Genomic DNA, 57671 nt, shown 5'->3' with positions numbered 1-57671 from the left:
AAGATTTTTACGTATGGCGCCTCTTGCCTCCGGTAAAACTGGGGATAAGGGGGAGAGATGAACATGAAGAAAAAACAAGTAAGCCACGCCATTATGATTTCCGTCATATTAAGCTTCGTCATTGCTGTTTTCCATACCATTCATGCGAGTGAATTAACGCCGTTGGCACAAATAGCAGAGGGGATGGAACGCCAAGATGTGTCAATAGATAAGTGGACTTTGCATGCAAAACAAAACATGTCACTGACCGAAAAAGAATTTGATCAAAAAGTGCAACGTTTAAAATCAGAGTATCGTCAATATGATTGGACGATTGCGCAGGAAGATAAAGTCGTAAAGGCAATTGGCACATATACTGACAAAAAAAATCGCACTTCTTTTAGACTGCAGCTTGTCACAACCCTCAAAAAACACAACCCAACTTCGTATTTATTATATGAGCAAATGAGTCTTGAGACACCGGATAGCTGGAATGATACATATGAACAGTTTGAACGGGAGACACTTGGGATATTCCAAGAAAAAGTAGTTATTTTTACTTGTCTAAATGGTCATTTAGATGATAATATGAATATTGTTTTGCAAAAAAAAGCAAATCAGTTATTAAATGAATTTCAAGCAAGATCAGTAGAACATGTAGTTGAGCCAAATTTCGTTTCTATTTCTGCGTTTACAGATGAGTGGGAAGAGTACATTATGACCTCGAAACATAAGATGAATTTGCAAATTGCACTTAGAAGTGCAGGAATGGGCGGAAAACATACCGTTACGGTTGGCACACCAATCGTTACGACTGAATATTAATATAGAGAATTTAGGGACGCGGAGGGGAATACCTTGGAAAAAATCATCGTCCGCGGCGGTCAGAAGTTAAACGGCACAGTCAAAGTTGAAGGCGCTAAAAATGCCGTTTTACCTGTTATCGCTGCATCTTTATTAGCAAGTGAAGAAAAAAGCGTAATTTGTGATGTACCTACGCTCTCCGATGTATATACAATTAACGAAGTGTTGCGTCATTTAGGAGCAGATGTGCATTTTGAGAATAATGAAGTGACTGTGAATGCTTCATACGCTTTGCAAACTGAAGCACCTTTTGAATATGTTCGTAAAATGCGTGCGTCTGTGCTTGTCATGGGGCCGCTTCTTGCGCGTACAGGTCATGCAAGAGTTGCGCTTCCGGGTGGATGCGCAATTGGTTCCAGACCGATTGATCAGCATTTAAAAGGTTTTGAAGCAATGGGCGCTGAAATCAAAGTCGGTAATGGCTTCATTGAAGCTGAAGTAAAAGGCCGACTGCAAGGCGCAAAAATTTATCTGGACTTCCCAAGTGTAGGAGCTACAGAGAACCTGATTATGGCAGCTGCTTTAGCTGAAGGAACAACAACGCTGGAAAACGTGGCGAAAGAACCCGAAATCGTTGATTTAGCAAACTATATCAACGGCATGGGCGGAAAAATCCGCGGAGCTGGCACCGGCACCATCAAAATTGAAGGAGTCGAAAAGCTTCACGGCGTAAAACACCATATTATTCCTGACCGTATTGAAGCGGGCACATTTATGGTTGCTGCTGCAATCACTGAAGGAAACGTATTAGTAAAAGGAGCGGTTCCTGAGCACCTCACCTCTTTAATCGCAAAAATGGAAGAGATGGGTGTAACAATTAAGGATGAAGGTGAAGGCCTGCGTGTCATCGGCCCGAAAGAACTGAAACCGATTGATATCAAAACAATGCCTCACCCGGGCTTCCCGACTGATATGCAGTCACAAATGATGGCGCTTCTGCTTCGTGCAAGCGGCACAAGCATGATTACAGAAACTGTTTTTGAAAACCGTTTTATGCATGCGGAAGAATTCCGCCGTATGAATGGTGATATCAAGATTGAAGGACGTTCTGTCATCATTAACGGTCCTGTACAGCTTCAGGGAGCTGAAGTTGCAGCGACTGATTTGCGTGCAGGTGCAGCGCTGATTCTTGCGGGGTTAGTGGCTGAAGGTCACACACGTGTTACTGAACTGAAGCACTTAGACCGCGGTTACGTTGATTTCCATAAGAAGCTTGCTGGTCTGGGCGCAGACATCGAACGTGTAAATGATGAGTCTGCTTCTGAGCAAGAGAATAAAGAAGTCGTTTCTGACTTAAATGCATAAACTTACTTGAAAATCAGTATGTCACTCTGGCATACTGGTTTTTTATTTTTTGTGTATTATCATCATTATGCGCAAAATAGCAAAAAAGAATACGTAAATGACAAATAAAGTTTCTGTCCAAAACGAGAGTCATATTAGCTTGTCCCTGCCCATAGACTAGACTAGAGTCGAATCCCGAGCAGGAGGCAGCTGAATATGAAACAATTCGCAATCACACTATCCGTACTATGTGCATTGATTCTCTTGGTTCCCACACTCTTGGTTATACCATTCCAGCATAATAAGGAAGCGGGGGCCAGTGTAGAATCAGAAAAGACAGCAGTCAGCACGAAACCAGCATCGAAAGGAGCAGAAACATTGAAAGCATCACCTGTTTCTATTCCCGTCTATCGAACCGCAAATCAATCCGTAGAAAACATTCCGCTTGAAGAGTATGTGATTGGAGTCGTCGCCTCCGAAATGCCGGCAACCTTTAAACCTGAAGCGCTGAAAGCCCAGGCCCTCGCCGCCAGAACATTTATTGTCAGACTGATGGTGTCAAATTCAGCGGTAGAGGCCCCTAAAGGCTCACTGGTGGATGATACACAAATGTTCCAGGTGTATAAAAACAAAGCGGAGCTGAAAAAACAGTGGGGCACAAGCTATGAATCAAAACTGAAGAAAATCACTGATGCGGTTGCCAGTACGCAAGGCAAAATCCTAACGTACAACAACCAGCCGATTGAAGCCTCCTTTTTCTCCACAAGCAATGGCTATACAGAGAATGCAGAAGCTTATTGGACAAGTGCTATCCCATATTTAAAAAGCGTCAAAAGCCCATGGGATAAAAAGTCTCCGAAATATAAGTCAACAAAAACCTTTACAGCGGCAGAGTTTGAGCAAAAGCTCGGCGTCAAGCTTGATGGGTCTAGCGCAGTAGGAAGGATTACCGGAGAGACACCGGGCCACCAGGTCGCAACAGCCGTCATTAACGGCAAGACGCTGAAAGGAAGAGACATACGTGAAAAGCTGGGCCTCAACTCCGCCGATTTTGAATGGAAGCGAAATGGAGACACAATTACAGTCACGACGAGAGGATTTGGCCACGGTGTAGGGATGAGCCAATACGGAGCGAATTTTATGGCGAAAGAAGGAAAAACGGTTGATGACATCGTGAAGTACTATTATCAGGGCACACAAATTTCTGAGGCCGATTCGTTTTTGAATAAATATATGGCGAAAAAGTAGAAAAAGACGCTCATTGAGCGTCTTTTTCTATTCCTGAATGTCTTTTATCTAAGGGCGGTTGAAACGGTTTAGAGGAGCTTCTGACAGTCTTTAAGGACCAGTCCTTTTTTCCTGATTGCAGGTTTTAAGATTGTGGTAAAGTCATCCACATTTGTCGACAGACTTCGACAGACTCATATAACGAAAGCCGAAAGGCGGACAATCTTCTTTTTTCATAGGAGCGTTAGGTGGAAATCACTAATAAAAACATAGGTTTCTATGCAAAAGTAAACAACAGCAATGGGGAAGCCCGCCCTATTTATTTCTCGGTTTTTGTCGATTACGATAGGTTATGTTCAGCGTTGAACATCTGCACGCAGAAACAAATTGGTAAAGGGGTACGAACATGAAGAAAAGATTTTCACTGATCATGATGACGGGATTGTTATTTGGATTAACTTCACCTGCTTTTGCAGCTGAAAAGAAAGAAACGGAGGCTAAAGCTCCTGCGAACGTGGCAGTCTTGCTTGATGCCAGCGGAAGTATGGCGAAAAGAATAGACGGTGTCTCTAAATTTAATTCAGCCAAAAAAGAAATTTCAAAGTTTGCAAGCTCACTGCCAGAAGGAACTCAGGTGAAAATGAGTGTGTTTGGCTCTGAAGGAAACAATAAAAATTCCGGAAAAGTTCAGTCATGTGAAGCCATTCGCAACGTATACGGCTTCCAAAGCTTTAACGAGCAAAGCTTCCTCAATTCTCTCAATACAATTGGGCCGACTGGCTGGACGCCAATTGCCAAAGCGCTGAATGAGGCGAAATCTTCTTTTGACCAGCTTGACGCAAAAGGGGAAAAAGTGGTGTATCTGTTGACAGACGGTGAGGAAACGTGCGGAGGAAATCCGATTAAAACAGCAAAGGAACTGCAAAAAGACAATATCACTGTGAATGTGATCGGTTTTGATTATAAAGAGGGATACAAAGGACAGCTGAACGCGATTGCGAAAGTAGGCGGCGGTGAATACTTCCCTGCTTATACTCAAAAAGATGTTGAGAAAATCTTCACTCAGCAATCATTGATGTTATCTAAATAAGAAAAAAAGAGGCTGATAGCGGTCAGCCTCTTTTTGGTATGTAACATAATGTTCAAAAGTAATCAGGTATCAGCCTGTAGCATAGTAGCAGATTTCCGTTTTTCTGTGATGATCAAGGCGAAAAAAGAATGAATCATGTCACAATATGCATATGCTTTTTGGGCGAAAAAGGCTACATATCAACGGAATTTCAAGTGATTTTGAACAGGAAGTGAAAGCAGCACAAAAGGCAGCTTGCCCTATATCTTTTTGCATTTTCATATTCTAGCATAAAGAAGAATCCAACTATAGTTGGAAAATATGATAAAGAAAGGAAGAAAAACATGAAAAAAAAACTGCTGGCTGCCGGCATCATTGGATTGCTGACTGTCTCCTTTGCCTCCCCGTCTTTTGCAGCTGAGAAACAGACTGACACAAATGTAGCTGTTTTGTTTGATGGAAGCGGAAGCATGATTCAAAAAACAGGGGGAGAGCGCAAAATAGACATTGCCAAAAAATCAGTAAAGTCTTTTGCCGAGCTGCTTCCGAAGGATACAAATCTTATGCTTCGCGTTTTCGGACATGCTGGAAACAATAAATTGTCCGGCAAAGCTCTTTCATGCAGCACGACGGAAACCATTTACGGCCTTCATCCATATGAAGGGTCTCTGTTTGACAATTCATTGAGTGAGATCAAGCCGACTGGCTGGACACCGATTGCCAAAGCACTTTCAGATACAAGAAAAGAATTTGAAGCTTTTGGCGCTGACGGAAAAAATGTGGTGTACTTAATCACTGACGGTGAAGAAACGTGCGGCGGAGATCCTGCGGCGGAAATCGAAAAGCTTCGTGCGTCGAATGTGGACACGATCGTAAATATTATTGGCTTCAACTTTGATGTTAAAGGCAATGAAGAGATGAAACAAGCGGCTGTAGCTGGAGGCGGAGAATACATTTCAGCGAACAGTGCGGATGAGTTTGAACAGGCTTGGGAAAAAGAAGCACAAAAATTTACTGAGTAAGGAATCTAATGATCAGGCGCTCCCCCAGGCGCCTTTTTTTATTGGTTTAAAAACAGCTTGGGCGGGAATGATACCTTTAAAAGGGGTTGAACATATGAAGTTATTAGGAATGATTTTTCTTATAGCCACCGTGGCATTCATATTGATTGGTGTTCTTCTAAAACTGGCAGCCTTCTTTTTTGTCAGCATTCTCACCTTAATCGCAGCTATCGTGCTGTTTACGGTCCTGAGAAAGAATCAGCACAATCAAACATAGAGTCCTTTGTACAGAGGGGCTCTTTTTTATGTCTCAGAATTCGACAAAATCCGAGGAGTGTGAAAAAATATAAAGGCAGGAACATTGCGGAGGGGAAGAGACATTGAACGATAAAGCAACTGCGGTCAGGGATGTATGGCGCTATGAACAAGGGGAAATAAGCAAAATAAAAGACCGGATGGTGACGGAATACCCTTTGACAGTGATACTGAATGGCAGTGAATTTGTGACGCTCGTTTGCACGCCTGAGCATATCAAAGAGCTTGTCATCGGATTTCTCGCATCAGAGGGTGTTATACGATTTCAAAAAGAGATTAAAAGGTTTACAATAGATGAAAGTCTCGGTTTTGTTTATGTCGACCTCGTTCATCCTGAGACATTGGATCAAAAGGATTATACGAAACGGGTGATCGGCTCATGCTGCGGAAAGGGCCGTCATTTTTATTTTCAGCAGGATGTCAAAACAGCCAAGACGGCTGTCAGCCAAATCAAGATATCGCCTGATGCATGTCTGGCGCTTATGAAAGACATGCAACAAAGGAGCGGGACGTTTCAGGAGACGGGAGGCGTCCATAATGCGGCGCTATGCGACACAGAGAAACTGCTGTTGATGCGCACAGATATCGGCCGGCACAATGCACTTGATAAATTATACGGACATTGCCTTCTAAATGGGATGTCCGTCCGTGACAAACTGATTGTGTTCAGCGGCAGAATCTCATCAGAAGTTCTGTTAAAGGCGGCAAAAATCGGCGTGTCGATTGTCATTTCCAAATCGGCCCCGACGGAGCTTGCGATTCAAATGGCGGAAGAATTGAATATCACAGCGATCGGATTTGTCAGAAACGAATCATTTAATGTATATACACACCCTGAGAGAATCGGGGGATAGGAAGGGGCTGTAGCTATGATTACAGAGTCGCGTCAGATGTTGGATAAGAGAAACAGACCGCTGAGAGACCTTCGCATTTCTGTTACAGACCGCTGCAACTTCCGATGCACGTACTGTATGCCCGCCGAATTATTCGGTCCGGACTATCCTTTTTTAAAGAAAGAGGAGCTGCTTTCATTTGAGGAGCTGGAACGGCTTGCGACACTTTTTGTCACAAGATTTGGCGTTGAAAAAATCCGCTTGACCGGCGGAGAGCCCCTCATGAGAAAGGATATGCCGGAACTAATCAAAAAACTGGCCCGCATTCCGGGTGTCCGTGATATTGCGATGACGACAAACGGTTCACTGCTGCCTGTTTATGCGGAGAGGCTCAAGGAAGCCGGGCTGAAACGGGTTACGATCAGCCTTGATTCTTTAGAGGATGAGCGTTTTAAAAAGATAAACGGGCGCGGCGTTTCTGTCAGCAAGGTGCTGGAAGGCATTGAAGCGGCGAAGCAAGCGGGGCTCGGTGTTAAAATCAATATGGTCGTCCAAAAGGGCGTCAATGAAAAAGATATACTGCCAATGGCCCGTTATTTTAAAGAAAAAGGCCATATCCTGAGATTCATTGAATTTATGGACGTAGGCAATACCAACCAATGGGAAAAGAAAGACGTTATGACGAAGGCGGAAATCATAGATTTGATCAATGAACACATGCCGGTTGAGCCGATAGCGCCTAATTATACAGGCGAAGTGGCTTCCAGATTCCGCTACTTGGACGGCTCCGGAGAAATCGGCGTCATCTCATCTGTATCTGATGCGTTCTGCGGATCTTGCAACAGGGCCCGTCTTTCTGCGAGGGGTGAGCTGTTCACCTGTTTATTTGCTTCAAGCGGATTTGACCTCAGAGCTCCGGTTCGTCAGGAACTAAGTGATGACGAACTGTCAGAAATGATCGGCACAGTCTGGAAAAACCGGATCGATCAGTATTCAGTCGATCGTACGCTATCAAAAGCATCAGGCAAAAAGAAAGTGGAAATGTCTTATATTGGCGGTTAATATGAAGTCAAAAGCTTATCGGCGCTGTCCGGTAAGCTTTTTTTATCAAAATCTGAGTGCAAAAAATTCGTATAAAAACCGAAATATATAAGGATAGGCATAAAGAAGGATTCATTGTAAGAAAAATTAATTCCAAAGCCATACATTATGATAAAATATAACCAATTAGAAAATAGAAAGGGTTGGAGGGGCATGGCCGCGTACGAGATCCCGTCATCTCAAGTAGGAGTGAAAATCAATAAGTGGTATAAGCACATTTTAGCATTTCAAGTGGCTGATGCCGTAAAGCTGAAGAAAGAAATTGATCAAGACATAGAACAGATGGAAGAGGATCAGCTGCTTCTCTTGTATTATCAGCTGATCAGCTACAGGCACCAAATTATGCTGGATTATGTAAAGCCCGACCTGCACGAGGAATCTCAGCTTCAATATCGTGAATTGATCAAAAGGCTGGAAAGCAATCAGGACAGCATCTCCGGATTATCTGAGTATTATTTTCACTTGTTTAGAGGAATGTACGAATTTGAACAGAACAATTACATCTCCGCTATATCCTTTTACCGGAAAGCTGAGAAGATGCTTGCGTTTGTAGAAGATGAAATTGAAAGAGCGGAATTTCATTTTAAGGTGGCAGAAGTCTTTTATATTATGAAGCAGACGCACTTTTCCATGAACCACGCCGTACAGGCGCTGGAGACGTATAAGGCTAATGATTTTTACAGAGTCAGAAGAATTCAATGTCATTTCGTCATATCAGGAAACTACATAGACTACAGAAATTATGAAAAAGCGCTTGAGCATTTGGATGACGCATACCGTCTTGCTTTATTGGAGGGACAGCCCCGTTTGATCGGATCAGCCCTTTATAATATCGGGAATTGCTATGATGACAAGGGGGAGCTGGATCAAGCCGCCGAATACTTTGAAAAAGCGCTTCCTGTCTTCGAGGATTATCATCTGGAACAGCTTCCAAAAACGCTCTTCAGCCTGACCCGCGTTCTTTTCAAAAAACAAGATGCCGAGGCTGCCATGCACTACTATGAAAAGGGAATTGCCATCGCCAAAAAGCGTAACGACTTCTTCAGTCTGGCAAAATATAAATTTCTGCAGGCCTTATATGTGGAATCTGTCAATTTGGATATGATTCAAGAAGTATTTGATTATATGGAAGAAAAAGGCTTGTACGTATATATTGAAGAATTTGCTTTAGATGCTGCCTCCCATTTCAGTCATCGTGAGCAATATAAAGAAGCGGTGTATTTTTATGAAAAAGCGGTCAGCATGAGAGAGATGATTCAAAGGAACGATTGTTTATATAAAGTATGAAACAAAACCATCTGCGGGCAGATGGTTTTTTTATATGCAAAAAAAGGGGAGCATCGGAACGTTTATTTCCGGGGAGAACAGGAAAAATCGCTACAGCACTGTTTTTTGTACAAAAGCCGTTTTGGGATGCAGATATACATGATTGATTGAGGGGGAATTCGATGTTTGGTTTCAATGATATGGTGAAGTTTCTATGGTCTTTCCTCATTGTTCTGCCGCTTGTACAGATCATACATGTTTCGGGGCACAGCTTTATGGCCTTTATTTTTGGCGGAAAAGGCTCATTGGATATTGGAATGGGAAAAACACTGCTTAAGATTGGGCCAATACGGTTCAGAACGATTTATTTTATCGATTCTTTTTGCCGATACGGGGATTTGAAGATTGACAATCGATTCTCAAATGCACTCGTGTATGCCGGAGGCTGCCTGTTTAATCTGATTACGATTTTTGCAGTCAATCTGCTGATTATACACAGTGTATTAAAGCCGAATGTGTTTTTCTATCAGTTTGTCTATTTTTCTACGTATTACGTGTTTTTTGCCCTGCTGCCGGTTCGGTATTCAGAGAAGAAGTCATCAGACGGGCTGGCGATATACAAAGTGCTCCGTTACGGAGAGCGCTACGAAATCGATAAATAACATTGGAATGTTTAGTGCCTCTCAGATCGGGAAGGTAACAAGTACACACATAAATGAGGGGAGAGAATCAACATGGGTAACGATAGTGTAAAAGACAAAATGAAAGGCGGCTTTAATAAAGCCAAAGGAGAAGTGAAGGATAAAGCCGGAGATATGACTGACAGAACGGACATGAAGGCTGAAGGCAAAAAAGATAAGGCGAAAGGCGAAATCCAAAAGGATATCGGGGAAGCCAAGGATAAATTCTCAGATAAAGATTAATCATACGGAAGAGGCAGGAAACGATATGTTTCTTGTCTCTTTTTTTGTTCACTTTTTCTGATGTGAATAAATATAACAAAAAAAGCATCTGATTTGGTCAAAATATCTAAATTTTTCAAATATTATTTGAATTGATGAATCTCTTCTATATAATAATGACATGAGTTGTTAACTTTTGTAACATCACATGACAAAGGGAGGTTCTGAATGAAAAACAAAGGGGTTGGAATACAGGCTGTTTTTCTGTTGTGTCTGATCATCGTGTTGATGGCAGGGTGTGCTGCGCCGAAGAAAGTGTCAGAAGCCAGCGGAAGTGCGAAAAAAACAGTTGATATCGACACAAGCGGGGATTCAGTGAAGGTCGGGATTCTTCACTCACTAAGCGGGACAATGGCGATCAGCGAAGTGTCCGTCCATGATGCAGAGTTAATCGCGATTCAAGAAATCAACCAAAAAGGCGGAGTTCTCGGCAAAAAGCTTGAACCCATCGTGGAAGACGGCGCTTCAGACTGGCCTACATATGCGGAAAAAATGAGAAAGCTGCTTCAGCAAGACAAAGTGGCTGCTGTTTTTGGCGGATGGACATCTGCTAGCCGCAAAGCCATGCTGCCGGTTGTGGAGCAAAACAATGGGCTGCTGTTCTATCCGGTGCAGTACGAAGGAATGGAGACATCACCTAATATTTTTTATACCGGAGCAACGACGAATCAGCAAATTGTGCCGGCTGTCGATTGGCTGCTCAAAAATAAAGGTAAAAAGTTCTTTCTGATCGGATCAGATTACGTGTTCCCGAGAACAGCCAATAAAATCATTAAAGCACAAGTAAAAGCGGACGGAGGAGAAATTGCCGGTGAAGAGTATACGCCGCTAGGCCACACCAATTACAGTACGCTCGTCAGCAAAATCAAAGAAAAACAACCCGATGTCATTTTTAACACATTAAACGGCGACAGCAACGTGGCGTTTTTCAAACAGCTGAAAGATGCGGGGATATCGGCTGATGATATGCCTGTCATGTCGGCAAGTGTCGCTGAGGAAGAAATTAGGGGGATCGGTCCTGATGTGCTAAAAGGACATTATGCGGTGTGGAATTACTTCCAGACAACCAATACGAGCGAAAATCAAACATTCGTGAAGAACTATAAAAAAATGAACGGCGATAGCCGGGTGACGAGCGATCCGATTGAAGCCGGCTATAATGCGGTCTATCTCTGGGCAGCGGCAGTTGAAAAAGCCAAGTCCTTTGATGTCGATAAGGTGAAGAAAGCGGCTGACGGGATTTCATTCAAGGCCCCGGGCGGCACAGTGAAAATTGACGGGGATACACAGCATCTCTACAAAACGGTCAGAATCGGGCAAATCACGGGGAATGGACAGTTTAAAGAAGTATGGAACTCAGGTGAACCGGTAAAACCTGATCCATATTTAAAAACGTACGACTGGGCAAAGGGGTTATCTAAATAAATTAAAGCCGTTTGCGGGGGAGGAGGCGGAGCATGTCTGTCGTCGTTACTCAATTATTTAACGGGATCAGTCTCGGTTCTATTTTAATTCTCATTGCGATTGGATTGGCCGTTACATTCGGTTTGATGAACATTATTAATATGGCGCACGGTGAGCTGATTATGGCAGGAGCCTACACGACATATGTCGTTCAGCAGCTGTTTTTAAGCTATTTGCCGGCTTCTCTGTTTTCTTACTATTTTTTAATCGCGATCATCATGGCGTTTGCGGTTGCGGCGTTTATTGGGATTGTCATTGAAAAAGTGATTGTCAGGCGATTATATGACCGTCCGCTCGACAGCCTTTTGGCGACGTGGGGGGTGAGCTTGATACTGCAGCAGGCAGCAAGATCAATTTTTGGCGCGCCGAATGTGGCCGTCAAATCACCTGAGTGGCTGACGGGAGGGGTGACGCTGTTTTCGGTTACCTTTCCGTATAAAAGGCTGTTTATTTTGGCGCTCGTTCTTTTTACGCTGGCACTGCTCGGTTTCTATTTATTTAAAACCTCTGCGGGGCGGCGGATGCAGGCAGTTACGCTGAACCGGAGCATGGCATCGTGTCTCGGCGTATCTGTGAGAAAAACAGATACATTGGCTTTCGCGCTCGGAAGCGGACTGGCCGGTATCGCGGGGAGCTCACTCACATTGCTTGGTTCGATCGGGCCTACTCTCGGTTCCTCATACCTCGTCGATGCCTTCATGATCGTCATATTAGGCGGAATTGGAAAATTAAAAGGCACCATTATCGGCGCGGTGACGGTCGGTTTGCTGAGCACATTCGTTGAGTATTCCACAAGCGCTACGATTGCAAAGGTAGTCGTTTTTGCATTTATTATTCTCTTTCTGCAATGGCGGCCTTCAGGTCTTGCGAGTGTCAGAACGAGATTACTAGATTAGGAGGGAACCGGATGAAGCGGTTTTCACAATTCAGTCCGTATCTGGTGATGTTTGCCCTTTTTATCGCCGCTCCGTTCTTTCTGCAGGAGTTTCGATTAGGGCTGTTGGCGAAGTTTTTATGCTTCGCGATTGTGGCGGTCGGCATTTGCCTGATTTGGGGATATACAGGCATTTTGAGTTTGGGGCATGGCGTCTTTTTCGGGTTGGGCGCTTACTGCATGGCCATGTACTTAAAAATAGAAGCCTCACCGTCAGGCATTCCTGATTTTATGGAGTGGACCGGCGTCAGTGAACTGCCGTGGATATGGGCAATGTTCAGGCATCCTTTTGCTGCGATTGCTGCAGCCGTTATTGTTCCTGTTTTTTTGGCCTTTTTACTCGGTTACTTTACCTTCCGCAACAACATAAAGGGTGTTTATTTTTCGTTGATCTCTCAGGCTGTTGTGGTTGTTGTTGTCACACTGTTCATCGGCAGCCAGGACATCACCGGCGGCACGAATGGCCTCACGAATTTCTTTACCGTTTTTCAATATGCTCTGGCCGATCCTGCAATAAAGCAGATTTTGTATTTTACGACAGTCTTTTTCCTCGGTGTTTCTGTCATGTTTGCTTTGTTTCTGACGAGAAGCCGTTTTGGGCGGCTATTGCAGGCGGTGCGCGACGGAGAAAGCAGAGTCCGTTTTTTCGGATATCACTCCACCGTTTTTAAAGTGTTTATTTACTGTGTATCTGCTGCGATGGCGGGGATTGCCGGGATGCTGTTTGTGCTTCAGGATGGGATGATCTCGCCGGAAATGATGGGCATCATCCCTTCGGTGGAAATGGTGCTGTGGGTCGCAATCGGCGGCAGGCATTCCATTTTCGGGGCGGTGCTTGGCGCGCTGTTAACGAACTGCATGAAAAGCTATTTAAGCGAATATTACCCTGACATTTGGCTGTACTTCCTCGGCGCGCTGTTTATCATTGTGGTGCTCTATATGCCAAAAGGGATTGTCGGGCTGTTCGAGAAGATTAGAACCCAGCTTTCTTCCTCGAAAAAGAAAGGAGCGGCTACTTATGAAACCGATACTTACCTGCCGTGACGTGAAGGTTGAGTTTGACGGATTTTGGGCCTTGCAGGGCGCTGATATCAGCGTGCAGGAACGTGATATCCACTTTTTAATTGGGCCGAACGGCGCCGGAAAAACGACTTTGCTGGACATCATTTGCGGAAAAACGAAGCCGCATTCAGGCGAAGTGCTATTTCAAGAAACGAATGAACTGACAAAAGCGCGGGAATATCAGATCGCCAAACTGGGGGTCGCCAGAAAGTTTCAGGCTCCGAGTGTTTTTATGCAGCTGACTGTGTTTGAGAACCTCGAACTTGCCATGAAACAGAAAAAAACGATCCTTTCACTGCTGACAGCTCGTATGACAAAAGAGCAAAGTGACAGGATCATAGACATCCTGCGGCTGATTGGGTTAGATGACAAATGGGATCTAACAGCTGGCAGCCTGTCACACGGACAGAAGCAATGGCTTGAGATCGGCATGCAGCTCGCCATGGAGCCGAAGCTTTTGCTGCTGGATGAACCGATTGCCGGCATGACAGGAAAGGAGCGGGAAAAAACCGGAGCCCTGCTTGAAGAAATTGCAAAAACGTGCTCTGTTCTGATTGTCGAGCACGATATGGATTTTGTGCGCTCGTTTTCCAGAAAAGTCACGGTCATGCATGAAGGCAAAGTGCTTTGTGAGGGGCCGATGGATGACATCACAAGCAATGAAGAGGTGGCAGAGGTGTATTTAGGAAGGAGCGGTGTGTCATGATTGCCGTCAGGAATGTAACGTCCGGTTACGATCAATCGATGGTTTTGCACAGCCTCAGCATGGAGGTTCGCGAGGGGCAGATTGTCGCTGTATTAGGCCGAAACGGAGTCGGCAAATCCACCTTGCTGAAAACAATCATAGGCCTGCTTCCGGCAAAACAGGGGGATATTTGTTTTAATCAAACGTTTGTTCAAAACGAAAAGGCGGAAACACGGGCAAGAACGGGAATTGCGTACGTTCCGCAGGGAAGAGACATCTTTTCCTCCTTAACCGTTCGTGACAACCTGCTGCTTGGGGAAGAGCCGCTTCCGAAGAAGGAGCGAACGGGGCAGGTCAAGGAAGAGATTTTTCAATGGTTTCCTGTCTTAAAGGAGATGCTTGACCGCAAAGGCGGCGATTTAAGCGGAGGCCAGCAGCAGCAGCTTGCAATTGCCAGAGCGCTGATGGGAAATCCAAAAATTATTTTACTTGATGAACCAATGGAAGGAATTCAGCCATCAATTATCGAACTAATCAGACAAGTTATCGTAGAAATTTCCAGAAAAAAAGACATTTCCGTTGTTTTAGTCGAGCACAGTCTGGAAAACGCGTTAACATGTGCTGACTACCTTTATGTGATCGACAGGGGAACGGTTGTCGACCATGGAAAGGCCGATGAAGAAACGGCACGCCGCTTTGAAAGGCATCTTACCGTATGACCCGGTACTTGAAGAAAGGGAGGTGATGTCCCGCCTGCATGCTCCACAAATTCGTAGTAACCGCATCCGCTTTATATGACAAAAGAAGGAGGATTACAGATGAAACTGACACCGGTTGAACAAGAAAAATTGCTCATTTTTGCAGCGGGGGAATTAGCCAAACAGCGAAAGGCGCGGGGCGTTCTGCTGAACTATCCTGAGGCTGCCGCTTATATCACCTGCTTTATTATGGAAGGCGCGCGTGATGGGAAGGGAGTAGCAGAGCTGATGGAAGCCGGCCGCCATGTGTTAACGGAAAAAGATGTGATGGAGGGTGTGCCTGAGATGCTGGACAGCATTCAGGTAGAGGCCACATTCCCGGATGGAGTAAAGCTTGTTACGGTACATCAGCCAATTTCTGCGGAGGTGAAGTCATGAAGCCGGGGGCATTTCAAATTGCTGAGGGAATGATAACGATTAATGAAGGCCGTGAGACACGGGAGATTACGGTAAAAAACACCGGATCACGCTCCATTCAAGTCGGCTCGCATTTTCATTTTGCGGAAGCAAACGGGTCTTTATTATTTGACCGTGAGCTGGCGATCGGCATGCGCCTTGATGTTCCTTCGGGCACGTCGGTCCGTTTTGAGCCTGGAGAGCAGAAAACGGTCACACTTGTGGAAATCGGGGGACGCAAGACAATTAGAGGCCTGAACGGAATGGCCGACACGTTTATCGATGAACGCGGCAAAGAAAAAACGTTGGCCAACTTAAAACAAGCCGGCTGGATGGAGGGTGTAATCCGATGAAAATGTCACGGAAGGAATATGCGGAGCTGTTTGGCCCGACAACGGGCGATAAAATCAGATTGGGCGACACGGATTTATGGATCGAAGTCGAAAAGGATTTCACAGTCTACGGTGAAGAAATGATCTTTGGCGGTGGAAAAACGATCCGCGATGGCATGGGCCAAAACGGCAGAATTACAGGGAAGGACGGCGCTTTGGATTTGGTTATCACCAACGTCGTGCTATTGGATTACACAGGCATTGTCAAAGCTGATGTCGGTGTGAAGGATGGCCGGATTGTCGGCGTCGGAAAAAGCGGAAATCCTGATATCATGGATGGTGTCGATCCGCATATGGTCATCGGAGCGGGTACAGAGGTGATTTCCGGTGAAGGCAAAATTTTAACAGCCGGGGGAGTGGACACACACATTCATTTTATTTGTCCGCAGCAGATGGAAGTTGCGCTTTCTTCAGGTGTGACGACCCTTTTGGGAGGCGGAACAGGACCCGCAACCGGCAGCAAAGCGACCACTTGTACATCCGGCGCATGGTATATGGCGAGAATGCTGGAAGCGGCCGAAGCATTTCCAATCAATGTCGGCTTCTTAGGGAAAGGGAATGCATCCGATAAAGCGCCGCTGATCGAGCAGGTGGAAGCCGGCGCCATTGGCCTTAAGCTTCATGAAGACTGGGGCACGACGCCAAGCGCCATTAAAACGTGTATGGAAGTTGTGGATGAGGCTGATATTCAAGTTGCCATCCATACCGATACGATTAACGAAGCGGGTTTTTTGGAAAACACGCTCGACGCGATTGGGGACCGGGTCATTCATACCTATCACATTGAAGGTGCAGGCGGCGGCCACGCCCCGGATATTATGAAGCTTGCCTCTTACGCGAACATTCTGCCGTCATCTACAACGCCAACCATTCCTTATACCGTTAATACGATGGATGAGCATCTTGATATGATGATGGTCTGTCACCATTTAGATGCGAAAGTGCCTGAAGATGTGGCGTTCAGCCATTCCAGAATCAGAGCTGCGACGATTGCCGCAGAGGATATTCTCCATGATATCGGTGCGATCAGCATGACATCATCGGATTCCCAAGCGATGGGACGGGTCGGTGAAGTGATCATCCGAACGTGGCAGGTAGCCGATAAAATGAAAAAGCAGCGAGGCGCTCTTGCCGGCGAAAACGGAAACGACAATGTGCGCGCAAAACGGTACATTGCCAAATACACGATAAATCCGGCAATTACGCATGGGCTCAGCCATGAAGTCGGCTCGGTAGAAAAAGGGAAGCTTGCCGATCTCGTTCTGTGGGACCCGGTATTTTTTGGCGTAAAACCGGAATTGGTCTTAAAGGGCGGCATGATTGCACGTGCGCAAATGGGAGATCCAAACGCTTCCATCCCGACTCCTGAACCGGTTTTCATGCGCCAAATGTATGCGTCTTACGGAAAAGCCAACAACTCAACCTCGATTACATTCATGTCACAGGCAAGCATAGAGCGGGGTGTGGCGGAAAGCTTAGGGTTGCAAAAAAGAATTTCTCCTGTCAAAAATATCAGAAAGCTGAGCAAGCTGGATATGAAATTGAACTCAGCTTTGCCGAAAATTGAGGTTGATCCAAAAACCTATCAGGTCTTCGCTGATGGGGAGGAATTGTCTTGCCAGCCTGTCGATTATGTTCCACTTGGACAAAGATATTTTTTATTCTGATAAGACGCGGCCGGAGTGCATCCGGCCGTTATATTGACTAAAAACGGTGCACAAAACACGTGTATTTAGTGTATATTAGATGTTGACAAACGAACTAAATGTAACTATTATAGTTACAACGGTGGTGAAAAAACATGATTAACAGCCGTCTTGCTGTTGCCATTCATATTTTATCCCTCATCTCGATGGATGAAAAAACATCTTCAGAAATCATTGCTGACAGTGTCAACACGAATCCGGTAGTGGTCCGAAGAATGATCAGCCTGCTGAAAAAAGCTGATATTCTCACCTCACGCGCAGGTGTGCCTGGTGCAAGCCTCAGAAAAGATCCAGCTGATATTTCTCTTTTAGAAGTGTACCGGGCTGTCCAAAAGCAAGAAGAACTCTTTGCGGTTCATGAAAACCCAAACCCGAAATGTCCGGTAGGGAAAAAAATTCAGAACGCCCTGGATGAAACGTTTGAAAGTGTCCAAAGAGCGATGGAAAATGAACTGGCAAGCAAGTCATTAAAAGATGTTATGAATCATCTCTTTTAATCAAAAGGGATGACTTCTCACCGCTAACATGTAACTAAAATTGTTACAAATAAGGGGGAAATGAAAAATGAAAATTGGAATTATCGGGGCAAGCGGAAAAGCAGGAAATGAGATTTTGAAAGAAGCGAAAACAAGAGGCCATGAAGTGACTGCCATCGTCCGAAGCGCTTCAAAAGTGCAGGAACAGGACGTAGCGGTTTTGGAGAAAGATGTGTTTGAACTGACTGCAGAAGACATCAAGCCTTTTGACGCGGTCGTAAATGCTTTTGGGGCAGCGCCCGGCCAGGAACATCTTCATGTAGAAGCAGGCAGAGCACTCATCAGCATATTAAAAGACGCGAAGCACACAAGATTGCTTGTTGTTGGCGGAGCGGGAAGCCTGTTTGTTGATGAAGCCAAAACAATCCGTTTAATGGATACGCCGGAATTTCCGAAAGAATATTTGCCAACTGCATCAAATCAAGGCGAGAACCTGAAAGACTTGCAGCAGACAGACTCTATTTCCTGGACATTCCTCAGTCCTGCGGCATTTTTTGATCCGGCAGGAAAACGGACTGGCTCTTACCAAAAAGGGAAAGACAATGTCATCGTAAATGCCAAAGGCGACAGCTATATCAGCTATGCAGATTATGCCATTGCCGTATTGGATGAGCTTGAACAACCTGCACACAAAAATGAGCGCTTCACAGTAGTAAGCGAAGCGGAATAATAAAAAACCCGGAGCCAGCTCCGGGTTTTTCTCATTAATAAGTGCTGTACGTATCGCTGAATATGCCGTCAGCAATCCCAAGCATGAAAAAGATAAAGAAGGCGATGATCGCAAGAATGGATACAGCAATGCTTACGATCAAATAAATCCCTTGCATCTTTACGAATTTTGCGTAATTCTCCAGCATTAAGTCTTCAGACTGTCCGCTATTGTGTTCAGCCATTTGGCCTGCTTCTCTAGCTGACCTCATCAAAAAGATGCCGGAAATAATTTGAAGCACGCCCGGCACAGCACCGATTAGAAAAAAGAACGCGCCTGAAAGCGCGGTAATTGCGCCCATAATAATAAATAAAATGCCTGTAGCTTTTCCCCATTTTGAAATGCTGATGAGGGTTTTGTTTATTGTTTCAGGATTCATGTATAGTAGCTCCCCTTTACAAAAAAATACTCACTTTTCTTTTATACACTATTTGTGAGAAGTTTTGTATATAGAAAACAACATTTTTGGGATTGACCCTAACGCTGCGTGATTGTTTACGATAAAAAAGAGGAGGTGTTATGTATGAAATATCAAGTCAAACAAGTGGCGGAAATATCGGGCGTCAGCATTCGGACGCTTCATCACTATGACCATATTGAGCTTCTGATTCCTTCAGCGCTTACTGATGCTGGGTATCGATTGTACAGTGATGCAGATCTGGAACGACTACAGCAGATTTTATTTTTCAAGGAAATTGGGTTTCGTCTGGATGAAATTAAAGAGATGCTGGATCATCCGAATTTTGACCGGAAAGCGGCGCTTCAGTCGCAAAAGGAAATATTGATGAAGAAAAAACAAAGAATGGAAGAAATGATTCAAACAATAGACAGGACGCTTTTGTCCGTTGATGGAGGGGAAACGATGAATAAGCGGGATTTATTTGCCGGATTAAGCATGAAAGACATTGAAGAGCACCAGCGGACATACGCTGATGAAGTCAGAAAGCTGTATGGAAAGGAAATCGCAGAAGAAACAGAGAAAAAGACGTCTTCTTACTCGGCAGATGATTGGCGGTCGATCATGTCTGAATTCGATTCGATTTACAGACGAATTGCGGCACGAATGAAACATGGGCCCGATGATACAGAGGTTCAGGCCGCAGTGGGGGCATTTCGCGATCATATTTGCCAATATCATTACGATTGCACACTCGACATTTTCAGGGGACTTGGAGAAGTGTATATCACTGACGCGCGATTTACTGATTCGATCGATCAATATGGAGAAGGTCTTGCCGCTTTTTTGCGGGAGGCGATCATTATTTACTGTGACCATCAAGACAAAACCCGGCCGTAAAGGCCGGGTTTTTGGCGCATCTTATAAGATCGGCGACAACAGCCGCGAGACGGATTCTTTTATTCGAATCCACAACGGGCGCTGCAGGTACTCCTCATAGGTGAATTTTCTGGATACTAGCAAATCTTCTTTAAAAGTTGAAACCAGTTTTTTAGCAATGGTGATATCGTAAATAAATGCATTCACCTCAAAATTCAGCCTGAAGCTTCGGACATCAATGTTCGCTGTGCCGACTGAAGCGATTTCGTCATCCACCACGATTGTTTTCGCGTGAATAAAGCCGTTATCATAAATATAGACAGTCGCTCCGGCTTTCAGCAGATCGCCGATGTATGAAAGCGTGGCCCAGTATACGAAGGCGTGATCAGGCTTGTTCGGAATCATAATGTTGACGTCAATGCCCGAAAGGCAAGCGATCCTTAATGCATCCAGAAGGCTTGCATCCGGGATAAAATAAGGCGTTTGAATCAAAATGGAACGCTTGGCGTTCGATATCATTTTAATGTAGCCATTTTTAATTTGTTCCCATTCCGAATCAGGGCCGCTTGTGACAATCTGCATCCCGACGTTGCCTTTTGGGCCGTAATCAGGAAAGTGATTCGGAATATATGTCAGCGTATGGTGATGTGAAGCTTGGTTCCAGTCAAGGATGAACCGTGTTTGGATGGCGTGCACGGCCGTCCCTTGCAGCCTGATATGCGTATCCCGCCAATAACCGAATTTCGGATTAAGCCCCAGATACTCATCTCCGACATTAAAACCACCGACATAACCGGTCATGCCGTCTATGATCACAAGCTTTCGGTGGTTCCGGTAATTCAGCCGCAGGTTAATCGGCCTGAGCTTTGAAGGAAAAAAGACCTCCACATGCCCGCCAGCCTCGCGAAGCTCTTTAAAAAACTTTTTTCTCAGCGTTCTGGACCCGAGTTCATCATAAAGCACTCTGACCTGAACACCTTCTTTCGCTTTTTGGATGAGAGCGTCCCGCAATTTTTTGCCTAATTCATCACCTTTATAAATATAATACTGTAAGTGGATATGATCCTTAGCCTTTGAAATGTCATTCAGCAGCCGCTGAAATTTATCCCTTCCGTCTGTAATGACGTCAACTGAATTATCCTCTGTAAACACAGCATGATTATTCATGATCAGCATATAAATTAAATCTTTGTTATCAAAGGTTGCCCGGTTGTTGAACTGGAATTGCTTGGTTTCTAAATCTTCAAGCTGATGCTTCAGCAGCCTTTCGATTCCAATCTTTTTTCGGTCTTCCCATTGAAACAAATGCTTGCGTCTAAGATTATGGCCGAATAATAGGTATAAAATAAAGCCTAAAACGGGAATAAAGAAAAGAACAAGCAGCCACGCCCAAGATGCGCTGGCATCGCGCCGTTCTTTGAAGATGACAACGATCGCCAAAAGAATATTTAAAATGAAAAAAAGTGATAAAAGGATGGAAGAAATACTCACTTTGTAACCCCGCTCATTCATATTTATCAAGAAGATTGCCATTAGTATTCCATGAATAACAGTAATCTGATTCCCATTACAAATTATAACACTCACATTTTAAAAGAATAAAGAGCGGCGATCCAGATTCTTCGTGAAAAATACGGGCAGATTTCTTTAAAACCGGCTTGCACCTGCGTTAAAATAAACACATATGATAACGTTCGTGAAGCCTTGCAACAACAAATAAAGGGGGAGGATAACATGAACTTTTACAGAGTCGAACAAATGCCGGGGTTCATCAAAACAGAAATGCAAAAAATTCAAAAGGCTGTACAGCCTTTCATGAAAAAAACCGTCATTTACCGTTTTCTTGCTATTCCGCTTGCTGCATTCTCTCTCTTTAATTTAGCTGCTTTTCTATTTCACGCTTCAGCTGACAGGGGATCCCTGATCAGTGCGGGCATATTCGCTCTTTTGGCGGCGCTCGGGCTGGCGTTTTTTAAAGAGGCAGGCTATCAGCACAAACAAATCCAAAAAACGGTTCACATCTATATGCTGAACAGGATCAAAAAGAGCGACATCCTTTCAGAAGAACGGAAAAACTCCTACGCACGACAGATAAAGGAAGAACCGTTTGCGATGCGGAGTTTTGTTGAATTTTTGACTGAGGAAGACAGACGCAAGAAAATGTATGAATAAAAGCTGCACCCGGATTGTTGGATTTTACAATCGGGTGTTTTTTTGTATGACTTGGAATACGGACAAGAGTTGTTATTTATTTTTGGGTAACAGCGTTGCTTTATTGATTTCCTCTACTAGTGATGCCTGGTCGATCCATTTGGTCGACACATCTTGATTTATCTTTGAAATGTGCCGGTTTTCTGTTAAATAATCTCTTATCCGGCTGAAATAGAGCGGTTCGTTTTTAACATCCAGGTTTTGATATATTTGTTCAAACAATTCTAAGTCTTTAGGTTCATCTAGGGTTAAACGCCAAGATGGATAATGGAGTTCTTTCGGCAGGCTTACTTGATTGATGGTAAATAGGGAAGGATTGTTTACAAAATAAAAAGAAAGATATTCTGTATGGGTTAACGGTTTTGGCTGCTGCACAAGCCGCTGAAGAGCTTCAACTGTAATAATATTCCCGGAAATTCCTGCTGAACTTGAAAGTTCCTGTGTATAATCTGCTCCTTTTTGCAAGTGCTGTTCAATTAAATATTGAAGCACTTCAGGTGAAACCGCTGGACAATCGCCGGTCACCCGGATAATGATATCGGCTTTTGTTAACGCCGCGGCTTCAAGCATTCTTTCTGCCACATTTTCGGGGGAGCCTCTTACGATTCTGACCTTTCCATTTAGAGTGAAAGCTTCAAGCGGATCGTCATCAGGAAGATTAGATGTTGCCAACACAACTTCGTCAACAGAAGGGACAGCCAGACAATTGATTAAACAGCGCTCGACAGAAGGAATTCCATAAATCGGGAGCAGTGCTTTTTTTGGCAAACGGGTCGATTTTAACCGGCATATTACCGCAATCGTAATTCTTGGATCTTTAATATCGTTGGGTGTAATTGGCTGGTTTAACGATAAATCAGCAGTTGCGACTTGAGGAAAAGTGTCTTCGGCTTGTAAAGGCATCAGTGCATTCTCATTTCCGCATCTTTTGTAACTCGTTTTTTCCAGTGTTATTATTTCTCCTTTTTTTATATCCCGATTGGCAATCACACGTAATGTGGAATCATGCAAATACTTTCTTTCAGATTCATTTACTTCAGTTGACCCCGCTGCAATTTGGGCCTGCTTGAGCTTTTCCGTCATTAGTTTGAATTCGTTTGGCTCTAGTGAAGAATAATAATCAAACCCTTTAGCTGCCCGGTTTAGGGTTATATGTTTTTCAATAACAGAGGCCCCTGAGAAAAACGCATAGACAGGAAGGTCGGCTGCAAGCGGATGATCTGCGTCAATGTGATCTGCAAATCCAATTTGAACCTGGTATCTTTCTTTTAGATATTGAACCCGTTTTAGGTTAATATCCTCTAATGTTGTCGGATATCCTTGGAATCCGTGCATGAGTATGAGCTGATTGTCCATATGTTGTTTTACTAGCGGCATCAACTGATCGATCTCTTCTTCATACCACCCCCCAACTCCGATGAGCACAGGCTTCTCAGTCATACCTATCGTTTTCATGATCTCCGTGGATTGAAGGATAGTTGTTGGAAGCTTAATGCCATCAATGTCACGCTGCAGGTGCGAAAAAAGCTCTGCTCCCCATGAATCGAAAATATCCACCCATATTTCTAATCCAAGCCTTTTTCCATATGCGACACAATTTTTCCATACGTCTTCATTCAAAAACAGCTCGATATACGACTCGTAAGCAAAAAAACAAGGTGTTGCAATACAGTCATATTTAAACCACTGAAATTTCACACCATCTGCTCCGCTTTCAGCGGCAGCCTTGATGAGTGCTCTGAGGTTCTCCTCTTTTCCTTGATGGGCGTTTGCGATTTCAGCTATCACTTTTACTTTTTCCGAAGGGCTGTTATTTTCCAAATGTCCCACTCCCTTATGTTTATTGAGACAAACCTGCTGATGCCGCTTTCGAGTTGAAACACCGAGTCATTTTAATAGATTGTATGCTTGCTTCAAGACTTGGTGTTTACGCCAGCCTGCTTTGATTGACAATTTTACGGAAAATCGACAAATAAAAAAGGCATGGTTCCGTTTGATCCGGAACTCATGCCCTGTCCTGTTTCATCATTATTCAAACACCGGATCGTCCTCATAATAGTAAGAATCCGGATCATCATACGAAGGGGTATTTTCAAAAGCAGCAATGCCGATTATTACCAGCACGAAAATGGCTACAATGATTCCGATCAGGCAGGTGACGATACTGGATGCTGCGTAAAACAGCTGCATTTTAATAAATGTCGCGTAATTTTCAAGCATGCTTTCGCCAGCGCTGCCAGCTAGATTTCCTTCGGCTTCAGCGGCTGCTTTTGCAGAGCGCATTAAAAATACGCCTGAAATAATGAGCAGTACGCCCGGAATGGCACCAATCACTGTCATTAAAGCAGACAGAGTAACAAGCGATCCCATAATAATGAACAAGATGCCGGAAATTTTGCCCCACTTGGCAATGGCGGATAGCGACTTGACAGCAGAGGCGCTCAGCTGGCGGCTCTCATTTTCCGCAGGCGCAGTCTCCTGCTCAACGGGGCTGTTTTCTTCATTATGATTTTCCATTTCGTTTTCATCTTTATCCAAACTAATCATGACAGCTCTCTCCCTAAAATTTTTAAATCGTATCTTTTCCCGTCCATTTCGGCGATGCCGGGGAATAGTCCCCATTCTGCAAACCCGTGCTTTTCAAACAGCTTCAGGCTTGGTTTATTATGTCCGAAAATGAAGGCCATAAGTGAGCGGATGCCAAGATCCGGCGCAATGCAGAGCGCTTCCTGAAGCAAAAATGATCCAACACCTTTGCCGCGGCATGCTTCGTCAATGTATATGCTGACCTCCGCAGTTTTATTATAGGCCGGCCTTCCATAAAATGTTTCAAAACTGATCCAGGCAGCGACGTTTCCGTTTTCGTCCTCGGCAACATAGAGCGGACGTGACTCTGTATGTCCCAAAAACCATTCCATCCGATCTTCAGGAGTTACCGGTTCGGTATCGGCTGTTACCATTCGAGAAGCAATCGTTGAATTATAAATCGCAACAACAGCCTCCAGATCTTTATGTTCAGCAAGACGCAATGTCATGTTCATGCGTATTTGGCACTCCTCTCAAAAAAAATGACATATTTTCGTATTAGTCTGCGCAAACTACATCTAAAAAAAGTTTTTTTGGATAGGTGTATATATTTTCAGAAAAGTGTTCAGAATGTTGCTGAGGTGATGAAACAATGAGAGAGGAAGAAAAGAAAACTTCTCAAGTCAAAAAACTTCAGCAGTTTTTTCGTAAACGCTGGGTGTTCCCTGCAATTTACTTAGTCAGTGCGGCCGTCATTTTAACAGCTGTCCTTTGGTATCAATCAGTATCAAATGATGAGGTAAAGGATCAGTTAGCTGATAACGGCGGAAACTCTGCATATGACAACAACGACGATGCAGTTGAAGTAGGAAAGTCAATGGAAAATGTCGCAATGCCGGTTGTTGATTCTGAAAACGTTTCTGTTGTGAAAAAGTTCTATGAAACCGATGCCGCAAAAGAAGAGAAAGAAGCAGCACTCGTTACCTATAATAACACGTACAGCCTAAGCAAAGGAATTGACTTAGCTGAGAAAGACGGAAAAGATTTCGATGTTTCTGCTTCTCTGAGCGGTACGGTTGTCAAAGCTGAAAAAGATCCAGTGCTGGGATATGTTGTGGAAGTTGAACATGCCGACGGTTTGTCGACTGTGTATCAATCCCTTTCTGAAGTAAGTGTTGAGCAAGGTGACAAAGTAAAACAAAACCAAGTGATCGGAAAATCTGGCAAGAACCTTTACAGTGAAGACAGCGGAAACCACGTGCACTTTGAAATCCGTAAAGATGGAGTCGCAATGAATCCGTTAAACTTTATGGACAAGCCGGTTTCTTCTATTGAAAAAGCAGCAGCTGCTGAAGAAAAAGCTGCCACACAAGAAACAGAAGAATCCATTCAGCAATCTTCCGAAAAAAAGGATGGATCAACTGAAAAAGGAACAGAAGAAAAGTCCGGTGAGAAAAAGGACGATTCAACTGACAAATCTGGTTCTAAAGAAAGCAGCACAACAGAAGACACTGAACAGTCTTAATCTAGAAAACGTCTATCCGTGTGATGGGCGTTTTTTTTGTTACTTTCTGCTTTATTTAATCGTCTATGTAGTTACACATAAGCACGTAGACTATAAAGGAGGTTATGTCATGAACCGCCTATTGCTTGCAGGCTGGATCTTTTTTATCCTGCTTTCTGTTTGTACGGAAAGCTTCAGCGGCATGGTCGTATCGCAAACGGTGGCTTTTCATTTTCAGCCGCACCCTGACCTGTCTCAATTTTTCGTTATGGATTTTACTGAGCTTACTGTACCTGAAGCGTGTATTCAAAAAATCGGGCACGCGTTTTCCTTCTTTGTGCTGACTTATTTGCTGTGGAAACAGCGGGGCAGCATAAGATCAGCTGCAGCCGGCTCATTCGCGTTTGCTTTTTTCACAGAAGTTCTTCAGCTTTTCTTCAGCAGGAACGGATGCATTCGGGATGTGCTCATCGATGCTGTTGGAATTGGATTGTTTTATGGATTATATGTGTTGGCGAAGCGGAGAATACAAGAGATGTATGAAAAATATTAAAGCCGGCTGTCTTGGTTAAAGACGCCGGCTTTTGTCTTTTTAGAAATTTTGATCGGTTGGTTTTTTCGTCAGTTTATTGATCATGGCTTCATAGATCCTCACGACCAAATCGACGAACGGGCGAAGCAGTTCTGAAAATCTAAAGAATAGGAACCCGATAATGATGGCGACAACGAGGCTGCCTAATACATCTACCGGATAGTGATGTCCCACCCAAATTCTCGAAAAGCCTGTCAAAAGCCCGAAAATGACAAGCGGCCAGCCGATTTTACGGTTTCTGAAAAGCATAGCGATAGAAATCGCTAATGCACCTGTCGTGTGGTCACTTGGAAATGAAGCATCCGCAGCATGCGGTATCAATGTATGCACAGTATGCGCAACGAACGGGCGCGGTTCGAAATAAACAAGTGTAATCAAATAGTTGATCACAAGACCTGCAATTCCTGTGATGCCTGCGTAAAGTACATTTTTTCTGCTTTGTGTGTTCCCGAACAGCCAGATCGCCAATAGGATAAGGGCATAGGCGACAATGGCATATTCCGTGATGAAGACCATAATAGAATCGAGAACGGAATTGTGATGAGATAGACCATGGATGGCTTTAAAAATTTCGTAGTTCAAATAATCACCTTTTACATTTTTAATAATAGACTCATTATACTCATAAAAAGTTTCAAATCAAAAAAGAGTTTGTCAGAAAGAATGACGCTTGAAGAGAATTCGAAGAGGGAGCGGTGTTTATGGGGGGCAAAAAAAGAGACCCGGAATTTCGGATCTCTTCTAAACCATTAAAGTGCTTCAGGTCCTTCTTCGCCTGTGCGGATGTTGATCGTATTGCTGATTTCATAGACAAATATTTTACCGTCACCCGGTGATCCTGTTTTCAGCACCCTTTTAGCGATCTCAGTCACTTGATCAACAGGCACCTTGCTGACCACAATTTCAATTTTTAGACGCTCATATACATTGCTTTCTATTTTTACCCCTCGATAGAGCTCCGTATGTGCTTTTTGAAGGCCGCAGCCGTGAACATTGGAGAAGGTGAGAGAGGTGACACCAATTTTTCCGAGTTCCTGCTTCAGCTTTTCAAAATTTGCCGGACGCGTTACAATTTCTACCTTGAACATTTGACCGCTCATAACGTCACTCCTCACATAGAATCTTGATATGCTTTTTCCCCGTGCATCGTTAAGTCAAGCCCAAGTGATTCTTCTTCTTCGGTTGCACGAAGGGGAAGGAAGAGGCTTACAAATTTAATAATAACGAAAGTGACAATAAATACAAAAACATAAGTGGCGGCTATCGCGAGAATTTGTTTCCAGATTAAGCTTGCGTCACCGTAGAATAACCCATTTGCTCCCGCTGAGTTAACAGAGGTTGTGGCGAATAATCCTGTCGCGATTCCGCCCCATGTCCCGCCGATCCCGTGCAGGCCAAAGGCGTCAAGCGCGTCATCGTATCCGAATTTCTTTTTCAGCGAGAATACACCCCAGAAACAGACGGCCCCGCCGATGATGCCAATAATAATGGAAGAAAACGGTGTGACAAATCCGGCTGCCGGCGTAATGGCGACAAGCCCGGCAATCGCGCCGGATACTGCTCCGAGCATTGTTGGTTTTTTGTTAATGATCCACTCAACTAAGATCCAGCCGGCAATTCCGGCTGCTGCCGCAGTATTTGTGTTGATGAAGGCATACATGGCCACGCCATCTAAGGTCAAAGCGCTGCCGACGTTAAAGCCGAACCAGCCGAACCAAATCAAGGCTCCTCCTAAGAAGGTGTAAATAAGGTTATGCGGAGAAGACACTGTGCCGTCTTTCCGCTTGCCGAGCACAATAGCGAGAACAAGGCCTGCCACACCGGAGGAAATATGAACAACGTTGCCGCCGGCGAAATCGAGCGCCCCAAGCTGGCCGATCCAGCCGCCGCCCCATACCCAATGCGCTACGGGTGTGTAAACCAAGGAGGACCATAAAACCGAGAATAAAAGAAAAGCGCCGAATCGCATCCGCTCTGCGAAAGCCCCGGAAATAATCGCTGTAGTCAGGACAGCGAACGTCATTTGGAACATCATGAATAACGAGTGGGGAATGGTATCGCTGTAATCTCCCGGATCAAATCCGACCCCTTTGAGGCCTGCCCACTCCAGTCCGCCGATGATGGAATTGCCTGGTGCGAAGGCAAGTGTATATCCGAACAGCACCCAAACGATGGAAACGATGGCAATGGAAGAGAAACTGTGCATGGCAGTGCTCAGCACATTTTTGCTTTTTACCATCCCTCCATAAAATAACGCTAATCCCGGGGTCATCAGCCACACGAGTAAAGCGCAAAAGAACATAAAAACTGTATCGCCCATTTGCATGTCTCATTCCTCCGTATCTTTCAGAATAAAAAGCAATTATTATAGTTCTTCATTATAGAGAAAAAAGAACGATAAAACATTTTCATGTAAGATTTCCTAACATGGTTTTTCAGGGAATGTTATCGAGGGATGGAAAGAAAGAAGAACAGCATTTTTTATGATATAAGACTTTATATCTATAAAAGAAGCTGTTCATATGAGCGGAAAAGGGAATTGACATTGATTAGAAAGCTCTATACTGTATTAAGTGTACTACATCAAATAATACACTGAGGCGGATGTATGATGAATAAAGGCGGCAGGTTGAGGAGAGCGGTATGTAAGTCGATTCCCGCGACGTTCCGATTGTTTTTAGCCTTTAATTTTTTTGTGTATGGTTTGGCGAAAGTGGTGATTGGCCAGTTTGGCGAGGTGACGCCTGAAATCGAGGCGGCTGCCGGGAAGGGGTTTACCATCGCGTGGACATTTTTCGGTTATTCTCATGTCTATGAATTGTTTATAGGTTTTGGTGAAATCCTAGCAGCTGTTTTATTACTGATTCCGCGAACGGCTGCATTAGGGGCAGTTATTTTTATGCCCATTATAGTGAACATCGTCTTGATTAACTATTGTTTTGATATTGGCGTGCAGGATCTTAGCACGATATTAATGGTTATGTGTCTCATCCTGCTTTGGGTGGACCGCCGCAAATTCATAGGCATTTTCAGGCAGGAACCGATAGACGGCAGGCAGGTGATGAAGTGATGACGCCCCTTATGATTACAGTGCTTGCCGGTTTGTTCGTATGCACAACTTGTTACTATTACATAAAAGAAAAATCATGAGAAAACGCTCCTTCTGAGAATTTCACAAGCATCAAAAAAGAACTTAGGCAGTGTGAAGAGTAAAATATGCGATGTGAGAAACACTAACAGCATCAGGAGGAGACGTATGATGAATACACTCAACATTGATTTTCAAAAAACAGCATTGGTGATCATTGATTTACAAAAGGGAATTGTGCCGATTGATCAAAGCGGTCAGGTTGTCCCGAATGCGAAAAAGCTTGTAGATGAATTTCGGAAACAGAACGGGTTCATCAGCTTTGTAAATGTAGCCTTTCATGATGGAGCCGACGCTCTAAAGCCGCAAACGGATGAGCCCGCGCAGGAAGGTTCAGGGGAGATGCCGGCGGACTGGGCTGAATTTGTTCCGGAAATCGGTGTGCAGGATGGAGATTACACGGTGACAAAACGGCAGTGGGGTGCGTTTTTTGGCACGGATTTAGACTTGCAGCTGAGACGCCGCGGCATTGATACGATTGTACTGTGCGGCATTGCAACGAACATCGGGGTGGAAAGTACAGCGCGCGAGGCGTTCCAGCTTGGCTATCAGCAAGTTTTCATCACAGATGCGATGTCCACGTTCAGCGAGGAAGAACATGAAGCCACACTGCGCTTTATTTTCCTGAGAATCGGTAAATCGCGGACAACGGAAGAATTTCTGGAACAAGTGAAATGATGTTATCGAAAAAAAGCCGGGCTGTATTTTTAACAGCGGTGGCTTCGGGAACAATGCTGAATCCGCTGAACTCATCTATGATTTCTCTCGCGCTCCATAGTATCCAGCATGAGTTTCGCCTCTCGTTTACAACGGTTTCTTGGCTGATTTCCTCGTTTTACCTGGCAAGTGCCGTAGCGCAGCCTGTAACGGGAAAGCTCGGTGATTTAATTGGGCGGAAACGCTTGTTTTTATTCGGGCTTATTCTTGTAGCGGTTTCAGCCATCGGAGCACCGTTTGCGCCAACATTTATGACATTATTGGTCATGCGGCTGTTTCAATCGGTGGGGAGCAGTGCGATTTATCCGTCAGGCGTCGGATTGATTCGGAATCATATTCATGAGCGCCAAGCTTCAGCCTTGGCTGTACTTTCTATCTTTGCGTCCGCCATGACGGCGCTGGGGCCGACAGTCGGCGGGTTTTTGATTGTGTGGGGCGGCTGGCCGGCGATCTTTATCGTTAATTTGCCGTTTATTATCCTCAGCTTCTTTTTGGGCCTGTATATGTTCCCGAAGGATCAGAAAAAAGGGGCAGGAATCAAAACGATTATTCGGCAGCTCGACATTCTTGGAATTGTTTTATTTGCCGGGGGAATCATTTTCCTTCTATCCTTCCTGCTGTCGTTCAGCACGTCGCCGCATGCGGTTGAAGGTGTGCTTGGCGTGCTTCTGCTCTGTGCGTTTGTCTGGCGCGAGCTGAAAACGGATAAGCCCTTCATTGATGTCCGTCTGTTTAAAACACAGCGAAACCTGTCAGCTGTATATGTTCAATTTATTTTGCTGAATGTTTTCTTCTATTGTTTATTTTTTGGTCTGCCAAGTTATTTTCAGGATGAAATGCATCTTTCTGTTCAAACGAGCGGCCTGTTTATGCTGTTTATGTCTGGAATGAGCATCATTGTGTCACCTGTTACGGGCAAATGGATCGACCGATCAGGTGTTGTCAAGCCAATCTTTGCTGGAGCGCTTTTGATGACGGCTGGAGCTGTGCTCTTAACCATCTTTTTTATCAATGTCGAGACCATCGGGAAAGGCCTCATTCTATCGCTCTTGGGCATAGGCTACGGACTGGGAAATGTCGCGCTTCAGGCAGCAATGCTGAAAACGAGTCCTTCCAACATGGTAGGAACGACTTCCGGACTGTTTCAAACCTGCCGTTACCTAGGATCGATTTTGTCTTCGGTGATCCTTGGCATTCTTTTTGGTAAAGAAATCACGGTAGCCCATTTTGATATGATGGGAATCATTATGATCATCACGGGCGGAGCAAGCCTATTAATGGCTGTGAGATTTGCTGCATTAATGAAAACTGCACCTTAATAAAGAGACGGGCTCTGAGGGTCTGTCTCTTTTTCTTGTTTAGGCTGTTCAAATACAAATAAGAAAATTGTACATCATAGCCAATGTTATTGTCTGATTCTTCAGTTATATTAAGTGACATCGAATGTCAGAAAACTGTACATGAAATGGAAAGCAGACAATATCGAAAGGGGAGCCGGCTATGAAATTAAAAGAGAGTCAGCAGCAATCCAACAGGTTGAGCAATGAAGATCTGGTGCCTTTGGGGCAGGAAAAACGGACATGGAGAGCAATGAACTTTGCGTCCATTTGGATGGGATGTATACATAATATACCGACATACGCGACGGTGGGAGGATTAATCGCGATCGGCCTTTCGCCTTGGCAGGTGCTGGCGATCATTATTACGGCATCGCTTATCTTATTTTGCGCTCTTGCCTTAAACGGCCATGCGGGGACAAAATACGGGCTGCCGTTTCCAGTGATCATCCGGGCTTCTTACGGGATATACGGCGCAAATATCCCCGCTCTTCTGAGGGCGTTTACAGCCATCATGTGGCTTGGCATCCAGACCTTTGCGGGCAGCACGGCACTGAACATTTTGCTTTTGAATATGTGGCCGGGCTGGGGTGAAATTGGCGGCGAGTGGAACATTCTCGGCATTCACTTGTCTGGTTTGCTTTCTTTTGTATTCTTTTGGGCCGTTCATTTACTCGTATTGCATCACGGCATGGAGTCAATTAAACGTTTTGAGGTATGGGCAGGGCCTTTAGTGTATCTGGTATTTGGCGGCATGGTATGGTGGGCCGTCGATATTGCCGGAGGATTGGGACCGATATACTCTCAGCCAGGAAAGTTCCATACGTTCTCAGAAACATTCTGGCCGTTTGCTGCCGGAGTGACCGGCATCATCGGCATCTGGGCGACATTAATTTTAAATATACCTGATTTTACACGGTTTGCTGAAACGCAAAAGGAGCAAATCAAAGGGCAATTTTACGGTTTGCCGGGAACATTCGCGCTGTTCGCTTTCGCCAGTATTACGGTGACCTCCGGCTCGCAGGTCGCGTTCGGAGAACCGATTTGGGATGTTGTCGATATTTTGGCGCGGTTTGATAACCCTTATGTCATCGTCTTGTCCGTCATCACGCTCTGCATCGCCACGATCTCTGTAAACGTCGCGGCGAACATCGTATCGCCCGCTTATGATATAGCGAATGCCCTGCCGAAATATATTAATTTCAAACGCGGCAGCTTTATCACAGCGTTGCTCGCTTTATTTACGGTTCCGTGGAAGCTGATGGAGAGTGCGACAAGCGTGTATGCGTTTCTCGGCTTAATAGGCGGCATGCTTGGACCGGTGGCAGGCGTGATGATGGCCGATTATTTTATCATTCGCAAACGTGAGCTCTCGGTAGATGACTTGTATTCCGAAACAGGACGGTATGTGTATTGGAAGGGCTACAATTACCGTGCGTTCGCAGCCACAATGTTAGGCGCGCTGATTTCGCTGATTGGCATGTATGTTCCTGCATTAAAGAGCTTATACGATATCTCTTGGTTTGTAGGTGTGCTGATCTCCTTTCTTTTCTACATTGTTCTGATGCGTGTTCACCCGCCTGCATCGTCGGCGATTGAAACGGTTGAACCTGCACAGGTCCGCCAGGCTGAATAAGATCTATATAAACGGTATATTTTCATATTTTTGAAATGGTTTTCCATAAATAGAGCATTTATAATGGTTTTAGAAATCTATTCTAAAACGAAATGGGAATCGAAAATGAGAAAAAGGTATTTTATTCTTTTGGCAGGTGTTTTAGCGCTGGGCATCCTTGCTTTCGTGTTTGATAAGACAAAAGCGAATGAGGAAAGAGATGAAGACTGCCTATATGTTTCGCCAAATGGCAGTGATCAAAATGAAGGAACAAAAGAAAAACCGTTTCGTACATTGGCACACGCATCTGAGAAGGCAGCTCCCGGCACAACCGTCATGATTCGGGAGGGCACATATCATGAAATCCTTGATGTGAAGCACAGCGGTACGGACGGAAAGCCTATCACGTTCCGAAACTATGAAAATGAAAACGTCGTGATTACCGGTGAATCCGTTGCGAACGCTGAATATGAAACACCGCTGATTCGCATTCACGATAAACATGACATTGCCATCAGCGGTTTAACGATTCAAGATCTTTCTGTTTCATCTGAGAAAGCAACTGCTATGGGGATTTATGTGTCAGGGTCCAGCAGTCATATCGCCATTAAGGATAATCATATCCAGGGTATTAAGACAACAGCGGATAAAGGAAATGCCCACGGAATCGCAGTTTATGGGACTGGCAGCATGAAGGACATCCGAATCGAGGACAATACAGTTGAGAAACTGACGCTTGGAGCGAGTGAAGCAGTTGTGCTGAACGGTAATATCGATGGCTTCACTGTTGCAGGCAATGTGGTCCGCAATAATAACAACATCGGGATTGACCTAATTGGTTATGAGGGAACCGCAGATAAAAACGATTACGTGCGAAACGGTGTCGTGGAAAACAATACGGTTTATCAAAACTCGACTTACGGCAATCCTGCCTATGGGGACGACTACTCAGCGGGCGGGATTTATGTCGATGGCGGAAACTTTATCGAGATTAAGAACAACACAGTTTACGATAACGATATTGGGATTGAAGCAACATCTGAACACAAAGGAAAGTATGCAAATGCCATTCAGATCACAGATAACAAAGTGTACAACAATGCGTACACCGGTATTTCAATCGGAGGATATGACAAAAAGCGGGGCGGCACCAGCAATTCTCTGATTGCCCGCAATATTATGTACCGGAATGACACAAAGGGACTGTACGGCGGACAGCTGCTGCTGCAGTACGATACGAAAAACAACACTATTGAAAAGAATATTTTGACGGCCGGTGATTCCAGATTATTTATCGGAAACGATTTTACTGAAAATGAAGGAAATACGGTCAATCATAACGTGTACCACAAGGAAGCGGATCAAGACGGCATATGGATGTGGAAAAAGAAAGAATATGATTCGTTTTCGTCGTATCGAAAAGCAACAAATAACGATTCGCAATCCATTTATGCCGATCCGATGTATCGTGATGAAGAGTCGTATGACTTTACGCTAGATCCTGATTCACCTGCGCGGAAAGTCATTGAATAATTGCTATAAGCGGCGTTCTCTCGTTCAATCGAGCGGGACGCCTTTTTTTATATGCAAAAAAGACTGCCGGCAAATCCCGGCAGCCTGAAATTTATTCTGCAATAGACACTTTTCCTTCAGCCTCAGCAGGTTTTCTTTGGCTCCACGTGTAGAGAAGCAGAGCAATTAAAACGAACAGACCCGCTGATAAATAAATGGCAGAGAAGCCGGCAGATGCTACAAACAATCCGAATACATACGATCCTACAGCAATTCCGCTGTCAAAGAAGGTAAAGAACGTTGCTGTTGCAAAACCTGAGCGGTGAGCCGGAGATTTCTGGATTGCCAATGTTTGCATACATGGAACGATTGATCCGTATCCAAGCCCGATAACCGCTCCTGAAAGCAGAAGCATCAAGCCGCTGTGTGTGAAGGACAGCATGCAGAGTCCCACAGAGAAAATCAGGATTGATGGGTAAATGACAATGCCAGGTCCGACTTTGTCGAACAGTTTCCCTGTGAACGGACGTGCAATCATCATTGTCACCGCAAAGCAAACAAAGAAATATCCGCTGATATCCGAAAGATCAACTGATTTGGCGAATACAGACAGATATGATGTAACAGTTGAATAACAGAAAGAAATAAACAAACCGACCGTCGCAATTTTGAGTGCGCCTTTTTCGAACATATCCGAGAACGCAAAACGGAATACAGTCGTGCCGCTGTCTTTACTTTGCGGCACTTTTATTAAGAACGAAACAAGTAAGCCCGCAACCATAAACAGCGCAAAGGCTGTAAAGAATACAGGGAAGCTGACCACCCTCATCAAATTCAGGCCAAGGAAAGGCCCGATCGCCATAGCCAGGTTCATGGACATGGCAAAGTATCCAAGCCCTTCACCGCGCCGTTTGGCTGGAATAATATCAGCGGCAATTGCACCTGTGACAGTCGTTAAAATGCTGAACCAAATCCCTTGGAAGAACCGCAATCCGAGCAGCAGGGAAAAGTTATGAATCGGCATATACAGAAAAGATGATAGGGCGAATAACGCCATCGATACAATCGCCATTCTTTTCTTTCCGAAACGCTCAATAATGGCCCCGGAGAATGGCCGAGTAATGATCGCAGACAGAAGGAACAGGCTGATTAAAAGCCCGCCTTGTGATTCTGTGCCGCCAAGCTCTTGAAGCGTATAGATCGGCAATACAGTTAAAAATGTATAAAAGAACACAAACACAAATAAATTGACAAGCAGGACCATAATAAAATCCTTGGTCCATATCGCATCCGCTTTTTTCAAATGTATGTCACTTCCTTATTATCATTGTTGTAAAAACATGCGGAATAAATGAGAAAAGGCTTCTTTATCTTCATCCCGGAAATCTGCAAGCAGCTCTTCCTCGAATTTCAGCATTTTCACATTGATTTCTTCGTATTTTTTCTCGGCTTCTTTGGTGAGGACAACAAGTTTTTCCCGTTTGTCTTCACCTTGCCGTCTCTGGACCCAGCCGTTCTCCTCCAGGCGTTTGATCGTCCGTGTGACAGTCGGCGCTTCCACATTTAAATAGGACCAAATCTCTTTTTGAGTCATTGGTCCGATCGTACGCAAACAATATAAAACTGACCATTGAGATGAATAAAGGCCGAATGGCTCCAACTGTTCATTGGCTTTCTTGGCAATCAGGCGGGCGCTTTGGTTGATTTGATGAATGAGGTGTCTGTTGACGTAGGTCATGTCTGTCTCCTTCTAAAAAACTTACCTAAGTAACTAATTGCTTATTTCATTCTACAGGAGCGATGAATAGATGTAAAGATGAAAATTTAGTGACGCGAAATAGTTTGCTGATGCTGAAAAAGTTCGTTTCACCCCTTGTCCTTATTGAGTTTTTAGCATATTCCCAAAAGAATGCTAATACACTGTTACAAACCTAACAAAGAGAGTGTTTGAGGTGAGGGATCGTGGGCATATTTCACAAACTTAGTTTTAAAACCATACAACAAAGAAGCGGCATAATGAATGACTCTTTACAGAATACGGATCTCATTTCACACTTCTCACATCCATTTTAGGGAGGTCGAGTGGTGTGCACGATTACATCAAAGAGCGAACAATCAAGATAGGGAAGTACATCGTGGAGACAAAGAAAACCGTTCGTGTCATTGCGAAGGAATTTGGTGTTTCCAAAAGTACAGTACACAAGGATTTAACAGAGCGTCTGCCTGAAATTAACCCTGACTTGGCAAACGAAGTGAAAGAAATACTCGATTATCATAAATCCATCAGGCATTTAAGAGGAGGAGAAGCGACAAAACTCAAATATAAAAAAGATGAAATACTCGAGGGAGAGCCTGTTCAGCAATCGTAATCGCCTGGCGTTGTCTTCTTGAAATCGTTCATAAAACATCCGCAAAAATTTGTAAAGAACTTAATGTGCTTCCAACTTTTTTTCTATATTTTATGATAATATATATAATTAGGGCACAATGTGGATATTTACTGTGAAACAGATTTTCAAGGAGGATATAAATAGATGTTTGCAAGGGATATTGGTATTGACCTCGGTACTGCAAATGTACTGATCCATGTTAAAGGTAAAGGAATTGTTCTGAATGAACCTTCCGTAGTTGCACTTGATAAAAACAGCGGCAAAGTGCTGGCGGTTGGCGAAGAGGCAAGACGAATGGTTGGACGTACACCTGGGAATATTGTTGCGATTCGCCCGCTGAAAGACGGAGTTATTGCTGACTTTGAAGTAACAGAAGCAATGCTGAAACATTTTATTAACAAGCTAAATGTAAAAGGCCTGTTTTCAAAGCCGCGCATGCTCATTTGCTGCCCGACGAATATTACATCTGTTGAGCAAAAAGCAATCAAAGAAGCTGCAGAAAAAAGCGGCGGGAAACATGTATACCTTGAAGAAGAACCTAAAGTTGCCGCTATCGGCGCGGGTATGGAAATATTCCAGCCAAGCGGTAACATGGTTGTAGACATCGGAGGCGGTACGACGGATATCGCGGTTATTTCAATGGGCGATATTGTCACCTCCTCTTCTATTAAAATGGCTGGGGACAAGTTTGACATGGAAATCTTAAATTATATCAAACGCGAGTACAAGCTGCTGATCGGTGAACGTACTGCGGAGGATATTAAGATTAAAGTCGCAACGGTTTTCCCAGACGCACGTCACGAGGAAATTTCCATTCGCGGACGGGACATGGTTTCCGGTCTTCCAAGAACAATTACAGTCAACAGTAAAGAAGTTGAAGAAGCCCTTCGTGAATCTGTCGCTGTTATTGTTCAGGCTGCGAAACAAGTGCTTGAAAGAACACCGCCTGAACTTTCTGCTGATATTATCGACCGCGGCGTTATTATTACCGGCGGAGGCGCGCTCTTAAACGGTCTTGACCAGCTGCTTGCCGAAGAGCTGAGGGTACCGGTCCTCGTTGCTGAAAATCCTATGGATTGCGTAGCCATCGGCACAGGTGTCATGCTTGATAATATGGACAAGCTTCCTAAACGCAAACTAAGCTGATTTCACAAACCTCATTCTGAAAAAGAATGAGGTTTTTTTATGAAAAGCCTTCACGAAAAGATATTAAATGACGATAATAGGATAAAATACTGATTTTCATTATAGAACAAACGTTCCTATATGACAACTGGAAAAAATGCCATTTTTAGAGGTGGAAAATTTGTTAAAAGGATTATATACAGCAACATCCGCAATGATTGCCCAGCAAAGAAGAACGGAAATGCTTTCAAATAACATTGCAAACGCAAATACATCAGGATATAAAGCTGATCAAGGCTCGATGCGAGCGTTCCCTGAGATGCTGCTCAGCAGAATTGAATCAAAATCTCCGGCCGGAACATCGAGGACGGAAATCGGTTCCGTGAATACGGGAGTGTACATGCAGGAGCTTAAGCCACTCCTTACACAGGGGAGCCTGAAGTCTACAGAACAGCCTACAGACATTGCATTGGTCGAAAATCAAGTTCCGATCAATGCGGAAACCAATGAAAACGCGGCTCTTTTTTATCCGGTTCAAACAGCGGATGGAATCCGTTATTCAAAAAGCAGCACATTTTCACTAAATGAGAATAATCAGCTGACGATCAACGGACGCCCTGTTTTATCGACGGATGGCCAGCCAATTACTGTTGATAATGAGAATTTCACTGTGTCTGAAAATGGTACTGTGACAACAAACGGACGGACAGCCGGCCAGATTGATGTCAGAATGGCGGAAGATGTCCGCAATCTGAAAAGGGACGGAAACGATTTGTACAGCACGGCGGACGGCAATGATCTGCCAAGCGCAGCTGGAAATAATCAAGTATCCTATTCATTAAAACAAGGCATCTCAGAGCTTTCAAACGTGGATGTGACGAGCGCCTATACAGAAATGACTGAAGCGTACAGATCGTTTGAGGCGAATCAGAAGGTTATTCAGGCTTACGATAAAAGTATGGATAAAGCAGCGAATGAAATCGGAAAAATTTAAGATAACGGAAGAAAAAAACGGGGGACATGAACCATGCTCAGGTCAATGCTAACGGCATCAACAACCTTAAACCAGCTGCAGCAGCAGATTGACACAATCAGCAGCAACCTTTCAAACAGCAACACAACCGGCTATAAGGCAAAAGATACGAATTTTTCTGAGCTTGTCAGACAGCAATTCGATCAGGTTGATGAAAAAAACGAGGAAGTGGCAAAAGCCCGAAAAACGCCGCCCGGCTTGCGCCTTGGCGTCGGAGCGATGATGAATTCACGCCTTGTCTCTGATCAAGGAAGCGTTCAGAAGACGGATCGTGATCTTGATATCGCGTTTACGTCACCATACCAATATCTTCAGGTGAATGTAAATGGAAACCGCCAGTATACGAGAGACGGAGCATTATATTTAACGCCTTCAGCCAATAATGCCAACCAGCTTCAGCTCGTTACTGGAAATGGGTATCCGGTTCTTGATGAAAAAGGCAATACAGTGAACATCGACAGTTCAATGAAGAATATCACCATCAATAAGAACGGCACGTTAACCGCCTCTAACGGAAATGCGGTTCAGCGGTTTAACCTTGGGGTTGTCCAAGTGAATAACCCTCAAGAGCTGAAATCGGAAGGGAATAACCTTTTCTCTATTGATAATGCGGCAGCTTTTGAAGAGCTGAATGGCGCAAATAGACAAAACATTGGCATGCAGCAGGGCTCACTTGAGATGTCCAATGTCGATATTTCAGAACAAATGACAGATTTGATTACGTCTCAGCGTTCATATCAGCTGAACAGCAGAACGATCACAATGGGAGATCAAATGCTGGGTTTAATCAATTCAGTCAGATAATAAGAAAATGGGCGTTTTCACTCAGCCGCGCATGATAAAAAAAGCGGCTTTTTCGAAATCGTCCTTTTTTTTGTAGTATTCCGTAATATCTTCTAGCAGGACTTCTAAATCCACCCACGCCTCGATTTTTTCTAATTCAATCACATATTCGAGCAGCTGCTCATAGGGATCTTCCACTGAGGTGTAGAGTGCTTCAAGCGTTTTTAATTTTAAATAAATGGTTTGAATGTCTACCTTTTCAGATAATTCTTTTCCTTTTTGAAGGACGGCTTTAGCTTCTGTGATGTTACCTGTTTTAAACAGCGCTCTGACAGACTCGTACACACAGTGCAGATACGAGACGGGAGAATTCGTTTCAAATTCTCGATTCCTTAATACTTTTTTAAAGTAAAGAAGCGCTTCCTGGTCTTTTTTCTCGGTTGCTTTTAAAAAGCCAAGGTTATAATAAGCGTGGCATAGCAGGTTTTCGTCATGTAGTTGCTGGGTTTTGTTAATGATTTCTTTGAAAAGCTGTTCAGCTTTTTCATAGCGTTCTTGATCAATATAATTCACGGCAAGCAAAAGTTTACAGGTGATTACCTTTTTGATATAGCCGAATTGGTGCAAATAGATGTGTAATGCTTTTTTGACGTATTGGATGGAAAGCGGCGGTGATTTCATCAAGTAATAGGCGCCGGCGGTTTGATAATATAAATCAGCGGCTTCAAACGTATTTTGAATGGCGGCCAGGTACTGTTCAGCTTTTTTAAAATGATGTACTGCATGTTTCGGAGCTGTTTTTACCATTTCATATAATCCAGAGAAAAAATACAGATAGTACTTCAATTCATCATCCATTTTGTCTTCCAAGCCATATAGGTCATCGAACAATGAATCGAGTCCGTTCTGGTTTTCAAAAAGCAGCTGATGGCGGGCCTGAAACAATTGATAACGCATCCAAAGCTTTGTGTTCTTTTTGATCTTCGGAAGGTGCTGGTCAATTTTCTCTTTCAGTGTGCAAACGTGATTCATTTTGCGTTTGCTCATTGCGGAATACCACTCGTCTAACATGTTTAGCATTCTTTTTTCAATAAACTTCGAAATCATTTTCCTACCTCTTTGCTATTGGTAAAATCTATAATTATCATATCATAACTTTTGACGGCTCTCATTGACAGTTGGTTACATAGTTAGTGCAGTTGAAAAAGAGATTAATTCATAATATACTTTTCAAATGTACAGATTGGATCTTTGATGATTGCTATACATACTAATGCAGATGAAGGAGATGTCAAGACAATGCTTGATACTCAGCAAATTAAAGAAATTATTCCTCACCGTTATCCGTTTTTGCTTGTGGATCGGATTACGGAAGTTGAAGAAGGCAAACGGGCGAAAGGCTATAAAAATGTAACCGCAAATGAAGAGTTCTTTAACGGACATTTTCCTCAGTATCCGGTTATGCCCGGCGTATTAATCGTAGAAGCGCTTGCTCAAGTTGGAGCTGTTGCGATGCTGATTAAAGAAGAAAACCGCGGCAGACTGGCTTTTTTTGCAGGCATTGATAACTGCCGCTTTAAAAAACAAGTCAAGCCTGGTGACCAGCTTCACCTAGAGGTTGAAATCATTCGTGCCCGCGGCACAATCGGGCGCGGAAAAGGCGTTGCCACAGTTGATGGCGAAGTCGTTTGCGAAGTTGAACTGACTTTTGCCCTCGGAGAATAAATGAAAAAAGGCAGATGGCCAGGGGCACATTTGTCTTTTTCTTTACAAAAATAGAAAAGCAGGTGATTGTATGTGGAATGAATTTAAAGCCTTTGCCATGCGGGGAAATATCGTAGACCTAGCGATTGGTGTTGTGATAGGCGGCGCTTTCGGCAAGATTGTCACATCTCTAGTAAATGATATCATTATGCCTTTGGTCGGTTTGCTGCTGGGAGGGCTTGACTTCTCAGGCCTGTCGTTTACGTTTGGCGACGCTGTAGTGAAGTATGGCAGCTTTATACAGACGATTGTGAACTTCTTAATTATATCGTTCTCCATTTTTATCGTCATTCGGACTTTGAATGGGTTAAGGCGCAAAAAAGAAGCAGCAGAAGAAGAGGCGGCGGAGGAAGCTGCGGATGCGCAGGAGGAGCTGCTGAAAGAAATCAGAGACCTGCTGAAGCAGCAAACGAAGTCACCGGAATAAAAAAGATGCCGTTAGAAACGGCGTCTTTTTTTTATCTCTATTTTCATTTAGGTGCTCCTCAGTCCCGCGGGGCTTTCCGTTGTTTCAGCGAGATGAATGAGCATTGAGACTGAGGTGCCTGCATCCGGATTGCTGCTGATCATCAACTCGCTTCCGCAAAAATGTTTCAGCCGCTGATTGATATTCTTTAATCCGACGCTGCGATCGAAATCCGCAGATAAGAGATCTTTTTGTTTTTCCGGATGCATCCCCGCACCGTTATCCTCTACTTTAATGTAATACTCATTTTTGCTTTGTTTTTTAGCTGTCAGTTTGATCCATCCTCCGCCTCTTTTCTTGCTGACACCGTGAAGAACGGCATTTTCCACCAAGGGCTGAATCATTAAAGGCGGAAGGATAAAGTCGATGTCTTCATCTATATCGAAAAGAACCTCAAGCCGATTGCCGAATCGCGTTTTTTCTATAGAAAGGTAGGAATTGATAATCGAAAGCTCATGTCTGAAGGAACTGATGGCAGATGTATTTTGAAAGTCAAAACTCATTCTCAAATAGTTGGTAAATTCCTCTGTTACCTCCCGGGCCTTTTCAATATCCAAATGCGTGAGAGAAATAATCGTGTTTAAGACATTATAAAGAAAATGAGGCTTGATTTGCGATTGGAGAAATGCCATTTCCATTCTTGTCGCTTGATTTGCTGTATGTTTCATCATGATCAGGTTTTGAATACGCGCCATAAATTCAGAGTAATGATAAGGTTTTTGCAAAATGTCATTCGCTCCGGCATGAAACGCCTTGTATTTGTCATGGCCGATAATGGCTGCTGTAATCATCAGAACCGGGAGATCGACCATGCTGAATCGTTCGCGAATTTTCATACAGACTTCAAAACCAGTCATATCCGGCATCATCAAGTCCAAAATAACCAAATCAAGCTTCGTGCAAGAGATGATTTCTAATGCTTCCTTTCCATTCTTCGCAGCAATCACATTGTAGGGTACACCTTCAAGCATATCGCTCAAAATTTTCAAACTATCAATGTTATCATCGACTATCAGAATGGTTGGAGCGTCAATACGCTCAGAGTAATAAGGTGTGCTAAATGAGATATCCGACAGATCTTTCCTGGAATGCAATTCAGGAAGACGTTTCTTTGTTTCAGATACAGATTCATTTTGGGCGATTGGCAATGTGAAATGGAATGCCGAACCTTTTCCCTCTTTCGATTCGACCCAAATGTCTCCGTTTTGGAGCTGAACCAGCTGTTTGACAATGCTAAGGCCAAGACCGGCACCATCGTCTTTATTCGCTTCGGCTTGCTGAAAAGACTCAAAGATGGTTTGGCGATCAGCTTCTGAAATGCCGCTTCCCGTATCCGTTAATGTCACTTTGATCATGCTGTCGTTCAGTCTTGAAGCAGAAAGTGTGATTTGGCCCTCTGTTGTATATTTGATTGCATTATCGACTAAATTGGTTAATATTTGGCGGAAGCGGTTTTCATCCGCGAGCACTAAAGGAAGATCGTCCGGGATATGATTCACCATATTCAAGTTTTTATGTCTCGATAAAAGATTGTAGAAATTCATTTCCGAACAAACTAAAGTATAAATATCAACAGGAACCGGGTGGATTTGAAGCATGCCCTGCTTTATTTTTTCTAAATCCAAGATGTCATTTACGAGATTGGACAGCCTGTAGCCCATGCGGATGACGAGCTGCATATTTTCCTTCTCTTCTTCTATTGTTCTTTTTCTTTTGCCGGCCAGCAGGGTCTGGCATATATTAATGATGCTGTTCAGCGGTGTTTTGAATTCATGTGATGTTTTGGCGATAAATTCATCTTTTAAACGGTCACTTTTGAGCAATTTCCACGAGAGCACTTCATTTTCACGGAATGCCCCGGCGAATTGCTGTGCCATTAGCAGAACGATCGCCAGCAAAGCGATAACTGTTGGCAATGAATAAATCGAATTAAAGGAAAAGGCTGTTTTGCCGCTATAAGCTGATATGGTGGTTAAAATGACAAAAGCACTCATTGATATAGAGGCGATGGTCAGATACAGGCTTCCTTCCATTTTGCGGATCGCAGCAATCGTAAAAATATATGTAATATAAACCAGAGTCGAGACGGCTAGCACAGAATGTAAGATGTACGAGGTATGGCCGATAAAACCGACGGTTAAAAAATCTGTGACTAAGACCAGTCCGGAAGAGACGGTGGCTATGCGAATAAAACGCTTTGAAACAATCTCTCTGTAAGCAAAATAGAGATAAAGAAAAACCGCAATGCTGACAAACACTGTAGAGATGGCCCTCAATGAATTTAGCAATGAAAATGAAATTGACGGATAAAGGAGAAATATAATCCGCTCTTTTCCGATCATCAGAATAATGAACGAAAACAGAAGACACATAACAGAAAAAAACAACAAATGTTTATCTCTTTTTCTTTGCAGGAAAAAGCCCAGAAAATATAATCCGGTAATGAAAAAAGCTGTAATCATGATCGTATCATTAAGAAAGGAAATTTTGTTTTCCCGCACTATTTGGTCCTGAGTGCCAAAAGTAATTGGCTTTGCGATTCCCCATCCCGGCGTTTTTCCGAAGTTCGAAAATTGTACGATAAGTTCATTGTCACCCTTGTGAAGCGTAAAAAAGCTCGTATATGGGCGGTTTTGTGCCGCGAAATCAGGATTATCTGAAGGGCTTCCGCTTTGGCCAATGCGTTGTCCATTAAAATAGATGCGATTGGCGCTGTAAATAAACGACGTGCTGATCCCAAATACCTGATGGTCTTGCTTTGATCTTATGGTTAGCTTATATGTTCCGTAATCTACATTCATACCTTGTTTGGACAGCTTTACATTGCTGGGAACATCAACGAAGAGAGGATCTTTTCCTTTTGCTGTAGCGATCTCTTTTGGTGACAGAATCTGATTTGGATACAATGTCCATTTTCCGTTCAGCTGTACATTCCCATCCTTCTGAAAATCCCAATTCTCTAAGTTCATGACCCCATGCCTTGCCTCAGGAAGCGTTGACCCGGAAGAATGGTCAATGGAAATGAAAACCATAAAGAATGCAGCGTAACCGAAAATAATCGAAGTAAAGATGAATTTCTCTTTCATATCATGGCTCCTTTATTCAAATAGGATCAGATCATTCTAAATTCCTATTTTTTTATAAATATTGTAAGTGCAAAATTTCAAAAACTACAATAGAAAGAAAAAGAATCCAGATAAAGGGGTTATTTGTCATGATATAATAGAAGTTATTTACTGATATCTCGATTTTACATATAGGGTGGGATGTTTTGTGAAAGCGTTAATTGTTGATGATGAGCACTTGGCATTGCTTCATTTTAAGAAAATGCTTGAACGAACAAACGCCTTTCAATCTATTATGGCGTATCAAGATCCGGTTGAAGCCTTGGAGCATCCTGAGACTCCTGCTGTAGATGCGGTGTTTCTTGATATTGAAATGCCGGGGGTAAATGGCATTGAGCTTGCTGAGGCCATTCAATCGATGAATGAAAACATCCAAGTCGTTTTCATCACGGCTTATAATGAGTTTGCTATCAAAGCGTTTGAGCTGAATGCCATTGATTATTTGCTGAAGCCTGTCGTATACGAGCGGCTTGAGACTACTGTTGAACGAATCAAAACGAATCATATGCTCAGACAAAATACAGGAAACACCGAGGCGCATTTTTCGATCCAATGCTTTGGAAGCCTGCAGTTTCATCAAATCTTAAAGGGTGCCAAAACAAACATTCCAGTCAAGTGGAGAACGTCGAAAGCACGTGAAATATACTTATTTTTACTTCACAATCACGGCCGTGTGGTCAGTAAAGACATGCTGATCGATCTTTTTTGGCCTCATTATGATATTTCAAAAGCAAGCACCCAGCTTTACTCCACCATTTATCAAATACGAAAATTATTCAGCCAGATCCCTTTCAGCCAAACAATCGAGAAGACTGATACTGGATATATTCTTCGGCTTTCAGACGCAAAAATCGATGTTGTGGAATGGGAAAAATCACTCAAAGGGGCGCCTCCGCTCAATGAAGCTACATTACATCTGCACATGGATATTTTCCTGTCCTATCAAAATCATTATCTAATGGAGCACGGCTATCTTTGGGCAGAACCGGAAAAAGCGCGTCTTTCCCAGCTTTGGCTTGGAAAGGCCTATGAACTGATCGATTATCATATTCAGGAAATGAACGATCACCAAGCGATGGACGTTTGCCTGCAAGCCGAGAAAATTGAGCCTTGTGATCATAAAATCATGCAATACAAGCTGCAGCTATTTAACAAAAACGGGAAGGTAGAAGAGGCGATAAAAGAATATCAGCGTTACAAACAAATGAAGGATCAAATTAATTAAAAAACTCCAAACCAGTATGTGTCGATTGCCTTTCGATGCACACTGGTTTTTTTGTGCATGTCAGCTAAAGGGAAGGCCCTCGCCATATGTCTCCTGGTTGAATCTTCAACTCTCCAATTCACTTCAATCATACATGATTTTTGAGTTGTACAGAAATTGTATAGTTCCATTTCATACAATGTAGTTTGGTTCGGATGGCAAATCTTAGTTTTGGAGCACATTCGGTATTAGCAGTTCATTGTGGGGGATGAGACATGATTTTATGGTCTCGCGGATCAATCGGCAAGTGAAAAATAGATAGGAGAGGGAGGAATGAAAAGTTGAGAACGAGGAGTTTTCCCTTAGGGCTGAAAAAAAGCGGGCGGATCGTCATGATCATAAGCCTTGCCATCTTTTTCTTCTTCAGCCAGATCGCCAGCTATACTCTTACAGCGCAGGCTGTAGGTATAACGCCAAGTGACAGTCAATTCTTCGATTCGGTAACAGTTAAGGACGCCAAGGGCCGGATTGTTGACGGATCAAAAGGAAGCGAACCGGCACTAACACCGGGGGACGACGTGACACTGACATATGAATGGTCATTGGAAAAAGTCAAAAAAGCAGATAGCGAACAGGATATCAATGTGGAGATACCTAAAAGCTTTACATTTGATAAAGGTGCAGAAGGTGAGATCAAATCTGCTGATCAGGTCATCGGCAGCTATCAAGTGCCGGCGGGCAGCAGCACCGTGACGGTAAAATTAACAACTGCATCTGCGGATTCTCTTGATGCCAAGGGGACCATTACTCTGCCAGCTAAGTTTACTGCAGATGTAAAAGACGATGAACATACAGTTGCAGCTCTTTTTCAGTTAGGGGGAGGCAAAACCCAGCAGGTGATCATCCCTGTTAAGAAAGAGGAGACACCAGATGATGAGGAGGAAGAGCCAAAAAACGACTCTTCTGATACTGCGGGTGATCAGAAAGGAGCAGATGACAAATCTGCACCTTCAGTCAGCAAGGAGCAAAAAGAGGAAGAACAGCAGCCGTCAGCGGATTCTAAGAGCGGCGAATCCTCTAAGAGTGATGATTCAAAAAAAGTGTCATCCTCAAGTCAATCAGCTTTCAAAAGCTTGCAAACTGAAGAAAAACAAATCACGCAAAATATTTTAACCGGCGTGACATTGACGGATGCAAACGGAGAGCCATATGACAAGGGCAATCGCGCCAATACGAATTCTCCGGTGAAAATTTCAATTGATTGGGCCATTCCTGACGATTTAGGAAAAACAATCAATGCCGGCGATAAATATGAATTTGATTTGCCTAAAGAATTTATTATGCATAATGACATTGTGAACCTGCCGTTAAGCGCCGGAGACACCACCTTCGGGACATTTTCTATTGATACGAACGGACATGTGGTGATGACATTTAACAGCGAGATAAAAGAAAGTTCTCATGTCAAAGGTACTTTGGTTATCAATACGCAGTTCAACGAGAAAAAAATTACGGGTTCGACAACACAAAAGATTCCATTCCCTGTGAATGCCGATACGCCTGAAACAACAGTTTATTTTAAACCCAATGTGAGTAAAACCATTGATAAATCAGGTGTGCTGGATAAAGGCATCAACCCTGGTAAAGTAACATGGACGGTCGATGTCAATAAAAAGTTGGATCAAGTCAAAAATGCCAAACTCACGGAGAGCCTTCCAGATGGCGTAATCTACCGTTCAGTTAAAGTGTATGAACTCAATGTGAACATTGATAGTTCTGTCAGCAGAGGAAATGAAGTTTCTTCCGGCTACAGTGTTGATTCAAAAGGAAATGTCACATTTGACGGAACAATTGATTCAGCCTACCGCCTTATATACGAAACCGACATTGACAATAGTGCGAAGCCGAGTGAAGGCGGAAATATAACGCTGATGAACAAGGCAGCATTCAGCGGAGATCAACTGGAGCCCATTTCTGCAGAAGCCACTGTTGCAGCCAAATATGGAAAAATGATCGCGAAATCATCAACAGGCTATGATGGAGAATCTCAAACATTCAGCTGGGCTCTTGCATACAACTACGGTGAGAAACAGATCGACCAATCCAAGGCCAGCATTAAAGATTCTTTTGGAACTGGCGATTTGCATCTTGTAAAAGATTCTTTGAAGGTTGTTCCTATTACCTTCGGACAGAATGGCGGCGAGCAAGCGGGATCGCCTTTAAAGGAAGGCGAGGACTACACGCTGATCGATAATGGAAACGGATTTGAAATCAAATTTAATAAAACCATTACCAGCGCTTACAAAATCACATATCAAACAAAGGTCAACACCGGAGTGATCATTGATAAATCTACAACATACACCAATAGCGTGGTGACCGGAACAGGGGATTCAAAAGAAGCTTCCGGAATAGCCATTCAGCAGAATCTCATCAAAGGATATTCAAACGTAGATTATGAAAAGAAGACGGTTGATTGGACGATTACCGTTAATAAAAATAAATACTTGATGAACAATTGGGCTTTGGATGATCAATTTGAAAGCGGCGGAATGGTTCTGCTTGATGAATCGTTCAAGCTTCAAGACATAACGAACAACAAAACATTGCGGAAAGACAAAGACTACACGTTAACAAAAAAACCGGATCATAAAGGCTTTACTTTGGCATTGATCGGGGATTATGCAAAAACAGACAGTCAATTTAAGATCACTTATACGACAACATTCAATGCCGATTATTCTAACGAAATCGTTAAGAATACAGCTCAGTCGACATGGACTGATCAAAACGGCAATGAGCGCACGAATAAAGTATCAAGCGGTTTTACGCCGAATCACCAGACTTCAAATAATGGGTTTAAAAACGGTTCATACAACGCGGTTTCAAAGGAAATCACGTGGAAAATCGGCGTCAACTATAACGGCGAGCCGACGAAAAATCCTTATATCAAAGATGCCATAACAGATCCTCAGCAATTTGTGCCGGGTTCCGTTGTCGTTAAGAGTTATACGATCAATAAAAACGGCTCGATCACAGAAGGAGACGCGCTTGATCCTTCCAAGTATGATGTCGAAGAGCCTTCTGCGAATAATGAACGCACTCTGACGGTACATCTTAAAACAGGCGATTCTGTACCATATCTGATTGAGTTTAAGACATCACTCAAAGGACAGGTCATTGATCAGAATCAGTACACAAACAAGGCAACCTACTATAATGACGGCTATGCAGACCGTACGTTGACGGGCTCTGTTTCAGTTACGAACGGAGGAAGCCTGGTTTTCAAAGGCGGCAAACAAAATGGAAACTACATCGATTGGAACATCAATGTCAACTCCAGCCAATCAACGCTGGATGATGTAAAAGTCACAGACACGCCGGATGAAAATCAAATTTTAGATGCAGATTCTTTTAAAGTATATCAAGCAAAATATGATGAAAACGGAGTGGTCAAAGACAGCAGCGGAAATCTGACCGCGGGCGATCTTGAGCTTCAAAAAGACAAGGATTACACGTTAGACATCAAAACGGACAATACAACAGGTGAACAATCATTTGTCCTGACATTTATAGGAAGTTATAAGCAAATTGACCGTGCCTATGTGATCAAATACCGGTCTCTGATTAACATAGCCGGCACGAGCGGCCATGTTAAAAATAAGGTGTCCATTTCAGGAACTAATGTGAAGGAGCAGACTCAAGAAAACAGCAGCTCGATCTTTGTTGCTATTTCAAGCGGTGACGGTTCCGGATCTGGAGAAAAAGGAAGCCTGACGATTTTTAAGACTGGAGAGGACGATAAAGCTCTAGAAGGAGCAGAATTTCAGTTATGGTCTGAGGACTCCAAACAGCTCCTCCGCACTGGCACGACGGATGCCGGCGGGAAGCTTGCATTTGGAAATATTCGCTATGGTTCCTATGTATTAAAAGAAGTAAAAGCGCCTGACGGATATACCATCAGTGATGCTTATGCAAAAGGAGTCTCTGTGAAAATAGACAGCAACTCCTCCAAGACAGGAGCGCTGTACAAAGTCGTAAATCAACAGAACAAGGTGACGCTTATCAAACAAGACGAACAAAACAATCCTTTGGCAGGTGCTGTTTTCAAGCTGGAGAAAAAGTCAAATGACGGCACCTATACTCTCATACGAACAGATATCAAATCGGATAAAAACGGAAAAGTAGAAATGAACGGTTTGCCGGCGGGCTACTATCGCTTGACAGAAACACAAGCTCCTGAAGGCTTTATCGTAAATACAAAAGCGATTCACTTCTCAATCGCAAAGAATGAAAAGAATCAAGTGTCTGATGTGAATTTAGGAAAAATGACCAACTATCAAGGGAAAGTCTCACTGACGAAGGAAAATGCTGAAGGCCAGAAACTTGAAGGCGCAGTATTCAACATTGTCGATCAAGATGGGAAGGTCGTTCAAGAGAAGCTGACTTCAGATAAAGACGGTAAAATTGAGGCTTCGGGCCTTGCGCCGGGACGCTACGCCCTTGTGGAAACAAAAGCGCCAGCGGGTTATGTGCTGAATACAAAGAAAAAAGAATTTACCATCTCAGAATCTGCAGCAGGAAAACCTGAAGCCGCAGATGCCGGAATCGTCGTTAACGATAAAGGCTCTGTTGAGCTGACGAAGGAAGATGCCGATGGCAAGAAGCTTGAAGGAGCCGTCTTTAAAATTATCGACAACGAAGGCAATACGGTTCAAGAAGGACTGACCTCGGATAAAAACGGGAAAGTCGCAGCCTCAGGCCTTGCACCGGGACGCTACGCTTTTGTTGAAACGAAAGCGCCAGCGGGCTATGTGCTGAATACAGAGAAAATGGAGTTTGAGATCTCTGATTCCTTTGAAGGAAAGCCTGAAGCTACAGATGCCGGAATCGCCATTAACCATAAAGGCTCCGTTGAGTTGACGAAGGAAAATGCTGAAGGCAAGAAGCTTGAAGGTGCAGTTTTCAACATTGTCGACGAAAAAGGAAATACGGTTCAAGAAGAGCTGACTTCCGATAATGACGGAAAAGTGAAGGCTACGGGTCTTGCACCGGGACGCTACGCCTTTGTGGAAACGAAAGCGCCAGCCGGTTATGTGCTGAACACGGAGAAAAAAGAGTTTATCATTTCTGAATCAGCCGCAGGAAAGCCAAAATCCGCAGATGCCGGGATCGTCGTGAACTATCAAGGATCGGTTCAGCTGACGAAGGAAGACCAAGATGGAAAAGGCTTAGCAGGTGCGGTGTTCAAAATCACGGACAGCGATGGGAACACTGTGAGAGACGATCTAGTCTCAAAAGAAGGCGGTAAAATTGAAGTTGACGGGTTAGCGCCGGGAAGCTATCAATTTGTTGAAAAACAGGCGCCAGATGGATATCTTTTATCCGAAAAACCAGTGTCATTCACCATTAAAGCAGAATATGGCGGCAAACCTGAGCAAGTGAAAGTGACAGCGGTTAATACAAAGAACCTTGTCGTTCTCACTAAAGTGGATCAGCATGATAAAAATAAAGTTCTGCAAGGTGCGCAGTTCAATTTGGCAGATGCCAACGGCAAAGTGCTGAAGTCCGGTTTGGTTACCGATGACAAAGGACAAATCACGGTGCACGGCCTTAAAGCTGGCGAATATCAGTTTGTTGAAACAAAAGCGCCTAAAGATTATGAGTTGAACCAAACTCCTATATCGTTCAAGATCACAAACACAGACACAAAAACAGTCGAAATCACCGCGGAAAACATATTGGCACCAGGTGACGTAAATGTGAAAAAAGTGGATCAAGATGATAAAAATACCGTTTTGGCCGGCGCTGAATTCAAGTTATTGGATGAAAGCGGCAAGCCTGTAAAAACTGACGGATATGGAAAAGAGCTTTCTGAACTCTGGAAAACGGATCACGATGGACAGTTCACTGTAAAAGGCCTTGCGCCTGGAAGCTATCAGTTGATTGAAACAAAGGCTCCCGAAGGTTACAAACTTGATGAAACACCAATTGAATTCACAATTGAAAAAGGACAGTCAAAAGCTGTTGAGATCGTTGTTTCTAATCAAAAAGTGAAAACACCAACGCCAGATAAACATGATCATCCTAATAAACCTACACCGGACGGAAATGGTAAAGATGATGGAGATCATTCGAAAACCAATGGTACAGATGGCAGCTCGGATGGTCAGACGAACACAGACAACACTCTTCCAAAAACCGGAGATACAGACAGCATGCTGACGGCCATGATTGGCATCCTGCTGCTTATGGCAGGCGGAGGCTTAGCTGTTGCCTCAAGAAAGAAGCAAAAAAAAGGATAAATAGGAAGGCACCTGATCAATGAAGAACCGATCAGGTGCTTTTTTAAAAGTGAAACTGACAAGGCGCATTTTTAGAAGGAAGCATAAGAAAGGGTTTTTTGCATGTACAAAAAAATGATCATTACGGTGTTCATTCTTTTAGGACTGCTGCTGATCTCTTCTCCTTATATCAAAGGAGGAATCATAGCCTATCTTAGCAAAAGCCAAAGTGAGTCGGCCTTAACTGTAGAGCAGCTGAAAAAAAATAATGAGAGAGAAGCGGAATTTGAATTTGATTCAATCGAACCGCCTGAGTTGATGGATGCCATAAAGGCCGGCTTTGAACACGATCAAAAAGCGGTTATTGGACGGATAACGATTAAAAGCGTCGATCTGGAGCTTCCGATCGTAAAAGGAACAACCAACGAAAATCTATTGATAGGGGCGGCAACAATGCGCCCGGATCAAAAAATGGGCGAGGGGAATTATCCGTTGGCAGGCCATCATTTGAAGCAAAAGAGTCTTCTGTTCGGGCCTCTGGAAAACGTAAAAACAGGTGCCCAAATTGTTATCACGGATTTTAAAAAGGATTATATCTATTCTGTGACATCTAAAGACATCATATCGGAAATGGATGCAGATGTAATTGAGGAGACAAACAAAAAGGAGATTACGTTAATCACATGTGACAAGGCGGTCAAAACCGAAGGGCGCCTCGTTGTGAAAGGGGAATTGGTTGATTCTTTTGGCCATACCAATTAATTATGCTAGAGTGAAAAAAAGCTGCCGTTTTAGAACGGCGGCTTTTTCGCTTCTTTTTTATATTTTTTGCTTAAATGCCTCAATAAGTTTTGTTCCTGTATAGCCCTCTTTTACAAGGGATTCGAGTATGGTCTCAGTTCCCTGCTGTTTTCTTGTGACCATTTGTCCGTAGAGTAAAACCTGTATGCTTTCTTCCAGCTTGACGATATTTTTCACTGCTGCTGTCAGCTGGGCGGGGCGATTGCTTTTTTTCGTAATCGTTACAAATACTTTGGCTTCAGATTGGCTGTTTTGAAGCTGTTCAAAAAAAGAAAGATGTTCTTTCTGTACAAGCGCTTCAATCAGCCAGTGATTTTCACCGTCTTCTTTATTGATAATCAGTCCGTCAATAAGAGGAAACTGTTCAATTGATTGTTCTTCCTTGTCCACTCGTTCCACATTCAGGTCAACCAGTTTAAAGGTTTTCATTTCTTCTCACCCCGATTACTTCCAAAGATTTCTTGCCTTCCATTATAACATAAACGTTTTCGAGGAAAAATGCTGCAATGCTGGGGCTAAAGAATTTTGTATGAGTGAAACATTTAATAATTTCTATTTTTTCATTATACTGTAACTGACTATGGATTACGGAGAGATGTGGTATGAATCAATTTCGTTTAAAGGAAATTTATATTGACGGCGCTCCTTCTGAAAACCATTTGATTCAAAAGGAAGTAACATATATGTTAAGCCGTAAGGAAGTGTTTGAGGTCCATCTGAACAAAAAAGGAAGGATAAGTTTTTTATACGAAACACAAGATGGCATGGAGCAGTATAAAATCAAGCTGTCAATGCCGGAAAAAAAGTTGAGCTTTCAGTGGTTTGCGTGGGATGGTTCTTCCTATGTGCGCATGAATACGCAAAATTGGCTGACGAAGCAAATCTTTTTCCGTTTTTTAAAAAGTACATATTTCTTTAAAGGGAAAAAGCAAAAGATGTTTTTAGCTGAAGGGAAAATGAAAACGAAAGATAAAAACAGAGGCTGAAAGCCATTTTTAAGCGTTTTTCTTTTCTTGTTGCATCATTTACAATACATACAACCGCAAGGAGAGGAGGAATCGCATGTTCAATCAGGTCATGCTTGTCGGACGTCTTACAAAAGATCCCGAGCTTCGCTATACTTCCGCCGGTGCGGCAGTCGCCCACGTTACGCTCGCGGTGAACCGCAGCTTCAAAAATGCTTCAGGTGAAATCGAAGCTGATTACGTCAATTGCACACTTTGGAGAAAGACAGCTGAAAACACCGCGTTGTATTGCCAAAAAGGTTCTCTTGTCGGCGTAAGCGGACGAATTCAGACAAGAAGCTATGAAAACGCAGAAGGGGTTAACGTGTATGTAACAGAAGTATTGGCTGACACTGTTCGTTTTATGGACCCTAAACCCCGGGAAAAAGCTGCTGATTGACAACCCCCGCTCCTCCCGTTTTCTATCCATTCACTCATTCGGATCTCCGCATCATCCCCTCAAAAATGACCAGTCGACCAGACTGGTTCTTTCTTTTTGTTTATTTAGGCAAAATTGGTTCATATGATGCATTTTTGCTTAAAAACACTTAATAGTGTTGAATAAAATTGATAAAAAACTTATAATTACTTAAAGATGATTGCTAAGAAAAGGAATGAGGGCGTGTACCAAGAAGAAAGATTAGTAGCGATTTTGGATTTTTTAAAACAGCATAACCGAATTACAACAGAGCAAATCTGTACGCTCTTGAAAGTGTCAAGGGATACAGCGAGACGCGATCTAGTAAAGCTGGAGGAACAGAATGCCATCATCCGCACTAGAGGCGGGGCCATTTTGCCGACTGTTCATCAGAAAATTCAAAGCTATTCCGGCCGCTTGAAAACAGTGTCAGAGGAAAAAAACAAGATCGGCAGGCTTGCAGCATCGCTTATTCATGATGGTGACCGGGTGATTTTAGATGCTTCGACAACCGTTCAGGCCTGTGCAAAGCATTTGCAAGCGGTTGATTGTACCGTAATCACCAACTCAATTAATCTTGCGGATGTGCTGTCCGATAAAGAAGGAATTGAAATTTATCTGCTGGGAGGCAAGCTGGAAAAGGAGCACCGCTTTCTGTACGGCGCCTCTGTGATTGAAAAGCTCTCAAGCTACCACGTCGATAAAGCGGTGATCGGTGTGGTCGGTATTTCCGAACACGGCATTACCATTGCGCATGAAGAAGATGGCATGGTGAAGCGGAAAATGATTCAGCAGGCAAAGCAGGTAATCGCGCTTGCAGACCATTCGAAGCTGGGCAGCACCAGTTTTTATCAGTATGCAGAGCTGAGTGAAATCGATCTCTTGATCACAGACAGACTGCCGAATCAGGCATTTTGTGACTTGTTTGACCGCAACGGCGTGGAGCTTCTCGTGACAGAGCAGGATGAAGGAAAGGGCTGACAAACATGAAATTAATTGCGATTGACTTAGATGGAACCTTACTCAACAGCAAGCATCAGGTGAGCTTGGAAAATGAAAACGCACTGCGGCAGGCGCAGCGGGACGGCATTGAAGTAGTGGTGTCAACTGGGCGCGCTCATTTTGATGTCAGGTCAATTTTTGAACCGCTGGGGATCAAAACGTGGGTCATCAGCGCAAACGGCGCCGTCATTCACGATCCCGACGGCAGGCTTTATCATCACGAAACCATTGATAAGCAAAGGGCGTATGACATTCTCTCATGGCTTGAATCAGAAAACTATTATTACGAGGTATTCTCAGGTTCAGCCATTTATACACCGCAAAACGGCAGAGAACTTCTAGACGTTGAACTGGACCGATTCAGAAGCGCAAATCCGGAAGCAGATCTTTCTGTTCTTATGCAGGCGGCCGAGGTGCAATACAGCCAATCGGGCTTTGCTTACATTAATTCCTTTCAAGAGCTGTTTGAAGCGGATCAGCCAATCGATTTTTATAATATTCTCGGCTTTTCTTTCTTTAAAGAAAAGCTTGAGGCAGGCTGGAAAAGATATGAGCACGCTGAAGATTTGACGCTTGTCAGTTCGGCTGAGCACAACTTTGAGCTTTCTTCTCGCAAAGCTTCCAAGGGGCAGGCGCTGAAGAGGCTTGCGGAACGGCTGAGCATTCCGCTCGAGGAAACCGCGGCTGTAGGTGACAGTTTAAATGACAAATCGATGCTTGAGGCTGCGGGAAAAGGGGTAGCGATGGGCAATGCCCGGAAAGATATTAAAGCGATAGCCGACGCTGTCACCTTGACCAATGACGAACATGGTGTTGCACATATGATTAAGCATTTGCTATAGGTATAGGTGCTGCACCAAAAGTGCATCCTGTTGATAACCGGCGTAACGGATTCTTGGAAATTCGGCGTGACGGCTATGAACGGAAAAAAGCTGGCTCTATAGAGCCAGCTTTTTTAGTCATGATCATTGCGCTGTTGCGCTTAATGTAAACAGTTCTTCGAGCTCCTGTGTGGAAAGCTCGGTAATCCAGTTTTCACTTTGGATAATTTGATCGTTCAGGGTTTGCTTCGATTCGAGCATGGCATCAATTTTTTCTTCGATTGTTCCAGTCGTAATCATTTTATGAACGTGGACAAAGCGCTCTTGGCCTATGCGGTATGCACGGTCAGTCGCTTGATTTTCAACCGCTGGGTTCCACCACCTGTCATAATGGATGACGTGATTGGCGGCGGTCAAATTAAGTCCCGTGCCTCCAGCTTTGAGTGAAAGTATCAGTGTCGGATATTCTT

General features: G+C 43.7%; 58 protein-coding genes and 1 pseudogene (1 of these 59 cut by a window edge). 44 read left to right on the top strand and 15 right to left on the bottom strand.

The window, feature by feature from the left end:
* Positions 1-63 precede the first annotated feature (63 nt).
* The 21 genes from JQX68_RS18875 (at position 64) to JQX68_RS18775 (ending at position 18504) form a co-directional block, all read left to right on the top strand.
* Positions 64-804, top strand: a complete 741-nt coding sequence (locus tag JQX68_RS18875) for a YwmB family TATA-box binding protein (protein ID WP_041521439.1) — start codon at positions 64-66, stop codon at positions 802-804.
* A gap of 33 nt (positions 805-837) precedes the next feature.
* Positions 838-2148: a UDP-N-acetylglucosamine 1-carboxyvinyltransferase gene (gene murA / locus JQX68_RS18870; protein WP_014665712.1), complete on the top strand. Its 1311-nt coding sequence runs from the start codon at positions 838-840 to the stop codon at positions 2146-2148.
* Between the two features lie 195 nt (positions 2149-2343).
* The gene (gene spoIID, locus JQX68_RS18865; protein WP_205440381.1) at positions 2344-3375 is read left to right on the top strand and encodes a stage II sporulation protein D; all 1032 of its coding nucleotides are present in this window, start codon (positions 2344-2346) and stop codon (positions 3373-3375) included.
* A 385-nt stretch (positions 3376-3760) separates the two neighbouring features.
* The gene (locus JQX68_RS18860; protein ID WP_024571497.1) at positions 3761-4444 is read left to right on the top strand and encodes a vWA domain-containing protein; all 684 of its coding nucleotides are present in this window, start codon (positions 3761-3763) and stop codon (positions 4442-4444) included.
* A gap of 323 nt (positions 4445-4767) precedes the next feature.
* The gene (locus tag JQX68_RS18855) at positions 4768-5445 is read left to right on the top strand and encodes a vWA domain-containing protein (RefSeq protein WP_014665708.1); all 678 of its coding nucleotides are present in this window, start codon (positions 4768-4770) and stop codon (positions 5443-5445) included.
* Positions 5446-5539: 94 nt separating this feature from the next.
* On the top strand, positions 5540-5701 hold the full coding sequence (locus JQX68_RS18850; protein WP_014665707.1) for a hypothetical protein: 162 nt from the start codon (positions 5540-5542) through the stop codon (positions 5699-5701).
* A gap of 103 nt (positions 5702-5804) precedes the next feature.
* A complete protein-coding gene (fdhD, locus tag JQX68_RS18845) occupies positions 5805-6593 on the top strand; it encodes a formate dehydrogenase accessory sulfurtransferase FdhD (RefSeq protein ID WP_014665706.1) in 789 nt (262 codons plus the stop codon).
* A 15-nt stretch (positions 6594-6608) separates the two neighbouring features.
* Complete coding sequence (gene moaA / locus JQX68_RS18840; protein WP_040081560.1) at positions 6609-7634, top strand: GTP 3',8-cyclase MoaA; 1026 nt, start codon at positions 6609-6611, stop codon at positions 7632-7634.
* A gap of 192 nt (positions 7635-7826) precedes the next feature.
* The gene (gene rapB, locus JQX68_RS18835; protein WP_205440380.1) at positions 7827-8960 is read left to right on the top strand and encodes a response regulator aspartate phosphatase RapB; all 1134 of its coding nucleotides are present in this window, start codon (positions 7827-7829) and stop codon (positions 8958-8960) included.
* Positions 8961-9121: 161 nt separating this feature from the next.
* Positions 9122-9601, top strand: coding sequence for a hypothetical protein (locus JQX68_RS18830; protein WP_014665701.1), 480 nt, complete (start codon positions 9122-9124; stop codon positions 9599-9601).
* 72 nt (positions 9602-9673) lie between these two features.
* Positions 9674-9862, top strand: coding sequence for a stress response protein CsbD (locus JQX68_RS18825; protein ID WP_014665700.1), 189 nt, complete (start codon positions 9674-9676; stop codon positions 9860-9862).
* Between the two features lie 207 nt (positions 9863-10069).
* Complete coding sequence (urtA, locus tag JQX68_RS18820) at positions 10070-11326, top strand: urea ABC transporter substrate-binding protein (protein WP_041055818.1); 1257 nt, start codon at positions 10070-10072, stop codon at positions 11324-11326.
* A gap of 32 nt (positions 11327-11358) precedes the next feature.
* Positions 11359-12261 carry an urea ABC transporter permease subunit UrtB gene (gene urtB, locus JQX68_RS18815; RefSeq protein ID WP_017696018.1) on the top strand — a complete coding sequence of 301 codons (903 nt, stop codon included), beginning with the start codon at positions 11359-11361 and terminating at the stop codon, positions 12259-12261.
* Between the two features lie 11 nt (positions 12262-12272).
* Entirely contained in the window at positions 12273-13343 is a 1071-nt protein-coding gene (gene urtC / locus JQX68_RS18810) for an urea ABC transporter permease subunit UrtC (RefSeq protein ID WP_041055814.1), read from the top strand.
* Positions 13318-14067: an urea ABC transporter ATP-binding protein UrtD gene (urtD, locus tag JQX68_RS18805; RefSeq protein ID WP_041055812.1), complete on the top strand. Its 750-nt coding sequence runs from the start codon at positions 13318-13320 to the stop codon at positions 14065-14067. Before urtC ends, urtD begins: the two co-directional genes overlap by 26 nt.
* On the top strand, positions 14064-14765 hold the full coding sequence (gene urtE, locus JQX68_RS18800; RefSeq protein WP_069838537.1) for an urea ABC transporter ATP-binding subunit UrtE: 702 nt from the start codon (positions 14064-14066) through the stop codon (positions 14763-14765). The genes urtD and urtE overlap by 4 nt, the downstream gene beginning before the upstream one ends.
* 99 nt (positions 14766-14864) lie before the next feature.
* On the top strand, positions 14865-15182 hold the full coding sequence (gene ureA, locus JQX68_RS18795; RefSeq protein WP_003227724.1) for an urease subunit gamma: 318 nt from the start codon (positions 14865-14867) through the stop codon (positions 15180-15182).
* Positions 15179-15553 carry an urease subunit beta gene (gene ureB, locus JQX68_RS18790; RefSeq protein ID WP_134975004.1) on the top strand — a complete coding sequence of 125 codons (375 nt, stop codon included), beginning with the start codon at positions 15179-15181 and terminating at the stop codon, positions 15551-15553. Before ureA ends, ureB begins: the two co-directional genes overlap by 4 nt.
* Positions 15550-17259 carry an urease subunit alpha gene (gene ureC / locus JQX68_RS18785; protein ID WP_040081564.1) on the top strand — a complete coding sequence of 570 codons (1710 nt, stop codon included), beginning with the start codon at positions 15550-15552 and terminating at the stop codon, positions 17257-17259. Before ureB ends, ureC begins: the two co-directional genes overlap by 4 nt.
* 134 nt (positions 17260-17393) lie before the next feature.
* Entirely contained in the window at positions 17394-17795 is a 402-nt protein-coding gene (locus JQX68_RS18780; protein ID WP_014665691.1) for an Rrf2 family transcriptional regulator, read from the top strand.
* Between the two features lie 67 nt (positions 17796-17862).
* Entirely contained in the window at positions 17863-18504 is a 642-nt protein-coding gene (locus JQX68_RS18775) for an NAD(P)-dependent oxidoreductase (protein ID WP_103031153.1), read from the top strand.
* A 34-nt stretch (positions 18505-18538) separates the two neighbouring features.
* On the opposite strand, the gene JQX68_RS18770 is transcribed toward JQX68_RS18775, so the two are convergent.
* A complete protein-coding gene (locus JQX68_RS18770; protein ID WP_014665689.1) occupies positions 18539-18922 on the bottom strand; it encodes a DUF5362 family protein in 384 nt (127 codons plus the stop codon).
* A gap of 144 nt (positions 18923-19066) precedes the next feature.
* On the opposite strand from JQX68_RS18770, the gene mta reads away from it, so the two are divergent.
* Complete coding sequence (gene mta, locus JQX68_RS18765) at positions 19067-19840, top strand: transcriptional activator Mta (RefSeq protein ID WP_103031152.1); 774 nt, start codon at positions 19067-19069, stop codon at positions 19838-19840.
* 21 nt (positions 19841-19861) lie between these two features.
* Here mta and cls read toward each other — a convergent pair whose 3' ends face one another.
* The gene (gene cls / locus JQX68_RS18760; protein ID WP_040081569.1) at positions 19862-21310 is read right to left on the bottom strand and encodes a cardiolipin synthase; all 1449 of its coding nucleotides are present in this window, start codon (positions 21308-21310) and stop codon (positions 19862-19864) included.
* A 243-nt stretch (positions 21311-21553) separates the two neighbouring features.
* On the opposite strand from cls, the gene JQX68_RS18755 reads away from it, so the two are divergent.
* Positions 21554-21991: a DUF5392 family protein gene (locus tag JQX68_RS18755; protein WP_014665686.1), complete on the top strand. Its 438-nt coding sequence runs from the start codon at positions 21554-21556 to the stop codon at positions 21989-21991.
* Between the two features lie 72 nt (positions 21992-22063).
* On the opposite strand, the gene JQX68_RS18750 is transcribed toward JQX68_RS18755, so the two are convergent.
* The 3 genes from JQX68_RS18750 to JQX68_RS18740 form a co-directional block, all read right to left on the bottom strand.
* The gene (locus tag JQX68_RS18750; RefSeq protein WP_081483649.1) at positions 22064-23851 is read right to left on the bottom strand and encodes an N-acetylneuraminate synthase family protein; all 1788 of its coding nucleotides are present in this window, start codon (positions 23849-23851) and stop codon (positions 22064-22066) included.
* A gap of 207 nt (positions 23852-24058) precedes the next feature.
* Positions 24059-24577, bottom strand: coding sequence for a DUF5362 family protein (locus JQX68_RS18745; RefSeq protein WP_014665683.1), 519 nt, complete (start codon positions 24575-24577; stop codon positions 24059-24061).
* Positions 24574-25065, bottom strand: a complete 492-nt coding sequence (locus tag JQX68_RS18740; protein ID WP_082032966.1) for a GNAT family N-acetyltransferase — start codon at positions 25063-25065, stop codon at positions 24574-24576. The genes JQX68_RS18745 and JQX68_RS18740 overlap by 4 nt, the downstream gene beginning before the upstream one ends.
* Before the next feature lie 143 nt (positions 25066-25208).
* Here JQX68_RS18740 and spoIIQ point away from each other — a divergent pair, with 143 nt between their 5' ends.
* Together spoIIQ and JQX68_RS18730 are read left to right on the top strand one after the other, a co-directional pair.
* A complete protein-coding gene (spoIIQ, locus tag JQX68_RS18735) occupies positions 25209-26081 on the top strand; it encodes a stage II sporulation protein SpoIIQ (RefSeq protein ID WP_014481160.1) in 873 nt (290 codons plus the stop codon).
* A 109-nt stretch (positions 26082-26190) separates the two neighbouring features.
* On the top strand, positions 26191-26613 hold the full coding sequence (locus tag JQX68_RS18730; protein WP_147772638.1) for a VanZ family protein: 423 nt from the start codon (positions 26191-26193) through the stop codon (positions 26611-26613).
* 39 nt (positions 26614-26652) lie between these two features.
* On the opposite strand, the gene bcrC is transcribed toward JQX68_RS18730, so the two are convergent.
* The 3 genes from bcrC to amtB all read right to left on the bottom strand — a co-directional run bounded on the left by bcrC (position 26653) and on the right by amtB (position 28978).
* Positions 26653-27234 (bottom strand): undecaprenyl-diphosphate phosphatase BcrC, encoded by a 582-nt coding sequence (bcrC, locus tag JQX68_RS18725; RefSeq protein ID WP_014665679.1) that lies wholly within the window; start codon positions 27232-27234, stop codon positions 26653-26655.
* Between the two features lie 167 nt (positions 27235-27401).
* On the bottom strand, positions 27402-27752 hold the full coding sequence (locus JQX68_RS18720; protein WP_014665678.1) for a P-II family nitrogen regulator: 351 nt from the start codon (positions 27750-27752) through the stop codon (positions 27402-27404).
* An 11-nt stretch (positions 27753-27763) separates the two neighbouring features.
* Positions 27764-28978: an ammonium transporter AmtB gene (gene amtB, locus JQX68_RS18715; protein WP_103031148.1), complete on the bottom strand. Its 1215-nt coding sequence runs from the start codon at positions 28976-28978 to the stop codon at positions 27764-27766.
* A gap of 282 nt (positions 28979-29260) precedes the next feature.
* Here amtB and JQX68_RS18710 point away from each other — a divergent pair, with 282 nt between their 5' ends.
* From JQX68_RS18710 to JQX68_RS18690, 5 genes are all read left to right on the top strand, one after another.
* Positions 29261-29722, top strand: coding sequence for a hypothetical protein (locus JQX68_RS18710; protein ID WP_147772636.1), 462 nt, complete (start codon positions 29261-29263; stop codon positions 29720-29722).
* Between the two features lie 186 nt (positions 29723-29908).
* Positions 29909-30478 carry an isochorismatase family protein gene (locus tag JQX68_RS18705; protein ID WP_205440379.1) on the top strand — a complete coding sequence of 190 codons (570 nt, stop codon included), beginning with the start codon at positions 29909-29911 and terminating at the stop codon, positions 30476-30478.
* The gene (locus tag JQX68_RS18700; protein ID WP_205440651.1) at positions 30478-31836 is read left to right on the top strand and encodes an MFS transporter; all 1359 of its coding nucleotides are present in this window, start codon (positions 30478-30480) and stop codon (positions 31834-31836) included. Before JQX68_RS18705 ends, JQX68_RS18700 begins: the two co-directional genes overlap by 1 nt.
* Positions 31837-32017: 181 nt before the next feature.
* The gene (pucI, locus tag JQX68_RS18695) at positions 32018-33490 is read left to right on the top strand and encodes an allantoin permease (protein WP_148343280.1); all 1473 of its coding nucleotides are present in this window, start codon (positions 32018-32020) and stop codon (positions 33488-33490) included.
* A 105-nt stretch (positions 33491-33595) separates the two neighbouring features.
* Entirely contained in the window at positions 33596-35002 is a 1407-nt protein-coding gene (locus JQX68_RS18690; protein ID WP_205440378.1) for a right-handed parallel beta-helix repeat-containing protein, read from the top strand.
* 91 nt (positions 35003-35093) lie between these two features.
* Here JQX68_RS18690 and JQX68_RS18685 read toward each other — a convergent pair whose 3' ends face one another.
* Together JQX68_RS18685 and JQX68_RS18680 are read right to left on the bottom strand one after the other, a co-directional pair.
* The gene (locus JQX68_RS18685) at positions 35094-36284 is read right to left on the bottom strand and encodes an MFS transporter (protein ID WP_069838547.1); all 1191 of its coding nucleotides are present in this window, start codon (positions 36282-36284) and stop codon (positions 35094-35096) included.
* A gap of 21 nt (positions 36285-36305) precedes the next feature.
* Entirely contained in the window at positions 36306-36719 is a 414-nt protein-coding gene (locus tag JQX68_RS18680; protein ID WP_003235672.1) for a MarR family winged helix-turn-helix transcriptional regulator, read from the bottom strand.
* Positions 36720-36943: 224 nt separating this feature from the next.
* Here JQX68_RS18680 and JQX68_RS18675 point away from each other — a divergent pair, with 224 nt between their 5' ends.
* The 5 genes from JQX68_RS18675 (at position 36944) to flhP (ending at position 40333) form a co-directional block, all read left to right on the top strand.
* The gene (locus JQX68_RS18675; protein ID WP_082032944.1) at positions 36944-37054 is read left to right on the top strand and encodes a protein usd; all 111 of its coding nucleotides are present in this window, start codon (positions 36944-36946) and stop codon (positions 37052-37054) included.
* 14 nt (positions 37055-37068) lie between these two features.
* Positions 37069-37350 (top strand): sporulation transcriptional regulator SpoIIID, encoded by a 282-nt coding sequence (gene spoIIID / locus JQX68_RS18670; protein ID WP_003221804.1) that lies wholly within the window; start codon positions 37069-37071, stop codon positions 37348-37350.
* Positions 37351-37515: 165 nt separating this feature from the next.
* Positions 37516-38517 (top strand): cell shape-determining protein Mbl, encoded by a 1002-nt coding sequence (gene mbl / locus JQX68_RS18665; protein WP_014665668.1) that lies wholly within the window; start codon positions 37516-37518, stop codon positions 38515-38517.
* 160 nt (positions 38518-38677) lie between these two features.
* Positions 38678-39490, top strand: a complete 813-nt coding sequence (gene flhO / locus JQX68_RS18660) for a flagellar hook-basal body complex protein FlhO (RefSeq protein ID WP_014665667.1) — start codon at positions 38678-38680, stop codon at positions 39488-39490.
* Positions 39491-39523: 33 nt separating this feature from the next.
* Complete coding sequence (gene flhP, locus JQX68_RS18655) at positions 39524-40333, top strand: flagellar hook-basal body complex protein FlhP (protein WP_014665666.1); 810 nt, start codon at positions 39524-39526, stop codon at positions 40331-40333.
* A gap of 21 nt (positions 40334-40354) precedes the next feature.
* Here the strand turns inward: flhP and rapD are convergent, their stop codons facing one another.
* The gene (gene rapD, locus JQX68_RS18650; RefSeq protein ID WP_103031146.1) at positions 40355-41419 is read right to left on the bottom strand and encodes an aspartate phosphatase RapD; all 1065 of its coding nucleotides are present in this window, start codon (positions 41417-41419) and stop codon (positions 40355-40357) included.
* Positions 41420-41611: 192 nt separating this feature from the next.
* Here rapD and fabZ point away from each other — a divergent pair, with 192 nt between their 5' ends.
* Positions 41612-42037, top strand: coding sequence for a 3-hydroxyacyl-ACP dehydratase FabZ (gene fabZ, locus JQX68_RS18645; RefSeq protein WP_003221796.1), 426 nt, complete (start codon positions 41612-41614; stop codon positions 42035-42037).
* Positions 42038-42107: 70 nt separating this feature from the next.
* Positions 42108-42503: a large conductance mechanosensitive channel protein MscL gene (mscL, locus tag JQX68_RS18640; RefSeq protein WP_014665664.1), complete on the top strand. Its 396-nt coding sequence runs from the start codon at positions 42108-42110 to the stop codon at positions 42501-42503.
* 47 nt (positions 42504-42550) lie between these two features.
* On the opposite strand, the gene JQX68_RS21800 is transcribed toward mscL, so the two are convergent.
* Together JQX68_RS21800 and JQX68_RS21795 are read right to left on the bottom strand one after the other, a co-directional pair.
* Positions 42551-43513: a histidine kinase gene (locus JQX68_RS21800; RefSeq protein WP_240345578.1), complete on the bottom strand. Its 963-nt coding sequence runs from the start codon at positions 43511-43513 to the stop codon at positions 42551-42553.
* Positions 43514-43690: 177 nt separating this feature from the next.
* Positions 43691-45004 (bottom strand): annotated as a pseudogene (locus JQX68_RS21795) (sensor histidine kinase); the annotation flags it as partial.
* Between the two features lie 811 nt (positions 45005-45815).
* Between JQX68_RS21795 and JQX68_RS18630 the strand changes: the two are divergent.
* The 3 genes from JQX68_RS18630 (at position 45816) to JQX68_RS18620 (ending at position 53917) form a co-directional block, all read left to right on the top strand.
* Positions 45816-46892 (top strand): response regulator, encoded by a 1077-nt coding sequence (locus JQX68_RS18630; protein WP_205440376.1) that lies wholly within the window; start codon positions 45816-45818, stop codon positions 46890-46892.
* Between the two features lie 320 nt (positions 46893-47212).
* The gene (locus tag JQX68_RS18625) at positions 47213-53176 is read left to right on the top strand and encodes a SpaA isopeptide-forming pilin-related protein (protein WP_205440375.1); all 5964 of its coding nucleotides are present in this window, start codon (positions 47213-47215) and stop codon (positions 53174-53176) included.
* Positions 53177-53278: 102 nt separating this feature from the next.
* Positions 53279-53917 carry a class A sortase gene (locus tag JQX68_RS18620; RefSeq protein WP_040081584.1) on the top strand — a complete coding sequence of 213 codons (639 nt, stop codon included), beginning with the start codon at positions 53279-53281 and terminating at the stop codon, positions 53915-53917.
* A gap of 57 nt (positions 53918-53974) precedes the next feature.
* On the opposite strand, the gene JQX68_RS18615 is transcribed toward JQX68_RS18620, so the two are convergent.
* Positions 53975-54385, bottom strand: coding sequence for a YwpF-like family protein (locus JQX68_RS18615; RefSeq protein ID WP_014665659.1), 411 nt, complete (start codon positions 54383-54385; stop codon positions 53975-53977).
* Positions 54386-54558: 173 nt separating this feature from the next.
* On the opposite strand from JQX68_RS18615, the gene ywpG reads away from it, so the two are divergent.
* The 4 genes from ywpG (at position 54559) to ywpJ (ending at position 57222) form a co-directional block, all read left to right on the top strand.
* Positions 54559-54942 carry a DynA interaction protein YwpG gene (gene ywpG, locus JQX68_RS18610; RefSeq protein ID WP_014665658.1) on the top strand — a complete coding sequence of 128 codons (384 nt, stop codon included), beginning with the start codon at positions 54559-54561 and terminating at the stop codon, positions 54940-54942.
* Positions 54943-55018: 76 nt separating this feature from the next.
* A complete protein-coding gene (ssbB, locus tag JQX68_RS18605; protein WP_014665657.1) occupies positions 55019-55360 on the top strand; it encodes a single-stranded DNA-binding protein SsbB in 342 nt (113 codons plus the stop codon).
* A gap of 222 nt (positions 55361-55582) precedes the next feature.
* Positions 55583-56359 carry a transcriptional regulator GlcR gene (gene glcR, locus JQX68_RS18600; protein WP_205440374.1) on the top strand — a complete coding sequence of 259 codons (777 nt, stop codon included), beginning with the start codon at positions 55583-55585 and terminating at the stop codon, positions 56357-56359.
* Positions 56360-56364: 5 nt separating this feature from the next.
* Positions 56365-57222, top strand: a complete 858-nt coding sequence (gene ywpJ, locus JQX68_RS18595) for a phosphatase YwpJ (RefSeq protein WP_014665655.1) — start codon at positions 56365-56367, stop codon at positions 57220-57222.
* A gap of 123 nt (positions 57223-57345) precedes the next feature.
* Here ywpJ and JQX68_RS18590 read toward each other — a convergent pair whose 3' ends face one another.
* Positions 57346-57671: the 3' portion of a DEAD/DEAH box helicase gene (locus JQX68_RS18590; protein WP_148343273.1), read on the bottom strand. 2443 nt of this gene lie beyond the right edge of the window; the window shows 326 of its 2769 coding nt (coding positions 2444-2769); its start codon lies beyond the right edge, outside the window; it ends in the stop codon at positions 57346-57348.

It is taken from the genome of Bacillus sp. LJBS06, assembly GCF_016924995.1.
Taxonomy (GTDB): domain Bacteria; phylum Bacillota; class Bacilli; order Bacillales; family Bacillaceae; genus Bacillus; species Bacillus stercoris.
Note: the sequence above shows the minus strand (reverse complement) of the source record. Positions and strands in the feature narration are given on the sequence as shown.

Coding starts and splice junctions, on each gene's coding strand:
- moaA (WP_040081560.1), top strand. CDS start 6,609: ATGATTACAGAGTCGCGTCAGATGTTGGATAAGAGAAACAGACCGCTG.
- JQX68_RS18680 (WP_003235672.1), bottom strand. CDS start 36,719: ATGACCTACGTCAACAGACACCTCATTCATCAAATCAACCAAAGCGCC.
- JQX68_RS18730 (WP_147772638.1), top strand. CDS start 26,191: ATGAACCGCCTATTGCTTGCAGGCTGGATCTTTTTTATCCTGCTTTCT.
- JQX68_RS18825 (WP_014665700.1), top strand. CDS start 9,674: ATGGGTAACGATAGTGTAAAAGACAAAATGAAAGGCGGCTTTAATAAA.
- JQX68_RS18775 (WP_103031153.1), top strand. CDS start 17,863: ATGAAAATTGGAATTATCGGGGCAAGCGGAAAAGCAGGAAATGAGATT.
- urtA (WP_041055818.1), top strand. CDS start 10,070: ATGAAAAACAAAGGGGTTGGAATACAGGCTGTTTTTCTGTTGTGTCTG.
- JQX68_RS18720 (WP_014665678.1), bottom strand. CDS start 27,752: ATGAGCGGTCAAATGTTCAAGGTAGAAATTGTAACGCGTCCGGCAAAT.
- ywpJ (WP_014665655.1), top strand. CDS start 56,365: ATGAAATTAATTGCGATTGACTTAGATGGAACCTTACTCAACAGCAAG.
- JQX68_RS18850 (WP_014665707.1), top strand. CDS start 5,540: ATGAAGTTATTAGGAATGATTTTTCTTATAGCCACCGTGGCATTCATA.
- ureB (WP_134975004.1), top strand. CDS start 15,179: ATGAAGCCGGGGGCATTTCAAATTGCTGAGGGAATGATAACGATTAAT.
- JQX68_RS18690 (WP_205440378.1), top strand. CDS start 33,596: ATGAGAAAAAGGTATTTTATTCTTTTGGCAGGTGTTTTAGCGCTGGGC.
- JQX68_RS18615 (WP_014665659.1), bottom strand. CDS start 54,385: ATGAAAACCTTTAAACTGGTTGACCTGAATGTGGAACGAGTGGACAAG.
- JQX68_RS18780 (WP_014665691.1), top strand. CDS start 17,394: ATGATTAACAGCCGTCTTGCTGTTGCCATTCATATTTTATCCCTCATC.
- JQX68_RS21800 (WP_240345578.1), bottom strand. CDS start 43,513: ATGCTTGAAGGTGTACCCTACAATGTGATTGCTGCGAAGAATGGAAAG.
- amtB (WP_103031148.1), bottom strand. CDS start 28,978: ATGCAAATGGGCGATACAGTTTTTATGTTCTTTTGCGCTTTACTCGTG.
- mscL (WP_014665664.1), top strand. CDS start 42,108: ATGTGGAATGAATTTAAAGCCTTTGCCATGCGGGGAAATATCGTAGAC.
- pucI (WP_148343280.1), top strand. CDS start 32,018: ATGAAATTAAAAGAGAGTCAGCAGCAATCCAACAGGTTGAGCAATGAA.
- flhP (WP_014665666.1), top strand. CDS start 39,524: ATGCTCAGGTCAATGCTAACGGCATCAACAACCTTAAACCAGCTGCAG.
- JQX68_RS18875 (WP_041521439.1), top strand. CDS start 64: ATGAAGAAAAAACAAGTAAGCCACGCCATTATGATTTCCGTCATATTA.
- rapD (WP_103031146.1), bottom strand. CDS start 41,419: ATGATTTCGAAGTTTATTGAAAAAAGAATGCTAAACATGTTAGACGAG.
- JQX68_RS18620 (WP_040081584.1), top strand. CDS start 53,279: ATGTACAAAAAAATGATCATTACGGTGTTCATTCTTTTAGGACTGCTG.
- JQX68_RS18755 (WP_014665686.1), top strand. CDS start 21,554: ATGAACTTTTACAGAGTCGAACAAATGCCGGGGTTCATCAAAACAGAA.
- JQX68_RS18745 (WP_014665683.1), bottom strand. CDS start 24,577: ATGATTAGTTTGGATAAAGATGAAAACGAAATGGAAAATCATAATGAA.
- ureA (WP_003227724.1), top strand. CDS start 14,865: ATGAAACTGACACCGGTTGAACAAGAAAAATTGCTCATTTTTGCAGCG.
- rapB (WP_205440380.1), top strand. CDS start 7,827: ATGGCCGCGTACGAGATCCCGTCATCTCAAGTAGGAGTGAAAATCAAT.
- spoIIQ (WP_014481160.1), top strand. CDS start 25,209: ATGAGAGAGGAAGAAAAGAAAACTTCTCAAGTCAAAAAACTTCAGCAG.
- JQX68_RS18855 (WP_014665708.1), top strand. CDS start 4,768: ATGAAAAAAAAACTGCTGGCTGCCGGCATCATTGGATTGCTGACTGTC.
- fabZ (WP_003221796.1), top strand. CDS start 41,612: ATGCTTGATACTCAGCAAATTAAAGAAATTATTCCTCACCGTTATCCG.
- ywpG (WP_014665658.1), top strand. CDS start 54,559: ATGAATCAATTTCGTTTAAAGGAAATTTATATTGACGGCGCTCCTTCT.
- urtD (WP_041055812.1), top strand. CDS start 13,318: ATGAAACCGATACTTACCTGCCGTGACGTGAAGGTTGAGTTTGACGGA.
- urtC (WP_041055814.1), top strand. CDS start 12,273: ATGAAGCGGTTTTCACAATTCAGTCCGTATCTGGTGATGTTTGCCCTT.
- ssbB (WP_014665657.1), top strand. CDS start 55,019: ATGTTCAATCAGGTCATGCTTGTCGGACGTCTTACAAAAGATCCCGAG.
- JQX68_RS18705 (WP_205440379.1), top strand. CDS start 29,909: ATGATGAATACACTCAACATTGATTTTCAAAAAACAGCATTGGTGATC.
- JQX68_RS18740 (WP_082032966.1), bottom strand. CDS start 25,065: ATGACATTGCGTCTTGCTGAACATAAAGATCTGGAGGCTGTTGTTGCG.
- JQX68_RS18830 (WP_014665701.1), top strand. CDS start 9,122: ATGTTTGGTTTCAATGATATGGTGAAGTTTCTATGGTCTTTCCTCATT.
- ureC (WP_040081564.1), top strand. CDS start 15,550: ATGAAAATGTCACGGAAGGAATATGCGGAGCTGTTTGGCCCGACAACG.
- JQX68_RS18860 (WP_024571497.1), top strand. CDS start 3,761: ATGAAGAAAAGATTTTCACTGATCATGATGACGGGATTGTTATTTGGA.
- JQX68_RS18770 (WP_014665689.1), bottom strand. CDS start 18,922: ATGAATCCTGAAACAATAAACAAAACCCTCATCAGCATTTCAAAATGG.
- mta (WP_103031152.1), top strand. CDS start 19,067: ATGAAATATCAAGTCAAACAAGTGGCGGAAATATCGGGCGTCAGCATT.
- urtE (WP_069838537.1), top strand. CDS start 14,064: ATGATTGCCGTCAGGAATGTAACGTCCGGTTACGATCAATCGATGGTT.
- spoIID (WP_205440381.1), top strand. CDS start 2,344: ATGAAACAATTCGCAATCACACTATCCGTACTATGTGCATTGATTCTC.
- mbl (WP_014665668.1), top strand. CDS start 37,516: ATGTTTGCAAGGGATATTGGTATTGACCTCGGTACTGCAAATGTACTG.
- JQX68_RS18710 (WP_147772636.1), top strand. CDS start 29,261: ATGATGAATAAAGGCGGCAGGTTGAGGAGAGCGGTATGTAAGTCGATT.
- JQX68_RS18700 (WP_205440651.1), top strand. CDS start 30,478: ATGTTATCGAAAAAAAGCCGGGCTGTATTTTTAACAGCGGTGGCTTCG.
- urtB (WP_017696018.1), top strand. CDS start 11,359: ATGTCTGTCGTCGTTACTCAATTATTTAACGGGATCAGTCTCGGTTCT.